This is a genomic window from Chryseobacterium sp. X308 (assembly GCF_020733145.1).
Taxonomy (GTDB): Bacteria; Bacteroidota; Bacteroidia; order Flavobacteriales; family Weeksellaceae; genus Chryseobacterium; species Chryseobacterium cupriresistens.
Genome location: NZ_JAJFZH010000001.1, coordinates 288358 through 346028 on the forward strand (window position 1 = coordinate 288358; position 57671 = coordinate 346028).

Annotated in this window: 46 protein-coding genes (2 of these 46 only partly in view); 16 read left to right on the top strand and 30 right to left on the bottom strand. The window is 37.5% G+C overall.

Annotated features, from left to right (window positions below):
• Positions 1-1233: the 5' portion of a DUF5689 domain-containing protein gene (locus tag LIV57_RS01350; RefSeq protein ID WP_227941119.1), read on the bottom strand. 174 nt of this gene lie to the left of the window's left edge; the window shows 1233 of its 1407 coding nt (coding positions 1-1233); its start codon is at positions 1231-1233; its stop codon lies off the left edge, out of view.
• Between the two features lie 26 nt (positions 1234-1259).
• Positions 1260-4136, bottom strand: a complete 2877-nt coding sequence (locus LIV57_RS01355) for a carboxypeptidase-like regulatory domain-containing protein (RefSeq protein ID WP_227941120.1) — start codon at positions 4134-4136, stop codon at positions 1260-1262.
• Positions 4137-4383: 247 nt separating this feature from the next.
• Here LIV57_RS01355 and LIV57_RS01360 point away from each other — a divergent pair, with 247 nt between their 5' ends.
• Positions 4384-5574 carry an endonuclease gene (locus LIV57_RS01360; protein ID WP_227941121.1) on the top strand — a complete coding sequence of 397 codons (1191 nt, stop codon included), beginning with the start codon at positions 4384-4386 and terminating at the stop codon, positions 5572-5574.
• Between the two features lie 52 nt (positions 5575-5626).
• Positions 5627-6046 carry a DUF6146 family protein gene (locus tag LIV57_RS01365; protein ID WP_110008395.1) on the top strand — a complete coding sequence of 140 codons (420 nt, stop codon included), beginning with the start codon at positions 5627-5629 and terminating at the stop codon, positions 6044-6046.
• A gap of 71 nt (positions 6047-6117) precedes the next feature.
• Here the strand turns inward: LIV57_RS01365 and LIV57_RS01370 are convergent, their stop codons facing one another.
• On the bottom strand, positions 6118-6714 hold the full coding sequence (locus LIV57_RS01370) for a superoxide dismutase (protein WP_131437230.1): 597 nt from the start codon (positions 6712-6714) through the stop codon (positions 6118-6120).
• 195 nt (positions 6715-6909) lie between these two features.
• Positions 6910-8739, bottom strand: coding sequence for a transcription termination factor Rho (rho, locus tag LIV57_RS01375; protein WP_227941122.1), 1830 nt, complete (start codon positions 8737-8739; stop codon positions 6910-6912).
• 144 nt (positions 8740-8883) lie between these two features.
• Here rho and LIV57_RS01380 point away from each other — a divergent pair, with 144 nt between their 5' ends.
• The 4 genes from LIV57_RS01380 to LIV57_RS01395 all read left to right on the top strand — a co-directional run bounded on the left by LIV57_RS01380 (position 8884) and on the right by LIV57_RS01395 (position 12773).
• Positions 8884-9273, top strand: coding sequence for a DUF4293 family protein (locus tag LIV57_RS01380; RefSeq protein ID WP_227941123.1), 390 nt, complete (start codon positions 8884-8886; stop codon positions 9271-9273).
• 143 nt (positions 9274-9416) lie between these two features.
• Entirely contained in the window at positions 9417-10337 is a 921-nt protein-coding gene (locus LIV57_RS01385; protein ID WP_227941124.1) for a M28 family peptidase, read from the top strand.
• Between the two features lie 231 nt (positions 10338-10568).
• The gene (locus tag LIV57_RS01390; RefSeq protein ID WP_131437222.1) at positions 10569-12407 is read left to right on the top strand and encodes an ABC transporter ATP-binding protein; all 1839 of its coding nucleotides are present in this window, start codon (positions 10569-10571) and stop codon (positions 12405-12407) included.
• Positions 12408-12425: 18 nt separating this feature from the next.
• Positions 12426-12773, top strand: coding sequence for a DUF1801 domain-containing protein (locus tag LIV57_RS01395; protein ID WP_227941125.1), 348 nt, complete (start codon positions 12426-12428; stop codon positions 12771-12773).
• Between the two features lie 50 nt (positions 12774-12823).
• Here the strand turns inward: LIV57_RS01395 and LIV57_RS01400 are convergent, their stop codons facing one another.
• The 9 genes from LIV57_RS01400 to rsfS all read right to left on the bottom strand — a co-directional run bounded on the left by LIV57_RS01400 (position 12824) and on the right by rsfS (position 21864).
• On the bottom strand, positions 12824-14626 hold the full coding sequence (locus LIV57_RS01400; RefSeq protein ID WP_227941126.1) for a hypothetical protein: 1803 nt from the start codon (positions 14624-14626) through the stop codon (positions 12824-12826).
• 285 nt (positions 14627-14911) lie between these two features.
• Complete coding sequence (locus tag LIV57_RS01405) at positions 14912-15235, bottom strand: helix-turn-helix domain-containing protein (RefSeq protein ID WP_227941127.1); 324 nt, start codon at positions 15233-15235, stop codon at positions 14912-14914.
• A gap of 1 nt (position 15236) precedes the next feature.
• Positions 15237-15650, bottom strand: a complete 414-nt coding sequence (locus LIV57_RS01410) for a transposase (protein ID WP_137904421.1) — start codon at positions 15648-15650, stop codon at positions 15237-15239.
• Between the two features lie 97 nt (positions 15651-15747).
• On the bottom strand, positions 15748-16740 hold the full coding sequence (locus tag LIV57_RS01415; RefSeq protein ID WP_110008382.1) for a helix-turn-helix transcriptional regulator: 993 nt from the start codon (positions 16738-16740) through the stop codon (positions 15748-15750).
• A gap of 439 nt (positions 16741-17179) precedes the next feature.
• Complete coding sequence (locus tag LIV57_RS01420) at positions 17180-17836, bottom strand: phosphatidylserine decarboxylase family protein (protein ID WP_202841772.1); 657 nt, start codon at positions 17834-17836, stop codon at positions 17180-17182.
• A gap of 4 nt (positions 17837-17840) precedes the next feature.
• Positions 17841-18713, bottom strand: coding sequence for a phosphatidate cytidylyltransferase (locus LIV57_RS01425; RefSeq protein WP_227941128.1), 873 nt, complete (start codon positions 18711-18713; stop codon positions 17841-17843).
• 24 nt (positions 18714-18737) lie between these two features.
• The gene (locus LIV57_RS01430; RefSeq protein WP_110008379.1) at positions 18738-19319 is read right to left on the bottom strand and encodes an LUD domain-containing protein; all 582 of its coding nucleotides are present in this window, start codon (positions 19317-19319) and stop codon (positions 18738-18740) included.
• A 136-nt stretch (positions 19320-19455) separates the two neighbouring features.
• On the bottom strand, positions 19456-21477 hold the full coding sequence (gene ftsH / locus LIV57_RS01435) for an ATP-dependent zinc metalloprotease FtsH (protein WP_120232489.1): 2022 nt from the start codon (positions 21475-21477) through the stop codon (positions 19456-19458).
• Between the two features lie 21 nt (positions 21478-21498).
• A complete protein-coding gene (gene rsfS, locus LIV57_RS01440; protein ID WP_047097448.1) occupies positions 21499-21864 on the bottom strand; it encodes a ribosome silencing factor in 366 nt (121 codons plus the stop codon).
• Positions 21865-21951: 87 nt separating this feature from the next.
• Here rsfS and LIV57_RS01445 point away from each other — a divergent pair, with 87 nt between their 5' ends.
• Entirely contained in the window at positions 21952-22665 is a 714-nt protein-coding gene (locus LIV57_RS01445) for a biotin--[acetyl-CoA-carboxylase] ligase (RefSeq protein ID WP_227941129.1), read from the top strand.
• Here LIV57_RS01445 and LIV57_RS01450 read toward each other — a convergent pair.
• The 4 genes from LIV57_RS01450 to LIV57_RS01465 form a co-directional block, all read right to left on the bottom strand.
• Entirely contained in the window at positions 22659-23771 is a 1113-nt protein-coding gene (locus LIV57_RS01450; protein ID WP_034691587.1) for an LptF/LptG family permease, read from the bottom strand. The genes LIV57_RS01445 and LIV57_RS01450 overlap by 7 nt on opposite strands.
• A gap of 7 nt (positions 23772-23778) precedes the next feature.
• Entirely contained in the window at positions 23779-24909 is a 1131-nt protein-coding gene (gene tgt / locus LIV57_RS01455) for a tRNA guanosine(34) transglycosylase Tgt (protein WP_047427159.1), read from the bottom strand.
• 65 nt (positions 24910-24974) lie between these two features.
• Positions 24975-25343, bottom strand: a complete 369-nt coding sequence (locus LIV57_RS01460) for a DUF4296 domain-containing protein (RefSeq protein WP_227941130.1) — start codon at positions 25341-25343, stop codon at positions 24975-24977.
• Between the two features lie 5 nt (positions 25344-25348).
• Positions 25349-26065 (bottom strand): polyprenol monophosphomannose synthase, encoded by a 717-nt coding sequence (locus tag LIV57_RS01465; protein ID WP_227941131.1) that lies wholly within the window; start codon positions 26063-26065, stop codon positions 25349-25351.
• Positions 26066-26304: 239 nt separating this feature from the next.
• Between LIV57_RS01465 and LIV57_RS01470 the strand changes: the two genes are divergently transcribed.
• The 4 genes from LIV57_RS01470 to LIV57_RS01485 all read left to right on the top strand — a co-directional run bounded on the left by LIV57_RS01470 (position 26305) and on the right by LIV57_RS01485 (position 30286).
• Positions 26305-26973, top strand: coding sequence for a DUF4271 domain-containing protein (locus LIV57_RS01470; protein WP_227941132.1), 669 nt, complete (start codon positions 26305-26307; stop codon positions 26971-26973).
• Between the two features lie 12 nt (positions 26974-26985).
• On the top strand, positions 26986-27726 hold the full coding sequence (locus LIV57_RS01475; RefSeq protein WP_034691594.1) for a uroporphyrinogen-III synthase: 741 nt from the start codon (positions 26986-26988) through the stop codon (positions 27724-27726).
• Between the two features lie 168 nt (positions 27727-27894).
• Positions 27895-29937: a S9 family peptidase gene (locus tag LIV57_RS01480; protein ID WP_227941133.1), complete on the top strand. Its 2043-nt coding sequence runs from the start codon at positions 27895-27897 to the stop codon at positions 29935-29937.
• 7 nt (positions 29938-29944) lie between these two features.
• Complete coding sequence (locus tag LIV57_RS01485) at positions 29945-30286, top strand: hypothetical protein (protein ID WP_227941134.1); 342 nt, start codon at positions 29945-29947, stop codon at positions 30284-30286.
• 139 nt (positions 30287-30425) lie between these two features.
• Here the strand turns inward: LIV57_RS01485 and LIV57_RS01490 are convergent, their stop codons facing one another.
• On the bottom strand, positions 30426-30917 hold the full coding sequence (locus tag LIV57_RS01490; protein ID WP_227941135.1) for an SRPBCC domain-containing protein: 492 nt from the start codon (positions 30915-30917) through the stop codon (positions 30426-30428).
• Positions 30918-31118: 201 nt separating this feature from the next.
• On the opposite strand from LIV57_RS01490, the gene LIV57_RS01495 reads away from it, so the two are divergent.
• The 5 genes from LIV57_RS01495 to LIV57_RS01515 all read left to right on the top strand — a co-directional run bounded on the left by LIV57_RS01495 (position 31119) and on the right by LIV57_RS01515 (position 37387).
• A complete protein-coding gene (locus tag LIV57_RS01495) occupies positions 31119-32663 on the top strand; it encodes a sensor histidine kinase (RefSeq protein WP_227941136.1) in 1545 nt (514 codons plus the stop codon).
• 159 nt (positions 32664-32822) lie between these two features.
• Positions 32823-33509, top strand: coding sequence for a response regulator transcription factor (locus LIV57_RS01500; protein ID WP_002982671.1), 687 nt, complete (start codon positions 32823-32825; stop codon positions 33507-33509).
• A 78-nt stretch (positions 33510-33587) separates the two neighbouring features.
• The gene (locus LIV57_RS01505; RefSeq protein ID WP_227941137.1) at positions 33588-34232 is read left to right on the top strand and encodes a hypothetical protein; all 645 of its coding nucleotides are present in this window, start codon (positions 33588-33590) and stop codon (positions 34230-34232) included.
• Between the two features lie 19 nt (positions 34233-34251).
• Positions 34252-34614 (top strand): hypothetical protein, encoded by a 363-nt coding sequence (locus LIV57_RS01510; RefSeq protein ID WP_227941138.1) that lies wholly within the window; start codon positions 34252-34254, stop codon positions 34612-34614.
• A gap of 67 nt (positions 34615-34681) precedes the next feature.
• Positions 34682-37387 (top strand): TonB-dependent receptor domain-containing protein, encoded by a 2706-nt coding sequence (locus LIV57_RS01515; protein ID WP_227941139.1) that lies wholly within the window; start codon positions 34682-34684, stop codon positions 37385-37387.
• Between the two features lie 473 nt (positions 37388-37860).
• On the opposite strand, the gene LIV57_RS01520 is transcribed toward LIV57_RS01515, so the two are convergent.
• The 12 genes from LIV57_RS01520 to LIV57_RS01575 all read right to left on the bottom strand — a co-directional run.
• The gene (locus LIV57_RS01520) at positions 37861-38358 is read right to left on the bottom strand and encodes a phosphoheptose isomerase (protein ID WP_227941140.1); all 498 of its coding nucleotides are present in this window, start codon (positions 38356-38358) and stop codon (positions 37861-37863) included.
• A 24-nt stretch (positions 38359-38382) separates the two neighbouring features.
• Complete coding sequence (locus LIV57_RS01525; RefSeq protein ID WP_227941141.1) at positions 38383-40665, bottom strand: GH92 family glycosyl hydrolase; 2283 nt, start codon at positions 40663-40665, stop codon at positions 38383-38385.
• Between the two features lie 21 nt (positions 40666-40686).
• Positions 40687-41547, bottom strand: a complete 861-nt coding sequence (locus tag LIV57_RS01530; protein ID WP_227941142.1) for an ROK family protein — start codon at positions 41545-41547, stop codon at positions 40687-40689.
• Between the two features lie 110 nt (positions 41548-41657).
• Positions 41658-44066 (bottom strand): endo-beta-N-acetylglucosaminidase H, encoded by a 2409-nt coding sequence (locus LIV57_RS01535; RefSeq protein WP_227941143.1) that lies wholly within the window; start codon positions 44064-44066, stop codon positions 41658-41660.
• A 58-nt stretch (positions 44067-44124) separates the two neighbouring features.
• A complete protein-coding gene (locus LIV57_RS01540) occupies positions 44125-46275 on the bottom strand; it encodes an endo-beta-N-acetylglucosaminidase H (protein WP_227941144.1) in 2151 nt (716 codons plus the stop codon).
• A 109-nt stretch (positions 46276-46384) separates the two neighbouring features.
• Entirely contained in the window at positions 46385-47812 is a 1428-nt protein-coding gene (locus LIV57_RS01545; RefSeq protein ID WP_227941145.1) for a glycoside hydrolase family 125 protein, read from the bottom strand.
• 30 nt (positions 47813-47842) lie between these two features.
• The gene (locus LIV57_RS01550) at positions 47843-50074 is read right to left on the bottom strand and encodes a GH92 family glycosyl hydrolase (RefSeq protein ID WP_262908286.1); all 2232 of its coding nucleotides are present in this window, start codon (positions 50072-50074) and stop codon (positions 47843-47845) included.
• A gap of 128 nt (positions 50075-50202) precedes the next feature.
• Entirely contained in the window at positions 50203-51174 is a 972-nt protein-coding gene (locus LIV57_RS01555) for a glycoside hydrolase family 130 protein (RefSeq protein ID WP_047376309.1), read from the bottom strand.
• A gap of 31 nt (positions 51175-51205) precedes the next feature.
• Positions 51206-52507 carry an MFS transporter gene (locus tag LIV57_RS01560; protein ID WP_227941147.1) on the bottom strand — a complete coding sequence of 434 codons (1302 nt, stop codon included), beginning with the start codon at positions 52505-52507 and terminating at the stop codon, positions 51206-51208.
• A 172-nt stretch (positions 52508-52679) separates the two neighbouring features.
• Positions 52680-54305, bottom strand: coding sequence for a SusD/RagB family nutrient-binding outer membrane lipoprotein (locus tag LIV57_RS01565; protein WP_227941148.1), 1626 nt, complete (start codon positions 54303-54305; stop codon positions 52680-52682).
• A gap of 10 nt (positions 54306-54315) precedes the next feature.
• Positions 54316-57216, bottom strand: coding sequence for a SusC/RagA family TonB-linked outer membrane protein (locus tag LIV57_RS01570; RefSeq protein WP_227941149.1), 2901 nt, complete (start codon positions 57214-57216; stop codon positions 54316-54318).
• Positions 57217-57602: 386 nt separating this feature from the next.
• A protein-coding gene (locus LIV57_RS01575) for an AraC family transcriptional regulator (RefSeq protein ID WP_227941150.1) crosses the window boundary here: on the bottom strand, positions 57603-57671 show its 3' end. The gene runs 810 nt beyond the window's last position; 69 of the gene's 879 nt are visible here — the last part of the coding sequence; the start codon falls outside the window, past its right edge; it ends in the stop codon at positions 57603-57605.

Below are 57671 nucleotides of genomic sequence, written 5' to 3' on the forward strand. Positions count from 1 at the left end.
TTCTACTCCTAAAGTAGCACCAGTAGAGAATGTTCCTAAGTTGAATACATAGAAGCCTCCACCTGCTTTATATACGTTGAAAGAAAGACTTTTCCCTGTTGCAGTACCTTTGATATACATTGTAATTCTTTTTGGTACAGCTGGTATTCCTGTAGTAGCAACAGATGTAAATACATAATCGTTAGCTGTAGGAGTACCTTTGATCTGAAGTGAATTTGTACCATTGTATCCCAGACCTAGACCTTGTGTAGCATAAGGCTTAAGTCCGAAATTGTTTACACTTGATAAGAAAGTTGTCCAGCTTTCAAAATCTGAACCTGCGAAAAGGTTTACAGCAGAAGCAGAAGGAGCATCTGGTTCACCTGGATTGAATCTTGGATTCGGGAAGTTAATATCATCAAGAGTTCTGATATAAGCCTGATCTGTGAAAATAGTTGCGTTACTTGAGCTTGTAAAACGGCTCAGAAGAAGAACGATATCACCACTTTTTTCATATTTAGGAGAGATAGGAGATTTCGCAAACGTTGCATAGTTGCTGAAACGAAGATCTAATCTACCTGCTTTTTTATCCGTAATATAACGATCTCCTGTCCCTGATTCATCCGCAAAAGTTTTTGTCAGTTCAGGCTCTTCAAACTGAACATTTTTAATTTTCACAAGCTGATTGATGTGAGCACCATTCTTCAAAGCATCAGCGATAGAATTAAATTCTAATGGCTTTATTGTGGTTACTACAGCCTTTTGTCCGTCACAAACTCTTGCCATGTAATTGGATAGTTTATTAGGGTTGATTCTACCGATAGGATAATTAGGATCAAAAGAACCTACTTTAATGTTTCCATTAACTCCCTGAACGATCAATCCTTTCAGGTTAATTCTTACTAAAGATCCGGTAGGATAATCAAGATACTGATTTCCGCCATCGATGTCAATTTCAATCCCTTGCGTCGGATTTTCAGGCTTATCCTGAAGGAACATCATTTTATAGATATTTCCTGATTCATCACTTGAAGAGACATATGCTTCAACGATATAATCTTCTTTAATGATATCAGCTTCAGTTGGTTTTGCTTTTGCAATAGTAGCAAGATCTGTTAACGGGTGATTAGCTGCAGCAAATTTGTTGGTACATTTAATTTCCGGTAATTCATAATCATCAGTTTTTACACAAGATGAGAAGGACAGCATTGAAATAGCACTGAAAATCGCCGCTTTAAAATATATATTTTTCATTGTTTTCGATTTTTAATTTTAGTTTTTTAGAATCTGAATTGAAGATTAACAAAATAAGATCTCCCCTGATTATACCAATACTTTGGGGCGAATACCATATTTCCGCTGTCGTAATCATTTGCATAATCAATATAGTTAACGTTTCTGGTCTGTTCAAATCCTCCTGTAATATAATTTCTGTTATTAAGGATGTTATTAACCGATGCAGACAGCAATACATAATACTTACCTATCATCCAGGACTTCCCTGCATTGACATTGAAGAAGAATGCCGAAGGAAGCTTTGTAGGCGTAAGAACTCTTGCAAGTTCCTCATCAGTTACCTGATCATAAGGAACTCCAGGTGTGTTAGGATTGGTATAGAATCTTGCGGTTCTGGTTACCGGAGACGGATCTAAGAATGAATGCCCGAAATAGTTCCATGTTGCTCCTAACCACCAGTATTTAGGGCTGCTGTAACGAAGACCTAAAGTATATGCCTCCTGAGGAGTTCCACCCTGTCTGTAGTTTTTAAGCGTTGCTTCGCCCATATTAGTATAAGATCTTGATACGATATTTCCGTTCCCGTCAAGCTCTCTGAACGTTCCAACAGCATCAGATGCAAAATAAACGGTAGGATTATTAGTATAAGTGTATTGTCCTAAGCTTAATAAACCACTTGCCGTTAAAGTAGGCGTCACTTTTACCTGTGCACCAAGTTCAATCCCCATATTTCTCTTATTGGCTCCTGCCAGTACCTGCGTAATGAAAGCACCATCCTGAACCGGAGCCTGATCACCACTCTCAGTAAGGTTTGTCAGTTTAACTCCCTGTGCGAAATATCGTTGTACACTTGTTTCGTTTTGGGTGTTAACAAGATAACCGGTCAGTCTAAGTTTAACAATCGGAGTAGAGATTACATAGCTCAGGTCATTGGCATCAACAACAACATTTTTGATACCAGGAGTGGTAACACCACTTACTCTTGTATTAAAGTAAATATCATTCAGGAAAGGAGACTGCGAGAAGTAAGCTCCGTTATAAACCAGGAAGTTTCTTCCATTGATTTTATAAGTAACCTGACCTTTAACGCCTGCATTCCAGAAATTCTGATCTGCACCTTTACCATAAGAAGACTCATACAGATAGTGTTGGAACAATCCTTCTCTGCTGTTTGTCGTGTAACCGAATAATCCCGAGATGAAAACATCAAATTTTCCTGTGGAGAATTTGAAAGCGGGGTTTATTTTGAATTCCTGTCTTCTGAAAATATAGCTGTACCCGATTTTATCACCCTCTCTTTTGGCAACATCAGTATCGCTTTCTCTTGTATTGAATTTTCCCCAAACACTTCCTGCCGTGGTGTTGGATGCAAACGGGTCCATATTCAGGGCAAAATCAGCACCCAAAAGATCATTTACTTCTCTGTACTGTTCAGATCTGTAGTTCTGGTAAGACAGGTTTAAGATAAAACGGGAAGTATCGGTGAAGTTATAAGTATAGTGCGTAGATACATTCCATACCTTATCATCTTTTACATCATCTACAAGATAGTAAGCGGCTCTTCTTCCGCCCAATAATGCATTGTATTCTACATTTCGGTTGGCATTATAAAGATTATCCCAGTTGATCTGTGTGTGTGACTGGTCATCATTGATCCACCAGTCTCTTGTGATTCCGATATTGGCAGCCTGCTCAGGAGACGGATTTGTATAGTTTAACCAATAACTTGGTAGATTACGGTAATATGTTGGTGACGGGTTATTGGCTCTGTACCAGTCCAGTCTTGAACTGTATTCTTTCCCAAATTGGTAAGAAACAGACGTCCATAGCTGAGAGTTTTTATTGATTTTCCAGAAATCCTGCAATTGAATCATCGGCTGGAAACCTCTTTTCACTCTTTCATTTCTTTTATCTCCGTTTTGCCATCCCCAATACGAGTTGTAATGAACACCTCTGAAGTCGTATACTTCCTGGGTACTTGGACTTGAAGAACTTCTTGCATATTTGGACCCAATGGCATTTAAAGTCATCGTATGAGTATCACTGAATTTTTTTTCAATACCAAGATATCCACTGTATGCATCATAAGCAGTACCATCCTGGATCCCTTCCTGTGCCCATCTTCTGGCAATCATTCCGGTAAATGCCCATCCGTTCTTGTTCATTCCGGAAGAGAATCTGTAAGATAATCTGTTCCTATAATTTCTGTTGGTCAGAGAGTATGTCAACTGACTTCCTTTTCTGTACTCGCTGGCTTTTGTATTCTTATAAAATACTCCGGTAGTTCCTCCGAAAGCATATTCTGAAGGGGCATGATTAGCCGCAATTTCCGGGTAACGGGTAATTTCGTTCAATCCTCCCCAGGTGCTGAAATCTACATCTCCATTATCTGCAGCGGCCATAGAAACCCCGTTGATCATATTTTCGCCTGTTCTGCTGTCAATTCCTCTTGGACGGAACCAGTAGGGACCTAAATCAAAACTTGCCATTCTGTTGAAAACATCCTGAGATGACTGTAATAGCCCCACAGTTGCAGTCTGCTGTGCACCACCGCTATCGCTTTCCCCGGAATCTTCTATGATAGCCAACCCCTGATCTGCACCATTTAATGCAGAATAAAGAGTAATTACTCCAAGATCTTTTCTTTTCTCATCACTGGTTACGTCAAATTCAAAAATTTTAGTTTCAAAATTCGGTTTTGTAACCATAATCTGATAATGTCCGGGCATCAAATCCGTAAATTGGAAATATCCGATTTTGTCTGCCTTTGCATCATTTCCTGCTCCTTTTAAATCTACACTTGCCTGCTCAACGGGCTTGCCTTCCGCATCCTTAAGATACGCAAACACTGTTGTCTGCGCATAATAATAGGACGCAGGCAGCAAGGTAAATAAAGAGATCAATGATAATTTTTTAATCATGAGTATATTTATTTTTTTAATACTTTTATTGTTAATTTTCAACAGTTTAAAAGTTGGGGGCACAAATTTAAACAAATTTTGCAATCCAGAACTTTTTTAACGTATTTTTTTCTTAACATTGCAATCTTTTAAGAATCATTATAAAAGAGAGATTCAAATTACTGCTTTTAAATTTACAAATATTTAAAATGCAGTGAGTTAAAAAAAAGTAAATTTGTAATTAATAGAATAATAAAACTCTAAAGAGATGAAGAGATTTTCGAGTCTGTTTGCCCTGTTTATTTCGATCGTGGCATTCTCCCAACAACAAGGAAAACTGAGAAAAGTAGCAACCGTAGGTTTCTTAAATGTAGAAAACCTTTGGGATACTATTCGTTCAGCAGATTATATAGACGGAACCAAGGATATTAAGAATCCGGCATTCCACAGAAGTATTCCTATGGATTCTATTAAGTTTCTTGAAGCTGAAAAATATGACGGGCCATGGAGTGACGGGGCTTTAATTGGTAAAAAAGTAGTCAGAGAACAAGGAGGTTCTGAAGAATTTACCCCAAAAAGCCCAAAGAATTACGGAAGTAAAATTTATAAGGCAAAACTGGCTAACGAAGCCAAGGTAATTTCTGAAATGGGAGCTCAGTATACCAAAACAGCTCCTGCAGTAGTAGGCTTGATTGAGGTTGAAAACAGACAAGTGATTCAGGATCTTGTGAACGAGCCTGCCTTAAAGAAATATGATTACGGAATTATACACTACAATTCTTATGATTACAGAGGAATCGACGTAGCACTGATCTATCAGAAAAGAAGATTCACCCCTACCAATTCATTAAAAAAAGAACTGATTATTTACGGTGACAATGGAAGAAGAGAATATACAAGGGATATCCTAGTGGTAACAGGATTTTTAGATAATGAAAAAGTAGCATTTTTCATGAACCACTGGCCTTCAAGAAGAGGTGGTGAAGCAATTTCTCTACCTAAAAGAAATGCAGCTGCGGCGTTATTAAAACAACAAATGGATAGTGTAAGAGCTGCAGACCCAACGACGAAGCTTTTCGCAATGGGTGACTTTAATGATGACCCTGTAAGCCCAAGTTTAAAAAACCACCTGAAAGCACAGGCGAATCCAAAAGACCTGAGCGAGGAAACACCTTATCTTAATCTGATGTACCCTTTATATAAGAAAGGAGTTGCTTCTCTGGCTTATCAGGACGCTCCTAACCTTTTTGACCAGATTATTGTTTCTAAAAATGTAATTTCAGATCAGGTGACTAAAGAATATTCTCTGTATAAAACAGAAATCTTTGCCCCGGCTTATCTCGTTAATAAAGAAGGAAATTATAAAGGATATCCTTTCAGATCCTGGAATGGAGACCAGTTCACAGGAGGCTACAGTGATCACTTCCCGGCATTTGTCGTTCTTCAGAAAGAACCATAAAAAATTTAGGCACTCTTATTGGAGTGCTTTTTTTATATAAAATATTTGTGTCATGAAAAATATTATTTTATTAGTAATGATTGCATTGGTACCTTTCAGCTGCTTTTCTCAGGAAACGCCGAAGAAAGATAAAGAGCAGCATGAAATGAAGCCTTCTAAAAATGAAGACGGAGAATGGGACCTTACCGTTATCGATACCCAATTTGATTATTTTCTAAATGCTGTTGCCAAACCGATCAGCCAGTACTCAGAATCTTATCTCAAGACAAAAAATACTTTTTTGGTCAACGAATGGAACAGTTATTATAATTCCGGCAGATACAGAAATATTATAGAATCCGGAATCGATTATGATCCAAAAGAGAATTACGGGATCAAGTTTGAATATAAATTATACCAGGTTTTTGTCTATGTAAACTGGAAGTATAAGCTAAGATTGAATGGATTATCCGGAAGCGATGCGATAAGGTAAATTTTAAAGCATAGTCAATAAAAAAGGTTCAGAGTAATTCTGAACCTTTTCATTTTTATAATAGCTGAAAATTATTTATTGAATAATTCCTCTACTTTATCCCAGTTTACTACATCAAAGAACGCAGAAACATAGTCAGGTCTTCTGTTTTGGTAGTTTAAATAATAAGCATGCTCCCAAACGTCTAATCCTAAAACAGGAGTTCCTTTAACGTCTGCTACAGGCATTAACGGGTTATCCTGGTTGGGTGTAGAAGAAACAGATACGGAACCGTCAGCATTTTTTACCAACCAAGCCCATCCTGAACCGAATCTTGTTTTAGCAGCTTCAGAAAAATCAGTTTTGAATTTATCAAAACCTCCGTAGTTTTCAATAGCAGCTTTTACATTTCCTACAGGCTCTTTGCTTCCTCCAGGTGTTAAAATTTCCCAGAATAAAGAGTGGTTGAAGTGACCTCCTCCGTTATTTCTTACAGCTGGCTTATCAGTTCCTGTCTGGCAGATTTCTTCAATAGTTTTTCCTGCTAATTCAGTTCCTTCAATTGCTTTATTTAAATTGTCAATATATGCCTGGTGGTGTTTTGTATGGTGGATTTCCATAGTTCTTGCATCGATCGTTGGCTCTAATGCATCGTATGCATATCCTAGTTTTGGTAATTCAAATGACATAATCTTTATTTTTAATGTTATAATCCAAAATTAGCCAATATTTAAGGGATTATCAAGGATTCTGGATTACTTTAATAAATCTTTAACATTGATATATTGATTTAGAATGAATTAAGTTTTATTTTTTTATGTAATATCAACAAAAAGCACGAACCTGATGATCCGTGCTTTCTATTTAACAATAATTAAATTAATTTATTTATTCATAGACATCAGGAATTCTTCATTATTAAGAGTTCCTTTGATGTTTTTATCTACAAATTCCATCGCTTCTACAGGGTTCATCTCAGAAAGATATTTTCTAAGAATCCACATTCTCTGCGAAGTTACTTCATCAAGAAGAAGATCATCTCTACGGGTACTTGATGCGACAAGATCAATAGCAGGATAAATTCTTCTGTTGGCAATTTTTCTGTCCAGCTGAAGTTCCATGTTACCGGTACCTTTGAATTCTTCAAAGATTACTTCATCCATCTTGGATCCTGTATCAATCAATGCTGTTGCAATAATTGTAAGAGATCCTCCTCCTTCAATTTTTCTTGCAGCTCCGAAGAATCTTTTCGGCTTGTGAAGTGCATTGGCATCTACCCCACCGGAAAGTACTTTTCCTGATGCAGGAGTTACCGTGTTGTATGCTCTTGCCAGTCTGGTGATAGAATCCAGCAAGATGACTACATCATGTCCGCATTCAACCATTCTTTGCGCCTTCGCAAGAACAAGGTTAGCTACTTTTACGTGTTTTTCAGCAGCTTCATCAAATGTAGAAGCAATTACTTCTGCATTCACACTTCTTTCCATATCAGTAACCTCTTCCGGACGTTCATCGATCAGAAGAACCATCATATATACTTCCGGGTGGTTGGCTGCAATAGAATTAGCGATATCTTTAAGCAGCATCGTCTTACCTGTTTTAGGCTGTGCAACAATCATTGCTCTCTGCCCTTTTCCGATAGGTGCAAATAAATCTACAATTCTTGTGGATACCGTAGAACCGCTTCCTGCAAGGTTAAATTTCTCTTCAGGGAAAAGCGGGGTAAGATATTCAAAAGCAACACGGTCTTTGATAAATGCAAGATCACGTCCGTTAACTTCTGTAGGTCTTAATAATGAAAAGTATTTCTCACCTTCTTTCGGAAGTCTTACAATTCCTTTTACCGTATCTCCAGTTTTCAAACCAAAATTTCTGATCTGAGCTGTAGAAACATATACATCATCAGGAGAAGAGATATAGCTGAAATCTGAAGAACGTAAAAATCCGTAGTTATCCGGTAAGATTTCCAAAACCCCTTCAATACTTACCAATCCATCGAAATTAAATTCTTTTTTATGGTCATTCTGCTCCTCAGCCTTTTCAGAATGTCTGTTTTGATTCTGATTTTGGTTTTGGTGCTGCTGATGTTGCTGGTTTTGGTTTTTATGTTGGTTTCCACCGTTCTGTGGATGATTGTGTCCTTTTTGAGGTCTGTTAGCCTGTGGTTGTTGAGGATTGTTAGGCTTTTCTTCAGCCTGAACAGGCTCTTGGGATTCTGTGTTTTTTGGAGTTTCAACTCTTTCCTGAGATACTTCTGCATTAGCTGCATTGGTAGAAACTCTTTTTCTTTTCTTTTTGGCCTGAGCGCCTGCAGCGGTTTCTTCTGTTACTGTGGCTGCTGCGGTTTCCACTTTTGGTTCTTCCGGTTTAATTTCTTCAGGAGCAGCTACCTTTTCTTCTACTATTTCCTCTGTTTTAGTTTCTACCGGAGCTTTTGCATTTGCTTTTGGCTTGGCTGCTGTTTTTTTAGGGGCAGCTTTTTTTGCCGGGGCTTTGGCAGGTTTTTCTGCTGGAGCCTCTTCAGTATTTACACTGGTGGTTTCGGTGGCGTTGAAATAATCTTTTGCGACTTTAGGGTTAGAAGCCTGAAAGTCAAGAATAGCAAAGATCTTGTCATTTTCATTGCTGTTTCTTGCAACTTTAACGCCCAAATCTTTCAAGATTTTAGTCAGTTCCGTTACGGATTTTGACCTTAACGTTTCTATGTTAAACATATTTAATGTAAAAATGTAATTAATTGTGAGTAAGAAAAGTAAGTCCGGTGACTTTTGTTTTCAAGTACATTGTATAATGCAAATCTACACTTATTTTTGAATTGTGCAAAATTTATATTATTTTTGCCAAGAATTTAATATTCAATGCTACAGAGAATACAAACCATATGGACCTTATTAGCAGTTTTAGCTGCGGTTTTCCTTTTTATAACAGGACAGGATGTTGTCATTTCAGACAGTATTCCTTTACTTAATATAGGCTGTATCGTACTTGTCATTACCGGAGCATTAAGTATTTTCAGTTTCAAAAACAGAAAAAGACAAATTTTGCTGAATACTATCAGCATCATTATAAACGCTTTGTTGATTGGTGTATTGGCGTACTGGTTACTAAACTTATCCGGAGGAATTCAGATTCCTGAGAAGGGTATTGAGCCGATTTTCCCATTGATCGCGGTAATCTGTTTGTTCATAGCAAACATTTACATCCGTAAAGATGAGAGGCTCGTAAAATCTGTAGACAGACTTCGATAGCCTTACAACGATTTTTTGAGTGAGAACAGCTTCTTTTCAGAAGCTGTTTTTTTATTGGCTATTCATTCTTAATTAAATTATGTAAATTCATTGCAACTTTTTGATTAAAAAAACGACAGATCATATAATTTTAACAAAAGACAATGAAAAAGCTAACGTATCTTACTTTATCCCTATTCTCAATATTTTCCTTTGCACAGGAAGTTTCCAAAGAAAGAGTAAAAACAGTTCTTTCCACTCTCGCTTCAGATGAAATGAAAGGCCGTGAAATCGGAACTCAGGAAAATGAAAATGCAGCTAATTATATCGCGAAACTTTTCAAAGAAAATAATCTGGAATACTGTACCGGAAAATCTTATCTGGTACCTTTTGACTACAATGGAAAGACGGTCTACAATGTCTGTGGAATCAAAAAAGGAAAATCTGATCAGTACCTTGGTTTTTCAGGACATTTTGATCATATCGGAACCAGTGATAAAAGCGGAGACAATATTTATAACGGAGCAGATGATGATGCCAGCGGAATCACGACTCTGGTAGGTATCGCCGATTATTTTAAAAACAAAAAACCGGAATTCTCTATGGTGTTCATGGCATTCAATGGAGAAGAAAAGGGAATGCTGGGTTCAAGAGCGATTTCCAATGATAAGAATCTGGACCACATTTATAATAAAATGACTGCTCTTTTTAACTTCGAAATGGTTGCCACAGAATCTCAATGGGGGAAAAATTCATTATATATGACTGGAGACGGATTCTCTGACCTTGATGAACTTTTCAATCAAAATGCAGTGAACGGATTAAAAATTAATGCTGATCCTTATGCAAAACAGCAGCTGTTTTACCGTTCAGATAATGTAAGCTTTGTTAAAAAGAAAATCATTGCCCATTCATTTTCTACTGTTGATATGACCAAAGCGTCTCATTATCACCACGAAAATGATGATGTCAATATTGTAGATTTTGATAATATGACGCAGATCATCAATAATTTGGGAAAGACACTGGAAAAGCTGAGTCCTAAAAATTTTGCGCCTAAATATAATGATCAGGTGAAGTTCTAAGAAAACAATCATATAAAACCGCTGTTTAAGCGGTTTTTTTTATTAAACAAGACAGCATTCTTATGTACTGTTCCAAATCTCGTTCAGGCTTATCTGTTAAAAAATACCCTTCAACAATGTTAAGTTGTAACAAAAACACATTTTATGAAACATATCCATTAAAGTAAAACAGGATTAAGAACGTCTTATCTTTTAATTTTACGTAATTTTGCTATCCAATTTTTTCATTGAATGAACGAATATAAAAAAATCTTAAAGTTCGCGAGGCCGCATCAAAAATATATCTACGGAAGTTTATTTTTCAATATCCTGTATTCTGTATTTCAGATCGCTTCCTTAGGAACTATTCTACCTGTTTTGGGAATGCTTTTTGGCACTATAAAACCTGAAAAATATGAGAAAGCACCAGTATATTCCGGTGATATTGTTGATTTTTTCTCTTATGTAAAAGAATATTCCAATTATTATGTACAGACACTGGTGAGCAATTACGGGGCACTTACTGTTCTTGCCTGGCTGTGTATCATTACTGCATTTATGTTCTTTTTAAGAAACGCATTCCGTTATTTCGGCTCTTTATTACTTATCAATTACCGTGTAGGAGTAACCAAAGACCTGCGTGGAGCGATGTACAGAAAAATACTTTCCCTTCCTGTTTCATTCTTTACAGAGAGCAGAAAAGGAGATATGATGTCTCGTATGTCCAATGACGTAGGAGAAGTGGAAGGCAATATTTTAGGAAGCTTGATTGAACTGATTAATGCACCTTTTATGCTGATCAGTACATTGGTTACCCTATTTTTCCTGAGCCCGGAAATGACTCTTTTCTCGCTATTGGTTCTTCCTGTGATGGGAACAATGATTGCATTGATCGGAAAAAGCCTTAAAAAAGACTCACACGAAGCACAAAGCGAACTGGGAACCATCTTCTCTATTGTGGATGAAACATTGAAATCTTCAAAGGTTATTAAAATATTCAATGGGGAGAAAATCATGAATAACAGATTCATGCATTCTATGAACAAATGGATCTCAAGTTCTATTAATTTAGGTAAGAAGAAAGAATTAGCGTCTCCAATGAGCGAATTCTTAGGTTCTATTACTTTCCTGATTATTGCCTGGTATGGCGGAAAACAAATTATTGTTGAGCAAAGCATTTCTCCGGCAGACTTCCTTGTATTTTTAGGTATGTTCTTCCAGATTCTTCCTCCTGCAAAAAGTTTATCGACTTCTATTTCCAATGTACAGAAAGGAGAAGCTTCGCTGAAAAGAGTATTGGAAATTCTTGAAGCAGACGTGAAAATTGAAGAAATTGCAGAACCTGTTTCTATTACAACGCTTCAGAACAATATTGAATTCAAGGACATTGGGTTCTATTATGACAAAGCGAATCTTATTCTTAAAAACTTCAATTTAACCATTCCTAAAGGAAAAACGGTTGCTCTTGTTGGACAAAGCGGAAGTGGTAAAACAACTATCGCTAATCTTTTAGCAAGATTTTATGATGTTTCCGAAGGAGAAATTCTGATTGACGGGACAAACATTAAACATTTAAAACTACAGGAATACCGCCAGCTGCTGGGAATGGTAACACAGGAATCCGTATTATTCAACGATTCTGTATATAATAATATCCTGATGGGTAAACCCGATGCCACCAAAGAAGAGGTAATTGCAGCTGCTAAAATTGCCAATGCAGATTCTTTTATTTCCAATCTTTCTGAAGGATATGATACCAATATCGGTGATGATGGAAACAAGCTTTCCGGAGGTCAGAAACAAAGGGTTTCTATTGCCAGAGCGGTATTGAAGAACCCACCGATCATGATTCTTGATGAAGCAACTTCAGCTTTGGACACAGAATCCGAAAGATTCGTACAGGATGCGCTGGAGAAAATGATGGAAAACAGAACTTCTTTAGTGATTGCCCACCGTCTTTCGACCATCCAGAAAGCAGACTGGATTGTAGTAATGGAAAAAGGTGATATCGTGGAACAGGGAACCCACCACGACCTGATTGCAAAAAGAGGAATGTATCACAAACTTGTCGAACTTCAAAACTTCGACTAATCATTTAACTGAACTACAATGAACCCTATACAAGAGTATTTCTACAGAATCGAAGAACCTGAAAGAAGTACTCTTTTATTTTTGCGTGACACGATATTAGCTTCAGATCCGGAAAATATTACAGAAACATTCAGTTTTGGTCTTCCGTTTATCAAATACAAAAAGAAAATGCTGTGCTACTTCTACTACAGCAAAAAATATCAAAAGCATTACCTGAGCTTTTATCATGGTGACAGACTTGATCATCCTGAGCTGATCCGGGATGGCAGAAAGAAGTTTAAAATCCTTCTTATTAATACGGAAGAGGACATTCCCGTAGAATTTATATTAAACCTTGTACAGGAAGTTAAAAGACATATAAAATAAAAAACTCCGGCACGAATAATCGTGCCGGAGTCATCTTTAAAAACCTTTTATCATTGTGTGTTTATTCCATTGAATTCTGCCTGCTTAATTGCCCAGGCAATCATATTGGCAAAAAGAATTGAATTCTGAACCTGCATTCCTCCTGTCGTATATCCGTTTCCTGCGTATCCGTAAGAAGACTTCTGAACCGGGAAATATCCTCCTGAACTTGGTGCTACAAAAGGCTCAATGGTATTACTTGGATACTGGTTTCCAGTGGCATTTTCATTACTTAAAAAGCCACCGTCACCAAACCATATAAAGTTCAGGCTGGTATTTCTTAATCCTGAAATTCCTGTTCTGGTAGTCGTACTGTTGATTGGCTGCGCATAGCTGTAAGGAACAAATCCACTTGTCAACCCTGAAATATTTACTGTGGTAGAAGCATCTTCACCCCAGTTTTTCCCTCTTACATCTCCAAAAGGTCCGTTAAGGATAGGATCATCAGAATTGGTAAGAGCATACACTGAACCTGCACCGCCTCCATAAGATGCTGAAATGGTAGGATCAGAGAATATTCCTCTGAATAAATTCTGTGCAGTGCCCGTATCATCTGTCATCGCAATGACAACTCCTTTTTTATTAAGATAGGAAGCAATATAACCTGCATCTGTAGCATTAGGTGTATAGTTGTAGCCAATGACAACAATATCCGGCTTATTATTAAGAGCTGTCTGAAGAGCAGCTGAAGAAGGTGAGTTCCCTAAAGAAGTATGTGTAAAACCTTCATATTTAACAATACTGGAAGCAGTTGTACCAAAGTTTGTCGGAGAATCCATCAGACTTCTTGACGGACCGGTATAGGCGCTATACCCGTAAGCTGTTTCTAATCCGATATGGAGAACCGTTTTTTTAGGAATGACAACCACTACATTTACAGAACATGTTGTAGATACCCCACCCTGGCTGTCGGAAGTAATGGTAATTGTTTTCACCGATGTAGAAGTTGGTGTTCCTGTTCCGCTTAATGTAATATTCTGATTTCCCGTAGAAGTAAATGTGCCTGATCCGCTGAAGGAAATTCCGTCAACCGTATTGGTGGTAACGGTGTAACTTCCCAGTGTTGAAACATTCACAGGTAAAGTAATTGTATTCGAAGCAGTAAGAGCTGTTCCAACCTTGTATACTCCATTTACCGTTGCAGTTCCACAGCTCATGGTATAGGTTCCTGCGGGACTCAGCACCGTAATAGAAACGGGTGGAGTACAAGTTACTTCAGTTCCGTTGGCTTCAAGAGCAACATTATCTGTCTGGATATTCTGAGGAGTTCCCTGCCCCGGAATCTGTATTGTTTGTGTTCCGGTGTTTAGAAATACTCCGGTTCCATAAAAATTGTATCCGTTGGCTGTCGTTCCTGAAATGGTATAATTACCTGGTTTAGTCACATTCACGGCAATCTTCAGGTAATTGGAATTGGTAAGTTCTTTCCCTTTTATATAGCTTCCCATTGCTTTGGAAGCGGAACAGTCTATGGTAAAAACAGATTTACCCAGCTGTCCGCACACACTTTTCCATTCTTTATCCACAAAACTCCAGTAATTGAAACAGTCTTCTGTGGTGTTGTAAATCGTCAAGCCATCATCATTGGATTGATTGATTACAATTGCGTTTCGCTGCGCTTCTGTTAACCTTGGAATAAGTACTCCTTTGTTGTTATTTCCTGAAATAACATCCAAAACGGAATTAGAGTTCGGCGTAGTAGTATTAATCCCTACTGCACCATTATTGGTTTGAGAAAAAGATCTTCCAAAAACAAAGAGCATTGCTATGAGCAGGACTTTGATTGGAGGCATTGTAAATTTTGTTTCCATCATTGTATAAGTTATAATTGTTTGATAATAATAATCCGGACATTTAACTTCCACAAAATTATCAACCACAGACGATTAGAAAATAATTCCCTGCTACGCAATACTACTCACGCGTAGTAAAACTCACAAAATGTCGCTAAATTATCCTGGTAAAAATTCAAATAAAAAGTTGAGCTTTTTAACAAAACCCAACCATACATTCAAATATCAAAAGCAAAACAACTTAAAAGAACCATTACTTCTAATTTATCATAAAAAATAAAATCAGTAGGTTTAAAAAACGCAATATCAGTCATCATTTAAAATTCTTTTCCATTTCGCAATGGTATTTCGGCTTATCTTAAAATGATCACTCACCTGAAGATTGGTCAGTTCATTTCTTTTCTGATACCTGAGAATTTTCAGAATTGATTCCTTATCATAAGAACGGAGCCTCTGGTTTTTACGTTCCACTGTATATTCTGTTTCTCCAAAAATCAGTTGATTAAATTTCAGAATATCAAAAGCTGAATGCAATGTCTCCAGCTTGAGCCTGATGGTGGTGTCTGATAATTTTTCGGGAAATTTTTCTTCAAGAATGTCGGTATAAATCTGCTTATAATCTGGCATCATCTTATATCTTTTTCATCCATTTATATAAAGTGGTCTTGGGTATTTTATACCTTTTAACCACATCATTGGCCGTCATTTTCCCTGTCTTTATTTTATCAAGAATAAAATCCTTAACCTCCTGCGTATAAATGCTTTTTCTGAAAACCAGGGTATTTTCTTTTTGAGTGAAGACATTATCAATTCTTGCCTGTGGAGCATATAAAATCAGATGTCCGGTATAGAACCGGAAGAAATCGAATTTTAAAAGTTTACACCATTTCAGGAGAACATCGGTATCCATACTTTTTGCATGATACATCTTTTCCACTTCATCTTCCGTACTGTTTAAAAACCGGGAAATTCTTTCTATTGAAATCTGATACTCTTCCACCTTGGATCGGATCAGGCTTCCAATATGAATGTTCTTAATATTCATCACAATGTTTTTAAGTAAAAATATTGACAAGAAAATCAAAAAACACCATCAGAACCTACTCAAAATTACGTATGAGTAACAAAAATCGGAATTCTGTTTAAATTTTAATCAAAAAGCTGTTGATATTGATCTCTGAGGGAATATTCAGTTTTTTCCGGATCCTGTATTTTTTACTTTCTACAGCCCGGATACTGTTATTGGTACACTGTGCTATTTTTTTAGTATCAAAATCCAGCTTCATCAGTGCACAGAAATAGAGCTCGGAATGGATCAGATTAGGATTTATTTGTAAAATATCCGGAATAAAATGAGGAAAAAATACCTGGAATTTTTCAAAAAACATGGGTGAATTGCTTTCTGCTAAATTCAGTATTTCCTGAATATTTTCCTCTGAAAGATGGTTAATCAGCATCTGGTGTTTCATCAATTCCGAATTCGTTTTGACCAGATCCTTGATGGTGGAATCCTTTTCTTTTTTATCGGAAATTAAGCCATGAATCAATGCGTCTTTCTGGGTAATAAATACAATATCCATTAAAAAGGAAGCAACGGAGAATAAAATATTCAGCAGTTTGATTGTTTTAAAATCTTCTTTTTCTATGAATCTGCTCTTTGGCAGGAAATCAAAATCAAAATACAGACATGCAATGAAATTGATACTGATGATGAATGTAATAAAAAAGATCGTAAGGGAGTCCTGTTTGTATTTCAGAAAGAACGGAACAGCAAACAGAAGACAAAAGTAAAAGTACTCTACACCAGCGTTTTTGTAAGTATAAATATGAAAAAAACTTACTATAAATGTGAGTAAAACAAATATCCCGATAATGAAAGGTTTTAAAACCTTTCTGAACCGTTTGGTTTTTCCTTTGATGGCCATGAGCAGCAGCCAGAAGAAAGTAATAATCGTAAGAAATATGGAGATCAGCATATCCCCAAAAAAAGTAATAATAAAAATGGAGTAAAACAGGAATATGAAAAACAATAAAAGCAAATACCGGTTAATAAGATGAAGATAACTACTTTCAAAATCATCATCCATCTTCTCAGTTTCGTCGTTAATCATCTTAAAGAAAAACTTATAAATCATCTTGTTGTTTTTTTATGCTCTCACAAGCTTAAGTTGGCATTTGTACTCCTGAAAGTATAAATTTTCCAATATTAACAGCCTTTCATGCAAAACAGAAATCTACAAAACGAAATGTATCAGTCTTTTTCAGCATTAAAAAGGAGATGATTAAGGTGTTTTTCTAGCTACAATTTACTAAAATTCGATGTTAAAATTATCAAATGAAATACCATTTTTGATAATAAATTAACAATCATTTACCTTGGATCACTTAAAAAGCATGAGCCTGTGTTTTTAAGCAGGCAAAATTATTGATCCCAACGGGAAAGGTATTAGTCTTCCGATACGCAATAATACTCATGCGTAATTAAACTCAAATAACAAAATATACCCTTCATAGCTCAAATAAAAAAGAGAACTTTAAAAGCTCTCTTTTGGTTTTTTATTTACGATAAGGAATTTAGTTTTCTTTCAGTTTGGCAATCACATCCAAACCACCTTTTGTAATATCTCCTATCTTACATATAATTTCAGTATCCAAAGGAAGGAATACATCCATTCTGGAACCAAATTTTATAAATCCGAACTCATGCCCGGCTTTGGCTTTATCCCCTTCATTACAGTAGAATACAATTCTTCTTGCTACATATCCTGCAATCTGTCTGAAGACTACTTTGTGATTGGTCATCGTCTGAACTGCTACGGTAGTTCTTTCGTTCTCTGTAGAAGATTTTTCATGCCATGCTACCAGATATTTTCCCGGGTGGTATTTTTTGTAAATCACTTCTCCTGAAACCGGATATCTGCAGATGTGAACATTCAGTGGAGACATAAAAATAGAAACCTGGATTGCTTTACCTTTAATAAATTCATCCTCTTCCACTTCTTTGATCATAACCACTTTTCCGTCCACCGGAGCGATCACATTTTCTCTGTGGTCAAGAATATTACGGTCCGGAACTCTGAAAAACCAGAATACTAAACTGTAAATAACCAACAAAGGCATAATGATCAGCAGGGACCATATTTCAAGGAAATAAATTGCTAAAGCGCCCAGAATGATAAAAAGTATGGTCGCAACGGTAATCGTTCCTTTTGATTCTCTATGTAATTTCATGAGATTAAATAAATTTTTCTAAAATAAAGTACAAATATACGACAGGAACGCAGATAATAAAACTATCCAGCCTGTCTAAAACTCCTCCATGTCCCGGAATGATGTTTCCACTGTCCTTTACACCGAAGTTTCTCTTCAATTGACTTTCTACCAGATCTCCTAATGGAGCAAAGGCTGCCACCAGAAATCCTACGATCATCCAGTTTCCTCTCAGCCCGGGCTGATAGTGTTCAATAAAATAAGACAACACCAATGTTAAAACAACTCCTCCGGCATAACCTTCCCAAGTTTTTTTAGGCGAAATCTTAGGAGCCATTTTATGTTTTCCAAAGAATTTTCCTACCAGATAGGCAAAAGTATCACTACTCCAGATCAAGATAAACAGGAAAAGAACTTCCAGAGAAAAATTTTCATTATAACTGGAGAACTTGGGCAGTCCTAATGCAAAACTGAACGGGAGAGCCACATAAATAACGGTAAAAATAAGTTTCCCGCTGTCAAAGTATAATTCGTTGGGATATTTGAATAAGGTTACTACAGCTATTCCAATCAAGGCGAGTGCTAATATTTCACTAAGTCTGAAATCAAAAAAGAAATCGTGATTAAAATACCTTTTGGAAAACATGTAGAAAATAAAAATGACCAATGGATATACGACCCATTTTTCATAGCCGTTTCCAAACTTCATAATTTTAACACATTCCCAGGTTCCTACAATCAGCAGAAGACTCATTAAACCGTGATACAGATACTGCTGTTTGGCAAGACCAGGTGCAATACTGTTCAGCAGCTGCGCTCCCAACGGAGTAGAACAAAGAATAATGATGGCTACATAAACGATACCTGATACGGTTCTTTGAATGAGATTTTTGTCCAAAATTTAAAATTTAGAAGTGGTTGCTTAATCTTCAAGCAGCAATAAAAACAGTTTTGTATTGGAATTGGAAGAACTGTCCATTTTCGATTGGCTTCCGCTGATGGAAGTAAGGTTCTTGATATTTCCGTTTCTTTTTATTTTCCCCATGGCATCATTCAGGTTGTTTACAATCTGAGAAACATTGGCAATGATGATAATTTTATCAGGAAGCCTTGAAGAATGATAATGCAGGATATTGTTATGCGAAAGCATGATTCTGCCGTCATAGGCAATGAGATATTCACAGGTGATAAATGCGGCGTCATTAGACGGCTGTAGTTCTGACGTATATGAAGACTTCACAACGTTCAAAAAGTTCTGAAGTTCTTTATCCCAGCAGAAAAGGTTGTGAACACCTTCTATTTTAATAATTTGATTTAAAGTTTGTAGAGCTTCCGCTTCATCTGCACAATAATTAAAAAATCCTCCCGAATGCGTAAATAATTGCGCAAACTTATAGTCAAGATCCGCATTTTTCAGCGAATCCCCAAGTTTCTCCAGGCTCTGTTTGTCCTCTTCTTCAGGCTGGTTGGTAAGTTTGCTTACAATCCTCTTGAATAAATTCAACTTAATCTATTTTTAGTCAACTTTATACAAAAATAGAAAATAAATTACAATAGTGTCCAAAATATCTCCTTAAATATGAAAAAACCTGACAATTTTGCGATTGTCAGGTTTTTATTAATTCTATTTTTTAAGAATCTTAAAGCTGTGTCGGGCTTTCGGGAGCCTGTATTTCGCTTTCTTCTTCTTTCTCTTTGATCTGAGGTGTTTCCTCTACAATGGGCTGATCTTTTTCAGGAATAGTATTGGTTACAGGTTTCTCTGTCAATTCAGGATCCCATGCTCTTTTTCCGAAAATCTCTTCCAGGTCTTCACGGAAAATCACTTCTTTTTCAAGCAATTTACTTGCTAAAGCATCAAGCTTATCTTTATTCTCGTCAAGAATTCTTACCGCTCTTTCATATTGATTTTCGATGATTGATTTGATCTCCGCATCAATTTTTGTAGCTGTTTCTTCAGAATAAGGCTTTCCGAAATTGTATTCAGACTGGCCTGAGCTGTCATAGTAAGAAATATTACCGATATTCGGGCTTAATCCGTAGATTGTAACCATTGCCTGAGCTCTTTTCGTTACGGTTTCCAGATCAGAAAGTGCTCCTGTAGAAATATTATTGAAGATCACCTGCTCTGCTGCCCTACCTCCTAATGTTGCACACATTTCGTCCAGCATCTGTTCAGTAGTGGTAAGCTGTCTTTCCTCAGGAAGGTACCATGCTGCTCCCAATGAACGTCCTCTGGGAACGATCGTCACCTTTAAAAGTGGAGATGCGTGTTCCACCAGCCAAGAGATCGTAGCGTGCCCGGCTTCGTGGTAAGCCACTCTTCTTTTTTCAGAAGGTTTGATTGCTTTATTTTTCTTTTCAAGACCGCCGATGATTCTGTCTACAGCATCAAGGAAATCCTGTTTTGTTACTGAAGTATGGTTGTTTCTTGCTGCGATAAGTGCTGCTTCATTACAAACATTGGCAATATCTGCTCCACTGAATCCGGGAGTCTGTTTGGCAAGAAACTCTCTGTCTACATTATCATCAAGTTTGATCTTTTTCAGGTGAACATCAAAGATCTGTCTTCTTTCGTGAAGCTCCGGAAGGTCTACATAAATAGATCTGTCAAAACGTCCTGCTCTCATCAGAGCTTTATCAAGGATATCCGCTCTGTTGGTTGCTGCCATTACGATAACGTTGGTATCTGTTCCGAAACCATCCATTTCAGTAAGAAGCTGGTTCAAAGTATTTTCTCTTTCGTCGTTTCCGCCGGAGAAATTATTTTTCCCTCTGGCACGTCCGATAGCATCAATCTCATCAATGAAGATAATGGCCGGAGATTTTGCTTTAGCCTGAGCAAAAAGGTCTCTTACTCTGGAAGCTCCTACCCCAACAAACATTTCAACGAAATCGGAACCTGAAAGTGAGAAAAACGGAACTTTAGCTTCCCCTGCAACCGCTTTCGCCAATAAGGTTTTACCGGTTCCCGGAGGCCCTACCAAAAGGACACCTTTAGGAATTTTACCTCCCAGTTTTGTATATTTTTCAGAGTTTTTCAAGAAATCCACAACTTCCTGAACTTCTTCTTTAGCTCCTTCCAACCCTGCAACATCTTTAAATGTCACCTGAATTCTTTCTTTTTCGTCAAAAAGCTTTGCTTTGGATTTTCCGATAGAGAAAATTTGTCCGCCAGGACCTCCGCCTCCACCCATCTTTCTGAAAAGAAGGAAGTAGAATAATCCTAAAATTGAAATCCAAACCAGTGCAGGGATTAAGATATCCATTAATGCGCTCTTCCCTGTACCGTAATCTTTAGTTGTTTTAATAACCGGATTGCTGGCTTTGACCTGTTCAAATTTCTGAAGGAAAAGTTGAAGGTCTCCGTATTTTACAGAAAAATCTGCTTTTGGAGCCATTTCGAAGGCAGAAAGAGGGTTGTTTTCTTTTCCGGCTTTGGAAACCATTGCCGATTTTGCTTCTTTTGTTAGGAAAACATCAGCTTTCTCTATGTCTTTGTATATAATTATATTCTGGACTTTGCCCGCCTGCATTTCTCTAAAGAAACCATCTTCATCAATAGATTTTGCTGCATCACCTCCAAGGAAATTGGAGCCAAAGAATAGCAAAAGAGCTACGATTGCAATAGGAAAGAACCAGTTGAATCCTTTATTATTCATTTAGACTTTTTAAAATTTTTATTATTCATTTTCAATTCTGGTAATGACTGCGTCACCCCAAAGTTCTTCTATGTCGTAGTACTCACGTACCTGTTTCTGGAATATATGAACCACCACTGAAACGTAATCCACCAATACCCACATCGCATTTTCAGTACCTTCTACGTGCCAAGGTCTGTCCTGAAGTTCGTTTCTTACTTTCTTCTCTACACTTCCCGCCAATGCAGCTACCTGTGTATTTGAGTTTCCACTACATATCACGAACGTCTCTGCTACTGAATTCTCGATGTTTGAAAGATCGAAGATCATAATGTCTTCTCCTTTTACATCCTGGATAGCTTCAACGATTTTATCTATTAACGCTTGTTTTTCTGCTGTTTTATTCATTAAAAAAATACTATAATCTGCAAATTTATTGTTTTTTCTTTACTTTAACCTTACTTTTACCCTCTTAATCTCTTAAAGTTTTCTTAAATGAGCCAACTCTTTTACCTGAAAGAATGTTCTTCTACTAATGACGAAATATCAAAGTTTTTACTTTACGGAGATTCAAATTTTATAGGACTTCATACTTTTAATCAAACTAAAGGCCGTGGTCAGTATGGAAATATCTGGACTCAGACCGCCGGAAAAAATCTGGCTTATACGCTGGCAGTGAATACTCAGAACATCCTGTGCTCCGACTTTATGTTCAATTATTATACCGCAATGGTAATCCGGGATTTCCTTGCCAAATTGTCTGACTCTGAGGTAAAAATCAAATGGCCGAATGATATCATCCTTAAAGGTAAAAAAATCGTTGGAATTTTAATAGAAAAGAAAAAAATTAATCAAAATAATTATTTCATCATCGGAGCCGGGATCAACATTCTGCAGGAAAATTTTGATGAAATATCCAATGCAGGATCACTTCTGACGCAGACAGGAATCCAATTTGATCTGGAAGAACTTGCCTTAAACCTTCATGAATATTTGTCTGAAAAGCTTAAAAACATACCTTCAGATCAGGAAATCCTGGATGGATTTAATAAAAACCTTTTCAGAAAAGATCAGATATCGGTCTTTGAAATTGAAAAAGCGCGACAAAATGGCATTATCCGGCGTGCAGACGAAAAGGGTGAACTCTGGATCGAACTGGAAGACGGAATGCATTCCTTTTATCACAAAGAAGTAAAATTACTTTACTGATTAGCTCTCTTGATATACAAATAAAGGGTAAGCGGCAAAAACACCATATTAGGCAGCCACATGGCTACAGCCGGAGACAAACTTTTATTTTCCGAAACCACTTTTAAGGCTTCGAATGAAAACACGAAAATGAAGGCCAATGAAATACCGATGGCTAGATTGACTCCTAATCCTCCTCTTTTCTTCTGTGATGACAGGGAAAGCGCCAGAAATGTCAGAATAATGATTGAAACAGGCATGGAAGTTCTCTGGTGAAGTTCATTCAGGTAAGAGTTCAGGTTGCTGTTTCCTCTTTCTTTTTCCCTTTCAATAAATTTCAAAAGTTCCGGAGTGGTTTTATTTTGTCCTAAAAGTTCATTAGGGAAGAGCTCTTCCGGAGAATGCCCGTAATTTTTCCTTAATTCTATTCCGTTACCGAGTTTTTCGGTATTGTCTTTATTGATTGTTTTTTCCAGATAGTTATTTAAAACAAACTGTTTTTTGGCTTTATCCCAATACACTTCACTTGCCTTCAGCTCATAGGTCATTTTTCTGTCTTTATCATATTTCTGATAGACAAAACTCGACCCTCTTTTTTCTCTTTTATTCCATGAATCGACAAAGATATATTCCGTCTTACTCAGCTGTGAAGAAGCAGGTGCCGTTCCTAAAATCTTTTCTTTATTGGCTGCATTATACGTATACGCTTCCAGTTCATTTTTCTTGATATTGGCCCACGGCAGCACCATATGATAGACTACAAGAGCAATCAATCCGATAAAAATAGAGGTTACCAGATAAGGTTTGGAAAACCTGTGGAAACTGGCTCCACTACTGATAATAGCAACAATTTCAGTATTATTTGCCATCCTGGAGGTAAAATAAATTACCGATATAAATACCAGAATGGAAAGGAAAGTCACCACAAGATTGATGATCCAGAAGGGATAAAAATGGATAAGAAAATAAGTCAGATCCAATTTCGGATCAATGGCCTTGGCATTTTCTATCCTTGGAATCTTCTGCTGAACATCGATTACCAATACGACTATAGACAATAATACCAACATGAAACTGAAAGTTCCAAGGTATTTTTTAATGATATATCTGTCTACAATTTTAAGCATATTTTTTTTACAGTCTTTGTCTTAGAACCGGTACTACAGAGTTTTTCCATTCATAGAAATCACCTGCCATAATATGTTCTCTGGCTACTTTTACCAAATCAAGATAGAATGCAAGGTTATGAATCGAAGCAATCTGTTTTGCCAGATATTCTTTAGATACAAACAGGTGGCGAAGATACGCTTTTGAATATTCACGATCTACAAAACTGGTTCCAAATTCATCCAAAGGCGAAAAATCGCGTTTCCATTTTTCATTTTTAAGATTCATCACCCCTTGCCATGTGAAAAGCATTGCATTTCTTGCATTTCTTGTTGGCATTACGCAATCCATCATATCAATTCCCAGCCCGATCGATTCAAGGATATTCCACGGAGTTCCTACTCCCATCAGGTATCTTGGTTTCTCTTTTGGAAGGATATCTGTCACTTCGTCAGTGATTCTGTACATTTCTTCTTCTGGCTCTCCAACGGAAAGTCCTCCGATAGCGTTCCCTTCTGCACCCGCTTCGGAAATCACTTCTGCAGAGATTTTTCTAAGATCGGAATAGGTAGATCCCTGAACAATCGGGAAAAGTCTTTGCTTATGTCCGTATAATTCAGGATTATCATTCGTCCAATCAATACATCTTTTCAGCCAGCGGTGGGTAAGCTCCATCGATGATTTCGCCTGGTTGTAATCACAAGGGTAAGGTGTACATTCATCGAAAGCCATGAAAATATCGGCCCCGATCTGTCTTTGAATTTCCATTGATCTTTCCGGAGAGAACATGTGGTAACTTCCGTCGATGTGAGATTTGAATCTCGCACCTTCTTCTGTCATCTTTCTGTTGCTTGCCAATGAAAATACCTGAAAACCTCCAGAATCAGTAAGGATAGGAAGATCCCAGTTCATGAATTTGTGTAAACCACCTGCATCCTGCATGGTTTCCATGCCCGGACGAAGGTAAAGGTGATAAGTATTTCCCAGAATAATCTGAGCTTTAATGTCTTCTTTTAATTCTCTCTGATGAACTGTTTTCACACTTGCTACAGTTCCCACAGGCATAAAAATAGGAGTTTGAATCTTCCCGTGATCTGTGGTAATTTCCCCTGCTCTTGCTTTTCCTTCAGAGGTTTTTTCTATATTAAAAAATTTCATCTCTATACTTGTTTATACACTGTTTTACCAGTGATTTTTGTATCGCAGAAACTTCTGTGTCCATTTTACCTTACTATAGGCATTACAGCACCATTCTGTTTCAGCTTATCCTTCACATATTTATCTGCTTTGGGATCTTTTTTCAGCAATATTTCCTGTGCGTCATTAGCGATCCCGTCCATTTCTTCTTTAATTACATAGTATTTAAAACTGTTAACAAAATCATCAGGTGCGACCTTATGTGATTTCAAGACAGCTCTTGTCCCCGCTTCCATATTTTTGTCAGGATAGATAAAGATAGCCTGATCGTTGATAGCAAGATCGGCAATGATTTCTGCCATCAAACCTTTATCGACCAGATTTTTGGGCTTATCAATATAATCGCCACACGAAAACAGGCCCAACAAAACGAAAATAAAGATTAACTTTTTCATCAGTTTCATAATCTGTTGATGATTGATTTCCATTTTAAGTTCAATACTCCGAAAACTGCTTCATGGATAATTCCGCCGTTCATTTTACTTTCTCCTAAAATCCTGTTGGTAAATATAATAGGAACTTCTACAATTCTGAAGCCTTTTTTAAAAGCTCTGAATTTCATTTCAATCTGAAATCCGTATCCTTTCAGTTTTACGTTATCCAATCCTATTTCTTCCAGTACTTTTCTTGAAAAGCAGACAAATCCTGCTGTGGTATCATGAATGGGAAGGCCTAGTACAAACCTTACATATTTTGAGGCGAAGTAAGAAAGCAGTACTCTTCCCATGGGCCAGTTCACTACATTTACTCCCTTTGAATAACGGGATCCGATGGCCATATCTGCATTTCTGCAGGCTTCAAAAAGTTTCGGCAGATCGTTAGGATTGTGTGAAAAATCGGCATCCATTTCAAAAATATAATCATATTTATTTTCGATGGCCCATTTAAATCCATGAATATAAGCCTTCCCCAGTCCATCTTTCACATGTCTTACCGACAAGTGGAGATAATGCGGATATTTCTTCTGCAATTCTTTTACAACTTCTGCTGTTCCGTCGGGAGAAGAATCATCTACTACTAAGATATGAAAGTCGTCCTCCAATGCAAAAACCGCGGAAATAATATTTTCAATATTTTCCTTTTCGTTATAGGTCGGGATGATGACGAGTTTTTTCATTTCAGTTTGCAAAGATAGTTTATTTAACCTTTTTATTTTATACAAAATAATCTATAATTTTGCAAAAATATTTCTCGGGGATTAAGCGGATGAAACAGATCCTTTTATTCAACAGATCTGAACAATACGTAAAATCGATGAGAGCAAATATTTTAACTGCAGATTCATGGATCTGGTGACAGGAAAATCTGTGCCGGCCGTGTTATCTGAAGTTAAATAATAAATAAAAAAATTAAATTTTGCCATCATCACAACACTTCATCAATCACGTAAGAATACCTGAAAATAATGATTGGGTAATCTTTATCCTTGTGGGCTGTATATTTCTATACGTTTTTATGATGAACGTCATAGAAAGAGATGCCAGTCTCAGAGATTTTCTGCTTCAGAAATATTTTGATGCAAGCAACAACCTTCCCAGCTGGATCATCACCTCCTGTGTGACCACACTTACTCTGTCTGTATTAATTTCACAGTATGTTCCTGTAGTACCGAAATATATTGCGGATCTTCAGCTTTTGGGATATCAGCTTAATAAATTGGGTTATACTTTGCTGGCAGTGCTGTTTTTTTATGTAGTAAAATCAACATTAGGCTTTTTATTTTACCAAAGTATAGGGGATGGAAAAAAATGGACTATTTTTTATTTTACCTCCACAAAGTTTTATTTCATTCTTTCATTTTTGTTAATAATTCTTTGTGTAGCCCATTATTACTTCCCGATAGACAGAAATAAAATGTTTTTATATTATTTCTGCTTCTTCGCTTTTGTATTCATTTTCAAAGTCTTTTTCTATTTATTTCACAAGAACAAGATTCTTCCTGAAAAATGGTATTATAAATTTTTGTATATTTGCACCCTCCAAATCGCACCATTATTATTGCTTTGGAAGTTGTTATTTTTTTAATAAAAGTCAATGATGAGAATAAAGTCTATATTGGTTTCTCAACCAGCGCCTAGTGAGTCTTCTCCATATCTGGATATAGCGAAGAAGGAAAAAATAAAGATTGATTTCCGTCCATTTATCCACGTCGAAGGGGTTGACAATAAAGAGCTCAGAACACAGAAAATAGATCTGACGCAGTATACCGGTATTATTTTTACCAGTAAAAATGCGATTGACCATTACTTCAGACTAGCAGAGGAATTGCGTTTTGCCGTTCCGGATACGATGAGATACATCTGCCAGTCGGAAGCAATTGCCAACTATCTTCAAAAGCATATCGTGTACAGAAAAAGAAAAATCAGCTTTGGGGAGAAGAACTTCTCAGACCTGCTTCCTCTTTTCAAAAAATTCCCGACAGAAAAATATCTGCTGCCATCTTCAGATGTTTTGAGCCCGGATATTGTAAAAACCATGGATGCATCGAATGTAGACTGGACAAGAGCAATTATGTACCGTACCGTATGCAGCGACCTTACGGATATCAATGTCAAAGATTATGACATGCTGATTTTCTTCAGTCCGCAGGGAATCAAATCACTGCAACAAAATTTCCCTGATTTCAAGCAGGATGAAACAAAGATCGGAGTTTTCGGAAACACGACTCTGGCTGCTGCGGAAGAAGCAGGATTAAAAGTAGATTTAATGGCACCAACGAAGGAAACTCCTTCTATGACAATGGCCCTTGAAAAATATATTAAAGCACTTCACAAATAGTCTTTAATTATAAAAATACTACCAACCATCTTTTCAATAAAGGAAAGATGGTTTTTTTTTACCTAAATTTGAACAAAAATTAATATTGAATTGATTTTTGCTTAAATTACTTACTTTCAGAAGAAAAAGTACAAGATTCTATTCAATAAAAAAATAAAAATACCCCGGATGAAAGCTCCACAGGCAAAAAAAATTGAAAAAATACTAGAAAAACACGGCGATAGAAGAACTGATAATTACTTTTGGTTGAATGAAAGGGAAAACCCTGAAGTGATCCGATACATTGAGGAGGAAAATGCCTACGAAGAATTCATCATGAAAGATACGGAAGCTCTTCAGGAAGAGCTTTTCGAAGAGATGAAAGCCCGCTACAAAAAGGATGATGAGTCTCTGCCTTATTTCTTTAATGAGTACTGGTATATTGTGCGTTATGAAGAGGGCAAAGAATATCCTATCTTCTGCAGAAAGTACAAAAGCCTTGAGAATGATGAGGAAATTGTACTCGACGTTAATATTCTGGCAGACGGCAAAGAGTTTTTTGAAGTAGGAAGTGTAGCAGTAAGCCCCAATAACGAACTGGCCTCTTTTTCTTCAGATGATGTAGGAAGAAGAATTTATACACTTAATTTTAAAAATTTAAAGACAGGAGAAATCTTGCCGGATACGATCCCTAATACCACAGGGAAAGCTGTTTGGGCGAATGATAACCAGCATATTTTTTACATCAGAAAAGACAAAAGTCTTCGAGCATTTCAGGTATACAGACATCAGCTGGGAACAGATTCAGCGGAAGATGTTCTGATCTTCCATGAAGAGGATGAGACTTTTGATGTCAATGTATTTAAGACAAAATCATTAGAGTATATTTTCATTGCAAGCTCAAGCACTATTTCGGATGAACATCGTTTTATTCCTTCAGACAATGTATTTGCAGAATGGACGGTGATCCAGCCAAGAATAGATGATCTTGAATATTCAGTAGAGCATTATGAAGACGAATTTTATATCATTACCAATGCGGATGATGCGATCAATTTCAAGATTGTAAAGACAAAGATTGATAACTGTGGTATGGAAAACTGGGTTGATGTGATTCCGCACCGTGCAGAAGTTTTACTGGAAGGTTTTGAGATCTTTAAAGATTATCTGGTTCTTGAGGAAAGAGAAAGAGGATTGCTTCAGATCAAAATCATTGACGAGAAAACACAGGAGTCTTACTACTTACCTTTCTCCGATCCTACTTATACAGCTTATATCGGGATCAATCTGGAATTTGATACGGAAATTTTACGCTATGGATATACTTCTCTTACACAGCCTAGCTCCACGTATGAGTACAACATGAAGGAAAAGACGACAAAACTTCTGAAACAACAGGAAGTTTTGGGTGGAAAGTTTGCTCCTGAAAATTATATTTCAGAGAGAATCTGGGCAGATTCAAGAGATGGAAAGACAAAAGTTCCTATTTCCCTGGTTTATCATAAAGACACTAAGAAATCACCTGACACTCCCCTTCTTTTATATGGATATGGAAGCTATGGACATACTGTTGATGCCAGCTTTTCCAATGTAAGATTGTCTTTGCTGGATAGAGGATTTATTTATGCTATTGCTCACATCCGTGGTGGAGAATATCTGGGAAGAGAATGGTATGAAGACGGGAAGATGCTGTTTAAGAAAAATACATTTTTTGATTTTATTGATGCCGGAAAATACCTGATCAGGGAAAGTTATACTTCATCAAAACATATGTATGCCATGGGAGGAAGTGCCGGCGGATTGCTGGTAGGCGCTGTGGTAAATTATGAACCTCAGTTATTCAACGGAATTGTGGCACAGGTACCTTTTGTAGATGTTGTTACAACAATGCTGGATGATACGATTCCTTTGACAACCGGAGAATATGATGAGTGGGGAAATCCTAATGATAAGGAATACTATCATTATATGAAAGACTACTCTCCTTATGATAATGTAGAAGCGAAAGATTATCCGCATATGCTGATCACTACAGGATTCCATGATTCTCAGGTACAATACTGGGAGCCTGCAAAATGGACAGCCAAATTAAGAGAATTAAAAACGGACAATAATATTTTAATCTTCAAAACTGATATGAGCTCCGGACATGGAGGAGCAAGCGGAAGATTTGAATCTCTGAAAGAAGATGCACTGGAGTATGCGTTTCTGTTGAAAATAAATGGTAATTGATAAAACTATGATTAACGAATCCGAATATTGGAAAAAAATAGAACAGTTCTTCGAAGACAATTTCCACACTGAGAAGAACCCACCCATTGAAACCCTCTTATTTCTGATAGGGTTGCAGGAACTGGGAAGCGGCCAGCAAAAATATACAAAAGAAGACAAAGTAAACCTGATTCATATTGCAGTCTGCAGATTGCTTGAGCCTTTTGGATATTATAAATTTACCCACTATGAAGACGGATGGCCCCACTTTGAAACTGTGGAAGAACTTCCCGAACTCAAACCTAATGAGCAGACTTTGCTTATGAAAAAGGCGATTATCCAGTATTTTCAGGAAGAAGAGCTTTTGTAAAAGCAGGAAGCAGGAAGATGGAAGCAGGAAGTTAATCAGCAGCGTGTAAATCTTCTATTTAGAATAAAAAAGTTCGGATCTTTCCTTGGGAAAGATCCGAACTTTTTCTTTATTAAGAATCAGGTTGCGTATCATATTCTTATCCAATCAATTCTTCCAATTGATTAAGCCCCATTTTAAAACCTTCTTCAAATCCCATATCCATAAGCTTTTTCATCACTTCAGGAGAATGGTAATGGATATTGATGGTTACTTTAGTTCCTTCCTCCACTCCGGTAAAGCCAATCAGCCATTTTGACCTTGGGAAGTCTTCATTGATATTGCCTTTTTCATCACAGAAAGCACTCATCCAGTCAAGACTTCTGTGTTCTGTAATTTCTCCATATTGAGTTTGAGCGTACATAGGTCCTTTTTCACCGTTTGGACCTACCATTGTGTACATCCAGATGCCTCCTTCCTTGAAATCCTGACTTACAGTTTCACATTTCCACGGTTTAGGTCCCCACCATTGATCCAATAATCTTGCTTGTGTAAAATAGTTCCATACGGTTGAAACATCAGCCTTAAAAATCTTCATAACATAAGCACTTGATGCATCAAAATCTTTGTTGAAAATGATCGTAGATTCCATATATATTTATTTTTATTAAAGTTAGCATTTTATTTATTGAAAGGACTTTTCATATGACAAGTAAAAGATAATTCATAAATAATTGTTAAAAAACACTCTTTTAAGAAAAAAAAAACAATTTTTTGGCTCGTTTTTTGTTTATGTACTCTTAAAAAAATTAATTTTAACATTCATTTTTCCAAAACATATATATTTTAAATAATGAATAACAAATTCATCCCAATAATTTCAGTGTTTATGACGATCTCACTGATTGTCTTTGTAACGCTCCAATTTTATTGGTTGAAAGGCTATTACGGCGTACTGGAACAGGATTTTTCAAATAAAGTGTATGCGGTTTTGGAAAGTACTTCAAAAAGTATTGAAGAGATAGAAGCTGAAAAATACCTGAATCAGGATTATAAAGATTTCAGAAAAAATATTCTTGCAAACAGCAAACAGCCGTCTTTAACTACCATTCAGCAAGTAGAAGACTCTGGTACTCAAAGACAGATTATTTATTCTAAAAATATTATCGAAAAAACGCAGCTGCCTATTTCTCAAAAAGGAGATTCTATCAAGCTGACGACTTTGTATACAGATGAAGCTGCTTACAAAATAAAAAGAGACACTACGAATCGTGAGCTTCTTACCACAGACATCAATCAGGAGATTGAGACGGGAGATTATTCCATGAAAGAGTTTGTGAAAGTATATGGAAACAACCTTCCTATTACTAAAAGAGTAGACCCGAAAACACTTGACTCCGTTATTGCCAAAGAACTGAAAATAAGAGGTATCACTGCCAAGTTCGGATATGGAGTTCTTGACCGCAACAACAAACTTACAAGCATTGCCAATAAGGCTTATAAAGAAAAGAAAGACAGTAATACCTACAGCTTTCCTCTTTTTGCCGATAAGAAAAATACATTATACAGCCTTGCCCTGGTATTTCCTAAAAAAGAATATTCCCTGGCGATGAATAACTGGCCGATGCTTTTGGGAACATTCCTTTCTCTCCTTACCATTCTTGGGATTTATATTATTTCCATCAATTATATGATGAGACAGAAAAAACTTGCTGAAGTAAAAACAGACTTCATCAACAACATGTCTCACGAGTTTAAGACGCCATTGGCAACCATTTCTGTTGCAACGGATTCATTGGCTAATGATAAAATTGCCACCAATCCGGATAAAGTAAAATACTATTCCGAACTGATCAAGCAGGAGAATTTAAGGATGAAAAAACAGGTGGAAAATGTACTTAATATGTCCAAGCTTGAGCGAAATGAAGTAGAACTGTTTTTAAAAGAGACCAATGTAAGAGAGCTGATCAAAAAAACGACAGAATCCTTCAACCTGATTGTACAGCAAAGAAACGGAACGCTTACGCAGAAGTTCACGGCCACTCAATATAATTTTAAAATAGATGAATTTCACATCTCCAATATGCTGGTCAACTTACTGGATAATGCCAATAAATATTCTCCTGAAGCACCGGAAATACATGTGGAAACAAGAAATGAAGGACACTGGTATGTGATTGAAATTTCCGATAAAGGAATGGGAATGGATACCCAGAATAAAACCAAAATTTTTGAAAAATTCTTCAGGGAAGAAACCGGGAATATACACAATGTAAAAGGACAGGGATTAGGTCTTTCTTATGTTAAGAAAATTGTAGAACTGCACAAAGGACAGATTATTGTAGACTCTCATAAAGGAAAAGGAAGTACGTTTACGATAAAACTGCCGATGAGCTAGAAAAATAAATGATAGATGATAAGCGATACGCGATACAGATCTCTTTCACATCAGTTATCAATGATCATTCATCAATTATAAAGTTAAACCAAATATCAAAATATAGAAGATAGAGTGAGGAAGTTCATTCTTAATTGTTAATTTTTAATTATTAAAATTATGAGCAACAGAATATTATTAGTAGAGGACGATCAGAGTTTCGGGGCGGTGCTTAAAGATTATTTGACCATCAATAATTTTGAAGTGACTCTTGCCACTGACGGGGAGCAGGGACTTAAAGAATTTACAGAAAATGAATTCGATATCTGCATATTTGACGTAATGATGCCTAAAAAAGACGGATTTTCATTAGCGGAAGACGTAAAAAAGATTGATAAAAATACACCGATCATTTTCCTTACTGCAAGAAACATGAGAGAAGATATCCTGAAGGGATATCAGTTAGGTGCTGATGATTATATTACAAAACCTTTTGATACTGAGCTTCTATTATACAAAATAAAAGCAATTCTTCAGAGAAGTTCTACCTTGGAAAATGAAGAACAGGAGCAGTTTAAAATCAGCAATATTTTCTTCGACTCTATGCTGAGACAGCTGAAAGTAGGTGATAAAGAATACAAACTTTCGCCTAAAGAAAATGAATTATTAAAACTTCTTTGCATCCACAGAAATGATTTCATGCCGAGAGACCTTGCTTTAAGAAAGATCTGGAAAAAGGAAAATTATTTTACAGCAAGAAGTATGGACGTTTATATTGCCAAGCTTCGTAAGTTATTAAAAGACGACGAAGGATTGGAAATCATCAACGTTCACGGAGAAGGATTTAGACTTTTGGTAAAAAATTAATCCAAAAATCAAATTATAAGTATAAAATTAGCAAAACAATTAAAAATGTTTTGCTAATTTTGTTTCATACCCATGGATATGAAGAATACATTTATAGGTTTGATCGCCGTATCACTCTTAGCCGCATCCTGTAAAAAGGATGAAAGAGCTACTTACTTAAAAGAAGAAGCCAACGCTGGCCAGCCCAACGTAGCTCTAAATACCACCTCAAAAACCGCTCTGATGGAACAGGCAGGCATCCAGTCCAACGCTGCTCCTGCTCCTATGACAACCGCTCCGGGAATGAATCCTCCACACGGGCAACCGGGACACCGATGCGATATTCCGGTAGGACAACCTTTGAATGGGCAACCTGCCGCAGCCACTCCTGCAACACAAAATGTAAATATGAGCGGGGGCAATACCATCCAGATTGATCCGAATGCTGTATCACCAGGAAAAATCACCCTTGATAATAACGGGAAACAGGTAAAAACCGCACCAGGAATGAATCCTCCACACGGACAGCCTGGACACCGATGCGATATTCCCGTAGGACAGCCCTTAAATAGTAAGCCAGCTCCTGCGCCACAGGCAGTGCAAAATGCAGTTCAAGCAACTCCAGGTCCGGCTCCTGCACCTGCAGCACAGAATCTCGCAATGGGAGAAAAACCGAAATTGAATCCCGCTCATGGTGAGCCATGGCACAGCTGTTCTCTAAAAGTTGGTGATCCTTTACCATAAATTTTGTATTTTTGCAAAGATGAAGCTGTTTCAAATACTTGCCATAGTTTTTTGTCTGGGAGTCTTTCTGATTCCCAAGGATTATTTCTATGCACAGGAAATGCAGGAAACATGCTGTAAAGCAGAATCTTCCAAGAAAATGGACTGCTGTAAAAATCATTCTTCAAAAAAAGACAGCAAACATGATAACACAAAATCATGTAATGATGACTGCTGCTCATCATGCATTGCCTGCTATACTTTTATTGAAACCCCTTTTTCAAAAAATCTACGTCTGGAACTGTCTTATTACAAAGCGAATAAGAATCCTCAGTTTCAATATTCAGATCCTTATCTTTCAGACCGTTTGAAGGAAATCTGGCAACCGCCCAAGATAGGTTAATTAAATACCATGGGTTCATTATGCCTTATAATGAACTGTTTTTTAATTAATTAAAACTTTAAACAAAATGAAATTATATATTTCCAGGTTCATACTTGGTGCATTATTCCTATTTACACAATTTATATCTGCTCAGACACTTTCAAAAAATCAGTTCAAGGTAAAGGGGAACTGTGAAATGTGCAAAACAAGAATTGAAAGTGCTGCAAAAAAAGCGGGCGCAAAAACAGCAGTGTACTCCATTGATCTTCAGACATTAACCTTTGAAACAGACAAAGCATCCGCTGATGATATTCTGAAAAAAGTAGCAGAAGCAGGGCATGACAATGAGAAATTTAAGGCTTCTGATACAACCTATGAAGGACTTCCGGGATGTTGTCATTACGATAGAGATCTGCAGCCTTCACAGTCAGAAACCAACCATGAGCACCATGCGGATGCTACTATTTCCCCTAAAAAAGAAAATGAATTCTATGTAAGAGGAAACTGTGCTTCATGTAAGGCCAGAATTGAAAAAGCATCCAAAGATGCCGGTGCCGATACTGCAGAATGGAATGCGGGGAAACAAACGGTTACTTTACATTTTGACCCTTCAAAAACCTCATCAGATAAGATTTTAAAGGCTATTGCTGATGCAGGACATGATAATGAAAAATACAAAGCTTCGGATGCTGTTTACAATGGCCTTCCGGGATGCTGTCTTTATGACAGAGAGTTTACTTTCGGGCAGCCTAATCCAAAGGTTCATTACGAAGAAGCAACAAAGCATGAAGATCATAAAGACAATGAGACTTCACCAGCTAAAGAGGATCATTCCCAGCACGAAAAAAGTATTGATGGTGTTGTCGTAACAGGTTCTAAGGCAGCAACGGCTTTAAGCAAGAAAGAAGCCGGTCTTGTTTTTAATATTGATAAAAAAGAGCTGTTAAAGGCAGCTTGCTGTAATCTGTCTGAAAGTTTCGAAACCAATGCAACGGTAGATGTTTCTTTCAGTAATGCGGTTACAGGGACAAAACAGCTGAAAATGCTTGGTTTGGATCAGAAATACACGAGTTTGACAAAAGAACAATTACCTGAAATCAGAGGTCTGGCTTCTGCCTATGGCTTAAATTTTATCCCGGGAAGATGGATTGAAAGTATTCAGCTTACCAAAGGAGGAAGTACCGTAACCAACGGCTATGAAAGTATCACAGGACAAATCAACACTGAACTTCTGAAGAATGCAAAGACTCCTGAAACATCATTAAATCTTTTTTCTGATTTTAATGGAAGAGCTGAAGTGAATATCACCAATGTTTCTCCGATCAACGATAAATGGTCGCAAACTTTCCTTCTTCACGGCAACGGAACTTTCGGGAATACGGATATGAATGATGACGGCTTTCTGGACAGACCGAAAGGAACACAGATCAATGCAGCGTATTTGCTTAATTATAATGATCTTGAAAAGTCGGGATTCGGGTCTCACTTTGGAATTAATTTTATCAGAGATGAAAGAACGGCAGGACAGATTGGTTTTGATAAAAAACTTGGTCAGGACAAACAGCCTTTTTATGGGGTAGGAATCGATATTTCAAGATTCCAGGTCTGGAATAAAACAGGATATGTTTTTAAGGGAAAACCTTACCAGAGTATCGGCTGGATGAACCAGTATGTGTATCACCAGCAGGACAGCTTTTTCGGATTGAGAAATTATGCGGGACAACAGCATACGTACTATTCCAATTTAATTTTTGAAAGCATCATCGGAAATACCAACCACAAGTACAAGGCTGGTGCAAGTTTCTTATATGACGGATACAAAGAAACGTATTTGCTGGACGATATGAGAAGAAATGAAATTGTACCGGGAATTTTTGCCGAATATACTTTAACAGGTTTAAAATATACTTTAGTAGCAGGTTCCAGAGTAGATTTTCATAATCTGGCAGGAACACAGTTTACCCCAAGACTTAACTTTAAATATGACTTCACGCCTCAGACGATTTTAAGACTTTCTGCGGGAAGAGGATTCAGAACGGCGAATGTATTTGCAGAGAGCCAGCAGTATTTTGCATCAAACAGAGCTATTAATATTTTACCTAACGGAGGAAATATTTATGGATTAAGACCTGAAATCGCATGGAATTATGGAGCGAGTTTACAACAGGAATTTAAGTTATTCGGAAGAAAATCGAGCATTGTTGCAGACTTCTTCAGAACAGATTTCCAGGATCAGGTATTGGTAGATCTGGATCAATCTCCTCAACAGCTGACATTCTATAATCTGGATGGTAAATCTTTTGCCAATTCATTCCAGACCCAATGGGATTTCATGCCTGTCAAAAATCTTGAAGTAAGATTGGCTTATAAATATTATGACGTGCAGGCTGATTATATCGGCGGAAGAAGAGAAGTTCCTTTTATGGCGAAGCACAGAGGGTTTGTGAATCTGGCCTATTCAACCAATAAAAATGATAATGGCGGATTCTGGAGTTTTGATACGACTTTAAACTGGGTTGGAAAGCAAAGACTTCCTGATACTTCAAGCAATCCTGCAGAGTTTCAGTTACCGATGTATTCAGAATCTTATGCGGTTCTTAATGCTCAGATTTCAAGAAATTTCAATAAAAAGATCAGAGCTTATGCAGGAGGTGAAAACCTTACTTCTTACTATCAGAAAAATGCGATTGTAGATTTTAAAAATCCTTTCGGAAATTATTTTGATGGCGGAATGGTGTATGCGCCAATTATGAAAGCCAATTTCTATGTGGGACTGGATGTGACGTTTTAAGGGCGGGAAGCTGGAAGAATGATGCTGGAAGTACTTTTAGCCTATAAAATTCTTATATGGGATAAACTACTGGTAAACTCTTAATAAGAGACAACGTTTTAAAGGCTGGAGGCTGGAAGAGTGAAGCTGGGAGTACCTACAAGCGAGTAAAGTTATTATGTGGGATAAACTACTGGTAAACGCTTAATAAGAGATGACGTTTTAAGGCGGGAAGATGGAAGAGAGAAGCTGGGGGGTGCCTACAAGCGAATAAAGTTTTATTTTATTGAGGATAAAATCTGAATACACAAAAACCTTATAGGTTTCAGAAACCTATAAGGTTTATTTTTTGCCATTAGCAGATAAAATTCACCAGTAATAACGAAGGAAATCCAAGAGTTATGAAAACTTACAGAGACTTCCTTCTTCCAGCTTCAAGCTTCCTTACCAATAAAAAGAATCGGCTTCAAAAATTGAAGCCGATTCTTTTTATTTTATCTTCCAAAGTCGTCCTGTACTCTTACGATATCATCTTCGTCTGAAGGATTGGACGCATCGGTGTGCTGCCAGATTTCAGCTACAATTCCCCAGCCTGCAAGACCAATTAATCTGTGTCTTTCTCCCTGCTGAAGTTTCACCTGATCTTTCGGACCATATTCTTTCAGTTCTCCTTCTTCATCGGTATTGCTTCTTTTGATGCCTACCGTTCCTTCCACAACCTGCCAGATTTCAGCTCTTCTGTGGTGATATTGCCAGCTTAATCTTGCTTCCGGAGCTACGATAAGGATTTTCGGGCTCAGCTTTCCTCCTATTCTCAGGTTGTCTACATCAATCCCATCGAAATATTGGTTGGCAAAATCCTGTGCCTGCGTTTCATCAATCACAAAGAATCCTCCCCATGGTCTTGTATCGTCTTTTGCTGCGATGTTAAAACCTTGTCCTTGCAACATGCTCTCTACTCTATCGAATATTTCTTTTTTTTCTGTACTCATACAGCTATATTTTTAATTTAAAATTTATTTATTTGATTCTTCTTTTGACATTGAATAAGGAAAATCTTTTTCCTGCGAACCTCTTTCTTTGTTGGGTTTGCTGTCCATTTTAAAGTCTAAAACGGCTCCCTTCATCAGTTCTTTATGGCTCAGCCAGTTTTTGGAATATGACTGTTGGTTTACATTCAATGATTTTACATATAGATTTTCTGCGTTGTTTTCCGGAGCTTTTATTTCAATTTTCTTACCATTTTCCAAATGAATGGTGGCTTCTTTAAATAATGGTGCTCCCAACACATACTGATCTGTTGCCGGCGTTACAGGATAAAACCCAAGGGCTGAGAAAATATACCATGCAGACGTTTGTCCGTTATCTTCATCACCGCAATATCCGTCCGGAGTGGCATGATACAATTTGTTCATCACCTGTCTCGCCCAATATTGCGTTTTGTATGGTGCTCCTGCATAGTTATACAGATAAATCATGTGTTGGATAGGTTGGTTTCCATGGGCGTACTGTCCCATGTTCATGATCTGCATTTCTCTGATCTCGTGGATCACGCCTCCATAATAACTGTCATCAAAAACCGGTGGCAATGAAAATACTTCATCTAATTTGGCTTCAAACTTCTTCTTTCCACCCATCAGTTCTGCCAGACCGTCGATATCCTGGAAAACGGACCATGTGTAATGCCAGCTGTTTCCTTCTGTAAACGCGTCACCCCATTTGAAAGGATTGAAAGGCTTCTGGAAATTACCATCTTTATTTTTACCACGCATTAAGCCTGTTTCCTTATCAAATACATTTTTGTAATTATAGGCTCTTTTCTTATAGATATCAATTTCTGAAGCGGGTTTTCCTAATGCTTTTCCTAACTGATAGATTGAAAAATCATCATAAGCGTATTCTAATGTTCTTGCTGCATTTTCATTGATCTTTACATCGTAAGGAACATAGCCCAATTCATTATAATACTTTACGCCTGCGCGGCCCACAGCTTCTATAGGACCTTCATTGTTTGCTCCGTGTTTTACGGCCTGCCACAGCGCTTCTGTGTCATATCCGCGAAGTCCTTTGATATAGGCATCTGCTACTACGGATGCAGAATTATTTCCAATCATAATATCAGAATATCCAGGGCTGCTCCACTCCGGTAAGAAACCTCCTTCTTTGTAAGCATTGGCCAGTCCTTCCTGCATTTCTACATTGATGCTTGGATAAACAAGATTCAGGAAAGGGTACAAAGCACGGAATGTATCCCAAAATCCGGTTCCTGCAAACATTCTTCCATCAACAATTTTACCGTTGTAAGGACTCCAGTGTTTGATTTTATTCTGAGCATCAATCTCATATAACTTTTGCGGGAAGAATAAAGTTCTGTATAAAGAGGAATAAAAGGTTCTCATCTGCTGATCGGTTCCCCCTTTTACATCTATTTTTCCTAATGTTTTATTCCAGATATTTTTAGCATCAGTTTTTACCTGTTCAAAGTTTCTGTTTCCGATTTCTCTTTTAAGATTCAGTTCTGCCTGTTCAAAGCTGATGAATGAAGAGGCTACTTTTGCATACACCGTTTCTTTATTTTTAAGCTTAAACCCTACTACAGCACCTGTATGATCACTGGTAATTTCTAATTGGTCATTCACCAGTTTATTGTCTTTCCAGGTTTTTGTCAGTTCAAAATCTTTATCAAACTGAATGACAAAGTAGTTTTTAAAATTTTCGTATTTCCCGGTAGAATATCTTGTGGTATATCCCAGGATTTTTCTTTCTTTCGGTAAAATTTTGATATAAGAACCTTTGTTTAGAGCGTCGACAACTACGTAAGCGCTGTCTGTCTTTGGAAAATCAAATTTAAAATAAGAAGCTCGTTCTGTAGGCGTAAATTCTGTTGTGACATTGATGTCAGCAAGATAAACACTATAGAAGTAAGGCGTGGTCACCTCAGCTTTATGGCTGAACCAACTTGCTCTTTCGTCTTCTTTAAATTTCACTTTTCCTACTCCCGGCATGATGGCAAATGCGCCATAATCGTTCATCCATGGAGAGGGTTGGTGGGTTTGTTTAAATCCTTTTATTTTATCTGCATCGTAGGTATAGGCCCATCCATCGCCCATTTTACCGGTCTGCGGTGTCCAGATATTCATTCCCCAGGGAAGTCCGACTGCCGGATAGGTATTTCCATTGGATAATGAAGGTTTGGATTGGGTTCCCATCAAAGGATTCACATAGTCTACGGGAGATACATTCTGACCTAAAGCCCAGGCCTGTAATAACAGTAAGCAAGTGGAAAATATAAACTTCATTGTATCTTTTCGTTTGTTAATTTATATACGCTTTTTTAATGCATAGCTGGCAGCTCCAAGAATGGCCGCATCTTCAAATATGGCCGAAATTTTAACCTGCAAGTTAATATTATTCTTTGTTAAATTCTGAATAAATCTTTGCTCAAAATGAGGATAAGTCTTGGCAATATTTCCTCCTATAACTAAAACTTCCGGTTTGTAATGATCGACATATTTCACAATAAATTCTGAGAAAGAGTCTGCATATTCATCAAACATTCTTTTTTGTATTTCTTTGGGTTTATCCAGAAGGTCTTTGGTTCCTGAAATTTCCTCTCCGGTAAGTTCCTTATAATGATTCACAAACCATCGGGTGGCCAGATAGTCTTCACTGATGGAATCTCTGAAGGGAGAATCCCATAAGTCTTCATCGGTAGCAAATTCCCCGTTGAAAAAAGTCGTTCCCAATCCTGTCCCAAGAGTAACCCCAAAAATCCTGTTGAAACCTTGGGCACATCCTCCGAATACTTCTCCTTCCATAAATGCAGCCGCATCATTTACAAAATGAATCTGCTCCTGAGAAATGGCCAGCCTTTTTGCCAGTTCTTCTTTAATATTGACCTGATAGATATCTATAAATTTTCCCTGCTGCATAAGAGATATTCCATTCTCATAATCGAAAGGTCCTGGCATTGCGATACCGATTAAAAGATCTTCTTTTACCAGATCATGAGCCACCTTATTAATGGCTGAAACCCAGGCGTTGAAAATAACTTCTTTGTTTTCGAAAGCATCTACATGTTCTCTTACATAGGTGGATGAAATGATTTCACGTTTTTGCGGATCTACCTGAGCCAGCGTGATGTGCGACCCTCCAATATCGATTCCTACTATATTCTGCATTATTTTTTTATTTTAAATTCAAGTCTTCCTGTGACTGAAAAAACAGACAAACAGAAGTACACCTCTGTCTGCCTGCTTTGTATTTCAGACTCTATTTCATTATCTGAATTTTACTTCACAATAATTTTACCGGTTGATATTACTTTACTGTTTGCGGATGTAATTTTGTAAATATAAGTACCACTGATTAAATCCTGCGTATTCACTGCGTTATTATTTTGATTAATATTCTGTTTTTTGAATAATTTTCCTGAAGCATCATACAATGCTACCTCAGTTGCCGAATTATCACTAATAGCAAAGTGAATGTCATTTCCTCGTTTCACGGGATTCGGATACACTGTACTGTTCTCTTTTACTGATTCTATATCTTTTACTGCAAGGGATGAAGCGCAGGCAACATCTGTTCTCCAGTTGGCATCTGTCATATTGATCAGGGTTGCAAAATGGGTATTGGCTGTAGCATCCAAAGCTCCCATTCCGCTTCCTTCATCCATTTTCCAGTTGGCTTCAAGACCAGTGGCGTTGGCAGGAACATTACAGCTGTTATTCAGGATTTCCTGTGGTGTCAGTGCTCTTTTCCAAACTCTGAATTCATCAAGAAAACCGTTGATTGTACGGGAATTGTCATAGTTTCTTCCCAGATAAAGAATTCCGTTTGCTGTAAAATTACCCGTCACCGAAAACGTTGCATCAAGATTACCATTAACATAAATTTTCATGGCTGCTCCGTCATAAGTAGCTGCTATATGATACCATGTATTGGTGTTGAATGCTGTATTGGTATTCAATTTCACCTGTGATGAACCGAAGCTCAAAATGAATTGAAGCTTATTATTCGCGAGGTTTCCGTCTCCGAAACGAAGCATCGCAGAGTTATTATCTCCTACTTCCACTCCTAACACTGATGAAATGTAAGGGAAAGCTGTTTTGAAAGCATTTACTTTTACCCAGCCCTCAAAGCTCACTGCATTTCCGCTCAGGTTAAATTGTCCTGCATTAAGATAGTGTGTGCTTCCGTTAAAAGAAAGTGATCTTGCTCCGGGACTTGTAACCGGTGCGAAGCCACTATTAAATGATCCTTCTCCTGAATAGGTACTTGTAGTTCCTCCCGCACATGAAGCCTGTACTTTCCATACATAACTTGTATTAGGTGTCAGGTTTTGTAATGAATAGGAATTGGTTGTAATATTTGGAATTTCAGTCCAGGTTGTTGCTGAAGCCGTTTTATATTGCAGTGTATATGAAGTGGCGTTGCCTGCATCCCATGACAGTTGGGTAGTATTACCAAGGAAACTTCCGGAAGTCAATCCTGATGGCGTAGTGCAGCCACTTCCGGAGTTAAACCTTGGTGCAAAAATATAAGTACTTGTTAATGTCGGTGAGCAGTTAGACTGTATTCTCCAATCGTAATTGGTATTCAGGGTAAGGTTGCTGATGACAATATTATTTCCTGAATAATTATTGGCAACGTTTGTCCATACTGTTGAATTAGCTGGTTTATAATCAATATTGTAAGACTGAGAAGCATTGGAAGTCCAGTTCAGTTGAGCTGAAGTTCCTGTCACGTTGGAAACATCCAGTCCCAATGGCGGATCACAAGCCTGTCCCTGTGACCATGAATACAACTGACCGCTTAAGAGTGTATTTTCATTATACAGAATATTGGATCCTGTACTCAGGTAGCTGGCTACATTGGTTCCCGGCAGATCGTACCACATAAACACGCCGTATTGGTCATTTTTTGTGCTGGTCGCTAAGCTTGCCAATGTAGTGGCAGAAGTTGAATTTGGATTCGAGTTTTGTATCCAGGTTGCAGCTGCAGAAATTTTGGATTTATCAAGAGGCGGAACAACCGGAGCATTGTACGTACTATACATCGCATTCCATGTATAATTGATATAGTTTCCGGCTAAATCTCCATTATACGTTTGTCTGGTTGTGGCCGGACCATAGTAATAAAACGTAATCAGTTTATCCGGCATTGCGGCTTTCAGTTCCTGTAAAAGCATGACAAAAGAACTGTTATTAGGCTGTCCTGTTCCGTTATTTCCGTATCCTGCGTATTCATCATCAAGGTCTACTCCATCCAGACCGTAGGTGTAAACGGTGTGAGCCACCTGCAAAGCGAAATCTTTAGCTGCTTCACGGTTAGGGAAATTGGAAATTCCGGCTCCCTGGTGGTTTCCTAAAAGATCCAGCAATACTTTTATTCCTTTTTGCTGTAAAGGTTTTACGTAGGTATTAACATCATTCAGAACTTTGGTAACGTTGTTATTGTTTGAGATATAAGCACGGTTTTTAGAAACATCATAGTTGATATTGGCTGCAAAAATAATCGCTACATCAAAAAGCTGTCTGTTGGTATTCTGTAAAGTATAGGAACCTGCATTCAGCATATTGTTGTTGTTCACTTCCACATAGCAGACTCCCAAAGGATCAAGCTGCTGTGCTTTGAGTGCCGGAGCTGACTGAAGCATCAGGGCTATTAAGGGAATAAAAAAGGATTTTTTTCTCATAGTATATCAATTTTGTAGTAGAAAAAATCATTGGGCCGAAGCCCAATGACTGGGTTTGTTATTTTACAATTAGTTTTTCGGATTGTTTTAAGCTTCCATCATGAGATTCAAAGTGAACAATGTAGTTTCCTGCTGAAATTCTGCTCAATTCGTATTGATTATCTCCTGAGTTCAGTGATTTTGTGTCTACGATTCTTCCGTTAAAATCATAAACTGTCAATTTTCCTTTGCTGTATTCATCCGGAACAGAAACTGTCAGTGATGAAGATTTGCTTACCGGATTAGGATATAATTTGATTTGATTTTTAATGTTAGTCTCTCCCGTATTGATCGCCTTTTGCCCCGCAGTTCTTGCTAATGCTGAACTTCCTGTTGTACATGGTAGATCTGTACCCCAATTAGAAGAATCAACACCTGTCAAGGTTAGGGTCACTCCGTTTCCGGAAGTATCCTGAACTGTAGAACCACTGCCTTCGTTAAACTTCCAATACGCAGCCAGTGAAGTTGCCGGAACGGATACATTACACATATTCTGACTGATTTCCGTCTGGCTCAATGCACGTTTCCATACTCTTACCTCATCTATTTTTCCATTGAAATTTCTCGACGTGTTGTATAAATATCCTACATTGAATGCTCCTGTTGAATTCACACTTCCGGTTTGCGCTTTGGTGGCATCCAGAGTTCCGTTGATGTAAATTTTCATATTGGATCCATCATAAGTAGCTGCTACATGATACCAGGTATTGGCATTCAAAGCAGTTGCGGAAGCCAGTTTTTGCTGTACATTATTGATGCTTACGACAAACTGAAGTTTATTATTCGCAAGACTGGCATCTCCTAATCGTAAGAATGCGGAATTGCTGTCGCTTACCTCCGTTCCCATGATAGAGGAAATATATGGAGACGCAGATTTGAATGATGAAGGTTTGATCCATCCTTCAAAAGATAAAGCAGAACCACTTAGATTCATACTTCCGGCTGCTCCTGATTCAGTACTACCATCCAGAGATAAAGCATAAGAACCTGTAGGCGTTGTTCCTGAAGTGCTTGTAAATCTTGGTGCAAACATATAGGCGCTTTTCACACTGCAGTTGGTTCTGATTCTCCAGTCATAATCAGTGTTGACTGTTAACCCGGAAATAGTTACAGAAGTAGAACTTGTTGCAGATACTGCACTCGTCCAGGTTGTTGAAGAAGCTGGTTTATAATCGACATCATAGGTATTGGTTCCTACAGCAGACCAGTTCAGTTTTGCGCTTGTCCCTGTAAGATTGCTTGTGTACAACCCGATAGGGGCGTCACAATTCGTTCCCTGTGTCCATGATTGTAAAGGGCTGCTTAAAACAGTCTGTTCGCCATATAAAGTTTGGGTTCCTGCTGAAAGCTGTGCCGTTTCATTCGTTCCATGTAAATCATACCACATGAATACGCCGTAGCCGCCATTTTTCGTTTGGGTTGCCAGGCTGGTGGTGGTAGAATTAGAAGTATTTCCCATCCATACGGCTGCAGGAGAGATTTGTGCTTTAGTAAGAGGTGGTACATTGGGAGCAGAGAATGTTCCGTACATGGCATTCCAGCTGTAGTTGACATTATCTCCTACTCTGGCTCCGTTCCAGAAAAGTCTTGAAGCAGCAGGGCCGTAGTAATAGAATGAAATAATTTTATTCGGCAATAAAGCTCTAAGCTCCTGAACAAGCATTACAAAGGAACTGTCATTAGGCTGCCCTGTTCCGTTATTTCCATATTCTGAGTATTCATCATCAAAATCAATTCCATCAAGACCATAGGTATTCACTGTATTGGCAAGCTGCAGAGCAAAGTCTTTTGCAGCTTCACGGGTAGGAAAATTACAGATCCCGGCCCCTTGGTGATTCCCTAAAATGGTTAGTACTACTTTCATTCCCTTTTGCTGAAGTGGCTTTATGTAAGTATCTGCATTGGTAAGAACCTTGGTTACGTTATTATTGGAATACAGATATGCTCTACCACGGCTGGTATCATAATTAATATTGGCCGCAAAAATATTCACCACATTAAACAGGTAGCTGTTCGATGTCTGCAGTTTGTACGCTCCCGCATTCAGGAGGTTGTTATTATTCACTTCCACATAGCATATTCCGGTAGGGCTAAGCTGCTGTGCGTTAATCAGAGAACCAGACTGAAGCATGATGGCAATCAGTGCGGTAAAGATGGATTTTTTTTTCATTGTATAATTTTTTTAAGGTGTTTTGGTGTGTGAATTTTATATAGCATTCCCCTGACACCTTCTTTTTCGGGAAGGAATCTCAGATGAAAAAGCCATATAAAAGGGTGTGCTATGTCAGTAGCTCCGGGTTTTCGTTAAAGGTTTTCCATAACAATTCTCCAAATAAAGTATTTGCCCATGCAAACCATTCTCTGGTGAACTTTTTGGAGTCGTCTTTATGGAAGGATTCATGCATAAAGCCTGTTCCTCCGTGCGTTTTCTGTAAGGTATCTATACACCATCTGATCTCACTTTTGTCTTTGGTAGTGAGAGCCTTCATTATGATACTCATTGGCCAGATCATGTCAAGTCCGATATGCGGACCTCCTATTCCTTCTGCCAGCTTACCTTTGAAGAAGAACGGGTTGTTTTCTGACCATACGAATTTTCTTGTATTCAAATACACAGGGTCATCAGCTTTCACCGCATCCAGATAAGGCAGTCCCAGCAGGCTTGGACAGTTTGCATCATCCATCAGGTTATAGCTTCCGAAGCCATTTACTTCAAAAGCATAGATTTTTCCAAATTCAGGATGATTGTAAATTCCGTATTTTTTGATGGCTGCTTCTACCTCATCAGCAAGGCTGTTCAGTTGTTGAGCCAACGTTTTTTCATTTTTAATCTGAGCAACCATTTCCGCAGCCTGGCGTAAGCTTACCACTGCAAATAAGTTGGAAGGGATCAGGAATCCGTAAATGGTAGCATCATCACTTGGACGGAACATAGAGCTGATCAATCCCACAGGTTTTGTTGGATAACCATATCCTCCCATAGGAACTCCATCTGTTGCCCAAGCCGTTGTACGCTCGAATTTGTAAGGACCCAGATCATGTTTTCTCTGCTGTTCTGTAAAGGTCTGCAGGGTAAGTTGAATTCCTTTCAGCCAGTTCGCATCGAAAGGCTTTGTATCTCCGGTTGTTTTCCAGAAGTGGTACGCAAGGCGGATAGGATAGCAAAGCGAGTCGATTTCCCATTTTCTTTCATGGGTTCCTGGCTTCATATCAGTATGGTCATATTCTTTCCATTTACTGATCTTCTGATCATCGTTATAGAAAGCATTGGCATAAGGATCTTTCAGGATGAAAGTAGTCTGTTTGTGGATTACTCCTGAGATCAGCTTATGTAGTTTTTCGTCTTTTTTTGAAAACTGCAGATAAGGAAAAACCTGTGCGGAACTGTCACGAAGCCACATGGCATCAATATCCCCGGTGATCACGTAGGTATCCGGTGTTCCTCCAGTTTCCGTATAATAAACAGTAGTATCCAATGTATTCGGGAAGCAGTTTTCAAAAAGCCAGCTCAGCTCTTTGTTTTTTACTTTCTTTTTAAACGCGGCAATAGCACTTTCTACAGATTCGCTGGTAAAATGTCTTTTATCTTTAGGAACACGGACAACAGGAAAGTCATCCAGCACTAAATTTTTAGCAAAAACATTTTGAGTAAACAGCAATCCGGCTCCTGCCAGTGCACTTGTTTTAATAAAATTTCTCCTTTCCATTGATACTTTGTTTCGTTATTTTTATGAGTCTTATTTTACTGGTTTGTTTCCCATTACGAATCTCAATTCACCACCGTTCATAATATCGCTGTGATTCAGTTCCCAGCTTTTATATTCTTTTCCGTTCAGGAACATTTTCTGTACATAGATATTCTTGTCGGATATTTTGTCTGCAATTACGGTGAACGTTTTTCCATTCTCCAGTTTTAAAGAAGCTTTCGGGAATTGTGGTGCTCCGATGGCATAAACAGGTTTCCCAGGTGTTACAGGATAGAATCCTAATGATGAGAAAATATACCATGCTGACATTTGACCACAGTCTTCATTGTTAACGATTCCATCAGGTTTTGCTGCATACATATTGTCACGGATATATTTTACCATTTTCTGAGTCTTATAAGGACTTCCTGCATAGTTGTACAGGTATGGAACATGATGACCTGGCTCATCCCCGAATCCTAAAGATCCGATGAATCCTGAAATATCTACGTGCTGTTCTCCTTCCATATGAAGTGCTTCTGTAAAGGTTTTATCCAGTTTTTCTTCAAATCCTTTTTTCCCTCCGTACAGATTCATCATTTCATCAATCTGGTGAGGAACAAAGAAATCATAGGCCCAGATGTTTCCGGAAACCCAGTGTGGCTGAAGTTTTTTCCAATCGTTAAGGGTAAAATCTGCTAAGAATTTACCGTCTTTTTGTCTTGGCCAGAAGTGATTATTTTCTTTATTGAAGGTATTCAGGAAGTTCATAGAACGTTTTTTATATACTTCCGATTCTTCTTTTTTACCTAATTTTTCTGCAAGCTGCTGAATACACCAGTCGTCATATGAATATTCCAATGTTGCAGAAACAGAAGCTCCGTTTTCTGATGGAGTGTAGCCTAATTTGATATAATCATTAAGACCTCCGCCACCGTCGCTACTGCTCATTTTATCTGTTAAAGAAGCATCTTTCATCGCAGCAAATGCTTTTTCGGCATCAATACCCGGAACTCCTTTTGAAATAGCATCCCAGATTACCGAGGCACTGTGATAGCCCAGCATACAGAAGTTATCATATCCACAAAGCTCCCAGATCGGCATATGATCTTTACGATCTGTATATCTGCTGATCAGGGAATTGGCAAATTCTTTTGTATGCTTCTGATCCATAATGGTTAACAGAGGATGCGTTGCTCTGAATCCGTCCCAGTAAGAATACGTACTGTAGTTGGTGAACCATTTGGTATTCATGTTTTCCTGAGCGGCCACATAATCTCCATTCACGTCCATGTATAAATTTGGTGCAATGAAGGTATGGTAAACTCCCGTGTAGAAAATTTTTCTCTGGCTCTCTGTACCTCCTGTCACCTGGAATCTTCCTATCAGGTCTCTCCAGGTCTTTTGAGCGGTTTCTTTTGCTTTGGCAAAATCAACATTTGTTGCTTCGGTATCAAAATTTTCCTGTGCATTTTCTGTACTCACCGGAGATAATGATACTTTTACTTCAATACTTTCCTGATCTTCGGTTGAAAATCTTACAAAAGCTTTGGCATCTTTGGCAAGGGCAATTTTTTCATCATTTTTGATTTTTCCGTCAGCATAAACACCGTAAGACTTAAACGGTTTGGAAAACTCCATCACAAAGTAAGCAAATCGTTTACCTCCCCAGCCATTGCTGTAGCAGTATCCTTTGATTTTATTATTGCCTTCCACACTTACTAAAGTATGGTAGATATTTCCGAAGATTTTGTTGGTAGGATCAATAATGATATTGGCTTCACTACTTTTCGGGAAAGTATATTTATGAAATCCTACTCTTGGGGAAGCAGTAAGCTCTGCTTTAATCCCATAGCTGTCCAGCATTACGGAATAATATCCCGGAGACGCTATTTCTTTATCGTGCGTAAATTTTGAACGGTATCCTGTTTCCGGTTTATCTTCTGATCCCGGAACCATTTTAATCTGTCCTACGGTAGGCATTACCAGAATATCTCCAAGGTCTGCCCAACCCGTTCCACTCAAATGGTTATGACTGAATCCCATGATCGTTTTGCTGCTGTAATGGTATCCGGAACACCAGTCCCAGTCGCCACTTTTTGTATTCTGATCCGGACTCAGCTGTATCATTCCAAATGGCGTGGTTGCCCCAGGAAAAGTATGCCCATGTCCTCCTGTGCCTATGAAAGGATCTACCCAGGATAAAACATCGTTTTTATTTTGCTGGGCACTGGCTACAGAAATCAGGGTGGTAAAAAAGCAGATTAACAGTTCTTTTTTCATGATAAGAGAGGTATCGGAGATTTTTTTATTTAAAAGTTGGTTTAAAAATAGGAAAACCATTATAAAATTCCCAGCAAACGGAAAAATTAAGATGATTAACCTATTTTCCTAAACTTTATATTACTGTATTAAATTGAATTCTTTTTCATAAAATCAATGATTTCTGAGATATATCCAAAGGCAATCGCAACCACGGTATCGGCAGCACCGTAATATACTGTTACTTTGTCTCCTTCAGTCAATGCTGCACAAGGGAAAACCACATTGGGTACATCTCCTGTCAGTTCATACAATTCAGCCGGAGCCAATAAATAAGGCTTCGTTCTGTACAACACTTTTGTAGGATCTTCAAGATCAAGCAAAGCAGCTCCCATTGAATATCTGAATCCTCTGCAGGTATTGATCACACCATGATAGAAAAGCAGCCATCCTTCTTCTGTTTTGATAGGAACCGGCCCTCCTCCGATTTTGGTACACTGCCATGCACTGTCTTCGAAAGGCGTTACTTTCATCACGCAGCGGTGTTCACCCCAGTATTTCATATCAGGGCTATAGCTGATATAAATATCTCCGAAAGGCGTATGTCCGTTATCACTCGGACGGCTCAGCATGGCATATTTACCATTGATTTTCTCAGGAAACAAAACCCCGTTTCTATTGAAGGGGAGAAAGGCATTTTCACACTGAAAAAACTCTTTAAAATCAAAAGTATATCCGATTCCGATGGTAGGACCATTGTATCCGTTGCACCAGGTGATCCAGTAACGGTCTTCAATAAAAGTTACGCGGGGATCGTATTTGTAATCGGATTCAATCATATCCGTATTTCCTGCCTGCATTTCAATAGGATCATGATTGATATCCCAATTGATTCCGTCTTTACTGAAACCGGCAAAAATATTCATCTGCACTGCCTTGTTATCACAACGGAACACTCCGGCAAATCCATCTTCAAAAGGGATTACCGCACTGTTGAATATACTGTTGGATGTTGGTATCGCGTATCTGTTAATGATCGGGTTTTCGGAAAACCTCCACATGATATCATTGCAACCTTCCGGGCGATCCTGCCAGGGGATCATTACTGATTGAGCTGTCATAAAGTATTTTTTACTTTTTTATTTTTAATTATTATGAATTGATTTGTTGTTCTTTCTGATTTTCCGGATGAGGGAAAGGAACGAATAAGGTGGCCAAAAATGCAGGAATGGTAGCAATCAACACCCAGATAAAGAACATTTTGTATCCGATCCAGTCACTGATCGTTCCACTGATCATTCCGGGAATCATTACGCCAAGATTCATAATTCCTGTTGCAAATGCGTAATGAGCCGTTTTATGTTTTCCGGGAGCAATCTGCTGCATCATGTAGAGCATAAGCCCCACAAAACCAAAACCATATCCGAAATACTCCACGACCACAGCAATTCCTACCGGAAGAAGATCTGACGGCTGGTAATGTGCAAGTAGTGCATACACCACAAACGGAATATTGAATGCACAGCATAACCATATCAGAGATCTTTTCAATCCGCGGGCTGAGATAAAATATCCTGCCAGTACGGATCCTAAGATAAATGCTGCCGAACCGTATGTTCCATAAATAAGCCCGATATCTGAAGTAGATAACCCTAATCCTCCCGATGTTCTTGGAGCTTTAAAAAATAAAGGAGCAATTTTGATGGCAAATCCTTCTGCAAAACGGTACAGAATAATGAAGAGAATACACCACAGAATTTTCTTTTTGGTGAAGAAAGAAGTAATCACTTCCAGTAGTTCCTGACGAACGTTTCCTGCCGTTTTTTCTTCTTTATTTTCTTCCTTGTTTTCTTTCGGCAGAATGAAATAGTGATAAACTCCCAATACAAAGAACAATAATGCATAGATCACCATAATGATCATCCAGGCATGAGTAACTCCTTTTGTTTTTTCTAAAGCACCTGCAAAATAAACGAGTGCACCACTGCTGATAATCTTCGCGAGATTGTAAAAAGCACCCTGCCAGCCAATATATTTTGCCTGTTCCTTATTGGTCAAAAAGCCAATATAGGTCCCGTCCGCTACCACATCATGGGTAGCACCACAAAATGCTACAACCGCAAAAAGGGCAATACTGTATTTAAAAAAATCATGTAAAGGCAGACTTAATGCAATAAGAGCAAACAGAATTCCTATCGCAAACTCAGTAAAAACAACAAAGAATTTTTTGGTTTTATAAATTTCCAGGAACGGACTCCACAGTGGCTTCAGGGTCCAGGAAAAAAGGATAAGAGCTGTCCAGAACGTGATCTGCGAATCCGACACACCCATATCTTTATACATGATTCCCGAAACCGCATTAATGGTTACAAAGGGAACGCCCATTGCAAAATATAATGTGGAAATCCAGAGAATTGGCTGGATCCTACGGGTTCCGGAGTTGTTTTTTCCCATATTTAAAATAAGGTTCTAAATAAAAGAGAACATCTCAAAAATACATTCAGGCTAAAAAAACGAAACTATAAATTTTTTGGAGATTCTACTCTATTCTCCCGCCTTAATGAATGCATCAAATAAAAATCTGATGTTGAGATGTCTCTTTACTAATGAGTGATTCTGAATATTTTTATTTCTTATCCCACCAAAGTTTTGTTCCTCCGGTATCAGGACCGTTCAGCATTTGAGCGGCCTGAGGATAATTTAATGTATTGTTTCTATATTTAGTTGGGATGGGTATTCTTCTAATCATAGTATTAGTATTGATTGTCCCCTGACTATCATTTAGAACATTTTTGAATATAATTGGATACCCGGTTCTTCTCTGTTCTGCCCATGCCTCAGAACCGTCAGGATAAATGGCAATCCATTTTTGAGTTATGATTCTTTCCAGCTTTCTCTCAAAAACATCACCATCATTCCATTTTATAGTAATTGTACTTAACATTGGGCTTCCCGTTAAAATATTATTTGCTGAATTTTTAGGATCTATATAAGGAGCTTCTGTAGAACTTGCATCAGCAACATATGTTGCATAAGCACTACTTTTCCCCCATTCTGCAAATGACATCTCAATACCTTTATTATAATTTGTCCCTGCGTCTCCGGCACCAACATAGCCTCTTATAGCTGCTTCGGCTTTAAGAAACCAGATTTCTGCTGCAGTAAATATCTTATTTTTACCATTACTTATTGAAAAATAATCTCCTGTTGCAGCTGCAGCTATAGGCTGAGAAAAATCTCCGTAACGATCTTTACTTCCGTTCAAATCAACCCCTTGTCTTACTCCTATATATTTCCCAAATGCTGCCGGGTCTGTTGCAGGTTTTGCATAAGCAGAAATTCTTGGATCAGAATATCCATTCATAAAAGCCATCAATGGCGCTCCGATCTTACAATCCCCCCAGGAATAAATGATATCATTAAGAGGTGACGCCCCTCCATAACTTACTAATGCATTTGTTGAATTATCATCAATTAATCCTACAGGAGAGGTTAAAGCTTCCTCCGCGTATTGTTTTGATTTCACAGGATCAGCGTAACTCATCCTCATTGCTAACCTCAATTTTAAAGAATTGGCTAATCTTGACCAATTTGCCAGATTTCCTCCATATATAAGATCTGATTTAGTAACTACAGTTTTGTCTTCTACACCTGGTGTTTTTTGCAAATCTGAAATAGCAGAAGTGAGATCTGCAATAAAATTATTATAAGCCTCCTGTTGTGAATCAAAATCAGTAATTCCATTAGAATTTGGAGTTTCAAACTTACTATAAATAATAGGACCATGGGCATCCGATACCTTACTAGCTGAGATTACCTTAAGAATTTTAGCAAGCGCAAAAGTTGCTGTGAAATTTATTCCCGAATAGTTTTGGTGAATAACTGTATTGATGGTTTTCGATTTATCAAAAACATCTTCAAGTTGTGTCATCATAATTCTTTCGTTCCAACCGTCCATCATAAAATAAGTAGTATTATTTCTACCTCCGTTATATGGGGTGGCTGTACTGAATAAACCACTGTACATATCTGCATTAAGGTTAGTTTGTAATTGATAAATCCAGTTCGTAGGACTTTGTTGATTTCTTTGCATTAACTTCAAAGGATTTACTATTTGTGTAAAGTCCGCATTAAAATTTTCGGGTCCTCCAAGATATTCTTGATTATAATTATCGAAATCATTAGTACAGCTCAATGAAGAAAACGAAATCAATACACTGAAAGCTATAAGTTTAATATTATATATTTTCATTTTTTTAATTTTAGAAGTTAGCTTTTAATGATAAACCAACGGATCTGGTAATTGGCATACCAAACATATCAATCCCCACACCTCCTGGATTAACTCCAGATACCTGTTCTGGATCAAAAGGAGCATCTTTGTAGAAAAAGAACAGATTGCTCCCAATTAAACTTATAGTTGCATTTTCCATATATTTTGAATGTACATCAAATGTGTATGAAATAGAAGCTTGCCTTAAACGGACTGCTGTTGCTTTATACATATAAGGTTCATCAATTGACCCTGCTACCTTGGAATAATATTTTTCAGCATCGGTTAGCCCTGTATAGGGTGTGCCGTTTTCATAAACTGCATTTGAAATAGATACACCTCCCTTATCACGTGCATCAGCTGTTGCTTTACTTACTCCAAATTGATCATTTTTAGCCTGAGTATATCCTAATACTTTTCCTCCAAACTTACCATCAATAAGGAAACTAATCCCTAATTTACCTATATTGAAAGAGTTATTAAAACCAAGAATAAATTTAGGATTTGGATTTCCAAGATATTGTACCTGATTTTCATCTCTCAATGGCACTCCGTCTGCATCTACAATAATTCTTCCTTGATTATCTCTTTTAAATACAGACCCATAAATGTCCCCAAATGAGCCTCCTACTTTTAGCCTATTGTAACCACCTCCATTAAGAACAAAGGTTTTATCCGAAGAAATCTGCAATCTCGATGGAAATAATTCTTTGATTGTATTCTTATTTGCAGAAGCATTAACCCCTGTAGTCCACCCAAATTTTCCTCCTGAAAATACTCTGTATGATAAACTAGATTCGAAACCTCTGTTCTGAATTTTTCCTGCGTTAACATCAAATCTTCCTGTTCCAAATCCTAAGTTGGAAGAAATCTCTACTGATTGTAACAGCTGATTTGATACGACTGAGTTATAATAAGTAAAATCAAAAGTTAAACGATTATTAAAAAATCTCAATTCTGTTCCAGCTTCAAAAGTTCTATTTAGCTCTGGTTTAGCAAATAATTCAGAGAATTCAGGATTGGTAACTGGAGAAGAAGTAGGAGTAATTACTGTACCAGCATTTACCTGGTATCTATAAATATTAGGTGCTGTTAAATTAGCATACAATCCATTCCCCACTTCTGCATAAGACGCCCTTACTTTCCAGAAATTGAGAGCCTTGGAAATATTAAAAATCTCTGTTAGAATAGCGTTCAATCCAATAGATTCATAATCAAATGAGATTCTATCTGTTCCTGATAATGTAGAGTCCCAATCATTTCTGAAAGTAAGATCAAGATATAAGAATTTTTTGTAGCCAAGGTTTGCACTGGCAAAAACCGATTGTGTCTGTTTTTTTGTACTGTAATAAAGGTTACTTACACCATTTCCATTTTGGCCTGGCCATTGTAGATTATTAGGTGTAAAAAGATTAGGTACAACCAGAAGATTATTTTCTATACTACTGGATGTATATCTCTGTGAATTAATACTTCCACCCACAGTAAAGTCCAGTGAGATATTCTCATCAATTTTTGGACTTCCTATTAATAAAAAGTCTCCATAAGTAGAGGAACTTTCTATAACATCTTTGTAAATTTTTCCATTATTATTGCCCCCTAAGAGAACTGGTAAAGAAAATACAGCAACATCTCGCTGGCTATCGGATGTCGTATAATTATAATTTCCTCTTATCCTAGCAGATAGCCATGGATTAATCTGGTAACTCAGTGTCATCGCACTGTAAAGATTTTTATTTTTAGTAGTAACAGGATTTTTGTTAAGAATCCAGTATGGATTTTGAGATTCCACACTAAAGCTACCATCAGGTTTTATTGCCCACCAGTGTTGAGCTGGCAATAATCTAGTTTTATCTTCATATGCATAATTCTCTCCACTAAACTGATCAAAATCAATTCCTCTAGGTAACCAATAAAGATTTACCAATGGTGAATAATATGAGCCTGGTGTTAGCCTATTCTTACTATTCTGTAAGGATCCCATGAAATTGGCATCAAGAGTTAATTTATCATCCAGAAATTTACTTGAATTTCTAAAGTTGATATTATATTGATCAAATGATGAAGTAGGAATTACACCCGAATTAGTTGTATTTCCAATAGAGAAAAAATTATTTGATTTATCGTTTCCAGACTGAAAAGATAGATTATTTACCCAAGTAGTTCCTGTTTGGAAGAAATCTTTAACATAGTCTTTTGACTCACCCTTTATACCCCAACTTTGTTGTGATCCTGTCTGTCCTTTTGTAGGATCATACGGAATTGTCTGCAAATAAGAATTTTGCAACTTGGGAAGATCATATACATTATCTAGGGTAAGACTTGTAGAAAAAGATAATTTACTTTTACCAGCCTTTCCTTTTTTAGTAACAATCAACACCGCTCCATTACCTCCGGCTGCTCCATATAATGCAGCAGCAGAAGCACCTTTCAGAAAGTTGATACTTTCAATATCTTCCGGATTAATTGTACTCAGTACATCTCCTGTATCTGGCATAGAAGAGTAAAAGTCTACGTTGGGACCTTTTGTATTATTAACAATAGGAATTCCATCAATAACATATAACGGTTGACTGTTTCTTGTAGACTTATCTCCACGCATTACTATTCTTACAGAACCTCCTACACCACCATTCGTTTTGTTGATCTGTACATTGGAAACTTTTCCGTTAATCGAATTTAATAGATTGGGAGTTTTCACTTCTGTAAGCTCATCCCCGCCAATCTGCTGACTGGAATACGTCAAAGAGCGGGCCTGCCTTTTTATCCCCAAAGAGGTGACCACGACCTCCTCAATACTGGTTGTCTTCGTAGTGTCGGCTGATTTTTTCTCCTGTGCATTCGCCGTGAGTGAAAAAACGAACAGAACGGGTATAACTGCTTTTCTCATAAGGTATAGATTCGTTAGATTTAATTGAGAATCAGTGACATCACTTTATTTTTCAATACAAAATAAATTATTGGTTTTTCAGCAAAATTTTGCTGTTTATGTATTAAATTATTTAAAGTTTTGTTAAGATTTGATTCACATTCACAAATCTAAATTTTGTAAACAGTCTGATATAATACTATTTTATCATAAAACGATATTATTTTTTCAGTGTTTTTATTTTAACACAATTAATAAGCTATATATCAATACAATACACCAATTTATGAACAATCAGAAAAATAGGATTTATCTTAGTTTTCTCCAAAATAAAACCAAATACAAATACCCGGTTTTCATTACGTTTTATGCTGAAATAACTAATGTCTAAAAGCAAATTCCAAAAATCATTCGATTTTTTTCACTCCTTTAAATTGTTCTTTAAATTCAGTTGGCGTTGTTTTTTTGATAGATTT

What these genes read in the sequence shown, in the direction of transcription:
- LIV57_RS01355 (WP_227941120.1), bottom strand. Translation starts at nt 4,136, where the DNA reads ATGATTAAAAAATTATCATTGATCTCTTTATTTACCTTGCTGCCTGCG.
- LIV57_RS01360 (WP_227941121.1), top strand. Translation starts at nt 4,384, where the DNA reads ATGAAGAGATTTTCGAGTCTGTTTGCCCTGTTTATTTCGATCGTGGCA.
- LIV57_RS01365 (WP_110008395.1), top strand. Translation starts at nt 5,627, where the DNA reads ATGAAAAATATTATTTTATTAGTAATGATTGCATTGGTACCTTTCAGC.
- LIV57_RS01370 (WP_131437230.1), bottom strand. Translation starts at nt 6,714, where the DNA reads ATGTCATTTGAATTACCAAAACTAGGATATGCATACGATGCATTAGAG.
- rho (WP_227941122.1), bottom strand. Translation starts at nt 8,739, where the DNA reads ATGTTTAACATAGAAACGTTAAGGTCAAAATCCGTAACGGAACTGACT.
- LIV57_RS01380 (WP_227941123.1), top strand. Translation starts at nt 8,884, where the DNA reads ATGCTACAGAGAATACAAACCATATGGACCTTATTAGCAGTTTTAGCT.
- LIV57_RS01385 (WP_227941124.1), top strand. Translation starts at nt 9,417, where the DNA reads ATGAAAAAGCTAACGTATCTTACTTTATCCCTATTCTCAATATTTTCC.
- LIV57_RS01390 (WP_131437222.1), top strand. Translation starts at nt 10,569, where the DNA reads ATGAACGAATATAAAAAAATCTTAAAGTTCGCGAGGCCGCATCAAAAA.
- LIV57_RS01395 (WP_227941125.1), top strand. Translation starts at nt 12,426, where the DNA reads ATGAACCCTATACAAGAGTATTTCTACAGAATCGAAGAACCTGAAAGA.
- LIV57_RS01400 (WP_227941126.1), bottom strand. Translation starts at nt 14,626, where the DNA reads ATGATGGAAACAAAATTTACAATGCCTCCAATCAAAGTCCTGCTCATA.
- LIV57_RS01405 (WP_227941127.1), bottom strand. Translation starts at nt 15,235, where the DNA reads ATGATGCCAGATTATAAGCAGATTTATACCGACATTCTTGAAGAAAAA.
- LIV57_RS01410 (WP_137904421.1), bottom strand. Translation starts at nt 15,650, where the DNA reads ATGAATATTAAGAACATTCATATTGGAAGCCTGATCCGATCCAAGGTG.
- LIV57_RS01415 (WP_110008382.1), bottom strand. Translation starts at nt 16,740, where the DNA reads ATGATTTATAAGTTTTTCTTTAAGATGATTAACGACGAAACTGAGAAG.
- LIV57_RS01420 (WP_202841772.1), bottom strand. Translation starts at nt 17,836, where the DNA reads ATGAAATTACATAGAGAATCAAAAGGAACGATTACCGTTGCGACCATA.
- ftsH (WP_120232489.1), bottom strand. Translation starts at nt 21,477, where the DNA reads ATGAATAATAAAGGATTCAACTGGTTCTTTCCTATTGCAATCGTAGCT.
- rsfS (WP_047097448.1), bottom strand. Translation starts at nt 21,864, where the DNA reads ATGAATAAAACAGCAGAAAAACAAGCGTTAATAGATAAAATCGTTGAA.
- LIV57_RS01445 (WP_227941129.1), top strand. Translation starts at nt 21,952, where the DNA reads ATGAGCCAACTCTTTTACCTGAAAGAATGTTCTTCTACTAATGACGAA.
- LIV57_RS01450 (WP_034691587.1), bottom strand. Translation starts at nt 23,771, where the DNA reads ATGCTTAAAATTGTAGACAGATATATCATTAAAAAATACCTTGGAACT.
- tgt (WP_047427159.1), bottom strand. Translation starts at nt 24,909, where the DNA reads ATGAAATTTTTTAATATAGAAAAAACCTCTGAAGGAAAAGCAAGAGCA.
- LIV57_RS01460 (WP_227941130.1), bottom strand. Translation starts at nt 25,343, where the DNA reads ATGAAAAAGTTAATCTTTATTTTCGTTTTGTTGGGCCTGTTTTCGTGT.
- LIV57_RS01465 (WP_227941131.1), bottom strand. Translation starts at nt 26,065, where the DNA reads ATGAAAAAACTCGTCATCATCCCGACCTATAACGAAAAGGAAAATATT.
- LIV57_RS01475 (WP_034691594.1), top strand. Translation starts at nt 26,986, where the DNA reads ATGAGAATAAAGTCTATATTGGTTTCTCAACCAGCGCCTAGTGAGTCT.
- LIV57_RS01480 (WP_227941133.1), top strand. Translation starts at nt 27,895, where the DNA reads ATGAAAGCTCCACAGGCAAAAAAAATTGAAAAAATACTAGAAAAACAC.
- LIV57_RS01485 (WP_227941134.1), top strand. Translation starts at nt 29,945, where the DNA reads ATGATTAACGAATCCGAATATTGGAAAAAAATAGAACAGTTCTTCGAA.
- LIV57_RS01490 (WP_227941135.1), bottom strand. Translation starts at nt 30,917, where the DNA reads ATGGAATCTACGATCATTTTCAACAAAGATTTTGATGCATCAAGTGCT.
- LIV57_RS01495 (WP_227941136.1), top strand. Translation starts at nt 31,119, where the DNA reads ATGAATAACAAATTCATCCCAATAATTTCAGTGTTTATGACGATCTCA.
- LIV57_RS01500 (WP_002982671.1), top strand. Translation starts at nt 32,823, where the DNA reads ATGAGCAACAGAATATTATTAGTAGAGGACGATCAGAGTTTCGGGGCG.
- LIV57_RS01505 (WP_227941137.1), top strand. Translation starts at nt 33,588, where the DNA reads ATGAAGAATACATTTATAGGTTTGATCGCCGTATCACTCTTAGCCGCA.
- LIV57_RS01510 (WP_227941138.1), top strand. Translation starts at nt 34,252, where the DNA reads ATGAAGCTGTTTCAAATACTTGCCATAGTTTTTTGTCTGGGAGTCTTT.
- LIV57_RS01515 (WP_227941139.1), top strand. Translation starts at nt 34,682, where the DNA reads ATGAAATTATATATTTCCAGGTTCATACTTGGTGCATTATTCCTATTT.
- LIV57_RS01520 (WP_227941140.1), bottom strand. Translation starts at nt 38,358, where the DNA reads ATGAGTACAGAAAAAAAAGAAATATTCGATAGAGTAGAGAGCATGTTG.
- LIV57_RS01525 (WP_227941141.1), bottom strand. Translation starts at nt 40,665, where the DNA reads ATGAAGTTTATATTTTCCACTTGCTTACTGTTATTACAGGCCTGGGCT.
- LIV57_RS01530 (WP_227941142.1), bottom strand. Translation starts at nt 41,547, where the DNA reads ATGCAGAATATAGTAGGAATCGATATTGGAGGGTCGCACATCACGCTG.
- LIV57_RS01535 (WP_227941143.1), bottom strand. Translation starts at nt 44,066, where the DNA reads ATGAGAAAAAAATCCTTTTTTATTCCCTTAATAGCCCTGATGCTTCAG.
- LIV57_RS01540 (WP_227941144.1), bottom strand. Translation starts at nt 46,275, where the DNA reads ATGAAAAAAAAATCCATCTTTACCGCACTGATTGCCATCATGCTTCAG.
- LIV57_RS01545 (WP_227941145.1), bottom strand. Translation starts at nt 47,812, where the DNA reads ATGGAAAGGAGAAATTTTATTAAAACAAGTGCACTGGCAGGAGCCGGA.
- LIV57_RS01550 (WP_262908286.1), bottom strand. Translation starts at nt 50,074, where the DNA reads ATGAAAAAAGAACTGTTAATCTGCTTTTTTACCACCCTGATTTCTGTA.
- LIV57_RS01555 (WP_047376309.1), bottom strand. Translation starts at nt 51,174, where the DNA reads ATGACAGCTCAATCAGTAATGATCCCCTGGCAGGATCGCCCGGAAGGT.
- LIV57_RS01560 (WP_227941147.1), bottom strand. Translation starts at nt 52,507, where the DNA reads ATGGGAAAAAACAACTCCGGAACCCGTAGGATCCAGCCAATTCTCTGG.
- LIV57_RS01565 (WP_227941148.1), bottom strand. Translation starts at nt 54,305, where the DNA reads ATGAAAATATATAATATTAAACTTATAGCTTTCAGTGTATTGATTTCG.
- LIV57_RS01570 (WP_227941149.1), bottom strand. Translation starts at nt 57,216, where the DNA reads ATGAGAAAAGCAGTTATACCCGTTCTGTTCGTTTTTTCACTCACGGCG.